Here is a 57,671-nt window from a genome sequence, read left to right as displayed (position 1 = left end):
GTAATAAAGGCTCAAAGGATACGCCCCGTGACGTACGCGGATTTGCAGTCAAGATGTACACAGAAGAAGGTAATTGGGATTTAGTCGGTAATAATATGCCTATCTTCTTTATTCAAGATGCTATTAAGTTTCCTGATCTCATTCATGCAGTCAAGCCGGAGCCTGATCGCGGTTTTCCGCAAGCGGCCTCTGCCCACGATACCTTTTGGGACTTTGTCTCGCTAAGCCCAGAGACGATGCATAACCTGATTTGGCTTATGAGTGATCGTGCATTGCCGCGTAGCTTTAGCATGATGGAAGGTTTTGGTATTCATACCTACCGTTTGATCAACAAAGAAGGTAAGAGTACTTTCTTCCGTTATCATTGGAAACCAGTAGCAGGTGTACAGTCGCTTATTTGGGATGAAGCTGTAAAAATATCTGGTGCTGATCCTGATTATAACCGCCGTGACATGTATGAAGCGATTGAAAATGGTATGTATTTTGAGTGGGAGCTTGGTGTACAGCTCTTTACCGAAGAAGAGGCCAATGAGTTTCCATTTGACCACTTAGATGCCACTAAGCTGATTCCAGAAGAGCTAGTGCCAGTTAAAATCATCGGTAAAATGGTACTAAACCGTAACCCAGATAATTTCTTTGCAGAAACTGAGCAGGTAGCCTTCTGTCCATCGCATATACCACCTGGTATCGACTTTAGTAACGATCCCTTATTACAAGGCCGTCTATTTAGTTACTTAGATACTCAGTTGTCGCGCTTGGGCTCACCAAACTTTGCTCAGATTCCTATCAATGCGCCTAAATGTCCGTTTGCAAATAACCAGCAAGACGGTCATATGCAAATGCAAGTGCCTAAGACTCGTGTCCTTTATGAGCCTCAAAGTCTAGATCTAGACCGTCCACGTGAAAGTCTTCAAAAAGGTTTTAACTCGTTTCATGAAAAACTGGACGATGGCGTAAAAGGTCGTATCCGTGCTGAGAGCTTCGCTGATCACTATAGTCAGCCACGTATGTTCTATCGTAGCCAAACCCCTGCTGAACAAGCACACATTGCATCAGCCTACGCGTTTGAGCTTGGTAAAGTAGATGCGCCGCATGTTCGTACTCGCGTGCTCAGTCACCTTATCAATATTGATGAAGGTTTAGCTAATCGTGTTGCCAATGCCTTAGGTATGGAGCTACCAGAAGCGGCAGAACCAGCAGCACCAGTACAAGATATGGACACCTCTAAGCCTCTGCAAACGATTGGTCGTACGCCTAAATCACTAAAAGGCCGTTTGGTTGGTATCTTGGTCGCTGAAGGATCAAACCATGAGCAAGTTAAGAAGTTTGAAGATGCTATTAACGCTCAAGGCGGTATGGTCAAAATCGTTGCTCCTAGCAAAGAAGTCAAGCTTGACGACGATACGCGTATCCAAGCAGATGAGCGTGTCGCTGGCGCACCCTCTGTATTCTTCGATGCGGTAGTGAGTATCATTATGCCGGATCAAGCTAAGAAACTAGCAGAGGATAGCTCAACGCTAGATTGGTTCACTGATGCTTATGTACACTGTAAAGCCATTGCTTATTGCGGTGCAACGGATGAGTTTATCTTAAGTAAACTTCCTGTAGAAAAAGATGAGTTTGTCACACCGCTCGCTGAGCTTGACAGCTTTGTAGAAAATGCAAAATCTCGTCTATGGGAGCGTGAGCCTAAGGTTCGTGACTTGGCTTAATCCTATGAAGTTATAATTATGATGAAGAAAAACTCAGCCTAAGTGCTGAGTTTTTTTATTTATGAGCTTATAAATATCTAAACATGTCGTTTTATACGCTAATAAAAGTTTGCTCACAAGCGTTCACTGAATATCACTGACTAATAAAGCGCTAAGGTTATAATAGTAAGATTGTATTTATTGATAGGAGTAGTCTGATTGGATCAGGCTTAAGGTTTAATAATGGATTTAATAAATATTGTAGCGATTGAAGGATATATTCAGACCACTTATATGGCCGTCTATCCTGATAAGTTGTTATTGCTAGACTCAGGATGTCGATGTGATGTTGATAGCGTTTTGAACTACATTACAGATACCCTGGAGCGTCCTATCGATCAGCTTAAAACGGTTGTGGTCACTCATATGCACCCTGATCATGCTGGCGGGGCTGAGTTGTTAAAACAAAAAACGGCTTGCCAGATAGTCAGTGCAAAAGCTGATAAAGCTTGGTATCAAGGAGTGTTAGGCAGAGTTTCGCATCTGAACGATTTAGCGCTAACTTACTATGTGGCCAATAGGCAAGGAAAATCGATCGCTAACGTTTGGTATGATCCTATCTTAAAAGTTGATGTTGAGGTTGAAGAGGGTGACCCGATACCAAACTTTGAAGACTGGGTGGTTTTGGAGACGCCTGGGCATACAGATCGCGACTTGACATTATGGCACGCGCAGACCAAGCAAGCTTATACTGCAGATCTCATATTGTGTATCAAAGATAAGTTTGTATCGCCTTATCTGATTACCCTGCCTAATGATTATCGAGCTTCTTTGAATAAGATCAAAGCATTGCAGCCAGCAGTGGTATTACTGGCTCATGATAAAAGGGTTAAAATCAATGATAAGGACTTTGATCTTCTTATAGACAGAGCACCAAAGCAGCCCCGTAAGACCTCGCTTAGGAATATTTTGAGTACCACGATACCTAAGCTTAGGTTTGCTCGTAAGAGAGTCAAAACGCCTTAACTAAAGTACGCATTAAAAAGTACTAACTAAGTAGTCAGCAGCTCATAAACAAACAAAAAAAAGCCCCACTACCAAAAAGTAGTGGGGCTTTTGTAATATGGTGGACCGACCGCGACTCGAACGCGGGACCAATTGATTAAAAGTCAACTGCTCTACCAACTGAGCTATCGGTCCTGAGAAGCGTGAAAAAATTGCATTGCAATTTTAGCTTCGTAAGGGAAATCCTTTAAATAGGATTTCCTAAAACTTGACACCTTAACGATATCTGACTAAAAAAAGCACTGCTTTTTTAGCTCTGCAAGAATAATCTCCTGAAAGAGGAAAATTATTTAAAACCAAACTTATTAAGCTAATACCGAATAGGGCAGAATACTTAATAAGCGTACTACTAAAAATGGTGGACCGACCGCGACTCGAACGCGGGACCAATTGATTAAAAGTCAACTGCTCTACCAACTGAGCTATCGGTCCTGAGAGACGTTAAAAAATTGCACTGCAATTTTAGTCTCGCAAGAGAATTTTCCTTAAAGGGAAAATTCTAAAAGTTATACTAACAACTTAAGTTTAAATATTTAGATTCTCAAGAGAATTTACATTTTCGTAAATTCTAAAAGCTACGTATCCAAACTAAGGTTATACTAAGCTTTGCTAGCAACTTAAGTTTAAACATTAAGTAATTCGCAAAGCTTTCTCTCATTCACATCTAGATAATTTGTATCCCTAAACGTGAGAGCACATTATATATATTCCTGTGATAATTACAACCCCATGAGGAACAAAAATTATGATTTGAGCGTAAATTTTATATATTTTTTAAACTAACCAACTTTATTAGAAGTGTTTATATCTTTTGAGCTTAACAATAAGTACAGATCTAATCTCTAGACAGCGCTTCCACTGGGTCAAGCTTGGCCGCATTGCGCGCTGGTAAAAAACCAAAAATGACGCCAATTAAAGTTGAGCAAACAAAGGCGGCAATGATAGAAGTTGGGGAATAAATCACTTTAAAGCTATCACCCGCGACACTATTGATAAGCTCGCCGATAGCAAAGGCAAGTCCGATACCCAATAAGCCGCCTAAAATACAGACTAAGATGGCTTCGATCAAAAACTGCTGCATAATGTCGCTTTGACGAGCGCCGACTGCCATACGCACGCCGATCTCGTTGGTGCGCTCGGTGACTGAAACTAGCATGATATTCATCACCCCAATACCGCCGACGATCAAGGAGATGATAGCAATGGATGAGATAAGTAAGGTCATAGTGCCTGTCGTTGACTCAATCGTTTGACGAATAGAGTCTGAGTTACGAATACGAAAATCGTCGGTACCGTGACGACCTTCCATAAGGGTGGAGATGGCAGACTCAGCAGCGGAGGAGGAGATACTGTCGTCGATTAAAGCGACGAAACGCTCAATGTTGGGACTACCTACTAAGCGTGACATCATCGTCGTATAAGGCATATATAGGGTAGGCGACTCAACTTGTCCGCCAAAACCACTGTTGTTCGGTTCCAATACGCCAATCACTCGCCCGGGTACACTACCGATTAACACGACTTCGCCGATAGGGTTATCAACATCAGCAAAGAAAGTCTGCTTAGCATTGTCATCAATAATAATATCTTGCGTGCGTTTTAAGATGCTTTGCTCATCGAAGCCTTGGCCTTGGGATAACGTCTCACCACTAACGTCAAGATAGTCTTGACCGACGCCGCTTACGCTAGCTGCTTCTTGTACGTTGCGATAGCGCACGTTCATATTCGTATCGAGCTGCGGGCTAACGCTGGTCACATAAGGCTGATCAGCGACCGCCTGCGCATCCTCAGGCGTGAGATTGTCGTCATTGTACTGACGTCTAGAATCGCCCCATGGATAACCGTCTATTACGGTAATAGTGTTGGTTCCCAATGAGCTAATATTGGCCAGTATCTGCTCTTGTGAGCCTTTACCTAACCCTACGACTGAGACTACCGAAGCGATACCAATAATAATACCGAGCATCGTCAAAAGCGTACGCATTTTATGCGCGCGCATGGCGAGCAGGGACATTTTAAAAGCTTCAAACAAACGATCGATAAAGCTACTTATCTTGCCTTTACGATGCCTGTTGAGTATAGGCTCTGGCTGCACTCTATTATCAACTGCCGTTTGCTGATAATGCTTGGTACGATAGTCCTCGATGACATAGCCGTCTTTGAGCTCAATGACGCGCTCAGCCTGCTCGGCAAGACCGGGGTCATGGGTGACCATGATAATGGTATGACCTTGCGACTTTAAGTCATGCAAGATGGCCATGACATCTTCGCCTGACTTGCTATCGAGCGCCCCTGTGGGCTCATCAGCTAAGATAATATCGCCGCCATTCATTAGCGCGCGAGCGATTGATACCCGCTGCTGTTGACCGCCTGAGAGCTGATTCGGACGATTATTGACCTTATCCGCAAGACCTAAATCTGACAGTAGCTGTTCAGCGCGCTCGCTGCGAGCCTGTCCATCCATTCCCGCATAAACAGCAGGCACAGAGACATTATCACGAGCATTAATATCGCCAAGCAAATGATAGCGCTGGAAGATAAAACCAAAGTGCTCGCGGCGTAATTTCGCCAGCTCATCGGCATCAAGCCGGCTGACAGGCTGTCCATAAATCTTATAGTCACCTGCTGTCGCCTGATCTAAGCAACCCAAGATATTCATTAGAGTAGACTTACCAGAGCCAGATTGCCCGATGATAGCGACCATCTCGCCTTGATGAATAGTGAGGTCGATATCATGCAGCACGCGTATCGTCTGCTCGCCTGCACGAAACTCTTTAATCAAGCCTTTGACTTGCATCAGCGGCGCAGTTGCTGCGCTATTGGCGTTGGTTTTTAGGGGATCCATGAATACGACGACCTATATTATCAAATCAGAAAATCACTAAGGGTCTAAAAGTTATAGTGCTCTAAGCTTAAAGGTTGCAAGACGTTCAACAGCACTGGAGCTAACTGAATCTAAGTACATTAACTGGTACGTTAGCTAACATGACCTGTTAAAAAGGAGGTCCTCCTCTACCACCTTGACTACCCCCTGCTTTTTCTTCACTCAATATCACCTCATCGCCTGCGCTTAATCCACTTAAAATCTGGGCGTTAACGCGGTTGTTAATGCCAACGGTAACGCGTTGTTCAGCGACTTCGCCGTTGTCTTTGAGCACGCGAACCACGCCTGCGCTAGTAGAAACATCAGTATCAGTACTTGAGTCGCCAGTAGATCTTTTACTGTTTTTAGCAGGTTGTAGGGCAGCAGAAGGAACAAGCAGCGCGTTTTTAGCTTCATTAATAACGATATAAACCTGTGCGGTCATGTCGATACGAAAGCGGCGCTCAGTGTTTGGCACTTCGATGTAACCGATATAATAGATAGCAGCATCAGTAGAGCTGGTATCACTGATATTCTCGGGCGCAGGTTCAATAGCTTTTAGGGTAGCGTCATACTTTTGGTCAGGATTACCAATGATATTAAAATACACCGGCATGCCTGCTTGCACGTTAATGACATCGGCTTCAGAGATCTGCGCATTAATGCGTACGGTCGAGAGATCGGCTAAGGTGACGATAGTCGGCGCAGTTTGATTGGCGTTAACGGTAGTGCCTTGCTCAGTGGTGATAGAGACCACTGTACCTGATATCGGCGCGCGAATGGTGGTGTAGCTCAGATCCTCCACAGCGGTACTGACGTTGGTTTGCGCTTTACGTAAGGCGGCGCGTTGGCTGTTGATATTGGCTTGAGTGGTGGTAATAGCGGCTTTGGCAGTATCTATAGCGGCGCGAGCATTATCAACCGCGGCTTTGGCGGTTGCCACACTGGTGGCCTGAGTATCATATTCCTGTTGAGATATCGCATCGATATCGACTAAGCCCTTGAGACGCGCAAAGTCAGATTGGGCTTGCTTGTACTCAGATTGACGGCTGGCCAGATCAGCATAAGCGCTCTTTAGGCTGGCTTGACGACTCAAAAGCTCAGCCTCAGCACTTTGAATGGCGGCTTCGCTTTGCTCGAGGCTGGCTTGCTCATTGCTTAGATTGTTTTTTTGGGTGACTTGATCGATTTGGGCAATGAGCTCGCCTTGCTTAACCTCGTCTCCGACTTCCACGAACAGCCGTTTGACTTCTCCTGACACCTGCGCGCCAACGTCAACGGTGTTGAGCGCCTTTACTTTACCGGACGCCATGACGTTGTTTTCGATATCACCTATCTCAGCGGTGGCGGTAATGTAATTAGGGCTCTCTTCTTTGGGTTGAAAAGTCCTGTAAGCCAGCACAATAAGTGCAAGCACAACTAAGGCGATAATGCCCCATTTTATAGCTGATCTTTTGGTGATTTTGCCCATGCTCAAAGTCCACTTACCATCAAAACAATTTTGACTATAGTAAAGACTTCAGGGGCAAATTGAAATGGTTATTAGTTTGCGAAAGGTTAAGGAAAAGCGGGGTGACTGCAACATAAGAGGGTATAAAAAAGGCTTTATTAAAAGGTGTAAGTCATTATTTGAGTAAGCTATTAAGCAGCAAAGAGCTTTTTCCCTGACAGCTCAAGCGCAGCTTGTAATAACAGCTCCCAAGCAGGCTGACGAATGAGGCCTTTGATGGCCTGATCACAGCGATATAGCAAATCCGGCCACTCGGCGGTTTGCGCACGGGAATGACGACGACAAGCTTGGCTGTACAAGCCTTGCTTACTACGCCAGATTCCTAAGCTTTGCGGATCTTGCCCATCCATTAGCGCCATGACCAACCGCATGTCTTTGGCTATTGCCCAAAGTACCAAAGTCGTTGGTTCATCAGTAGCTTGTAGCTGAAATATGATTTTCGCTACCTGCATGCTATTGCCTGTGAGCATAGCATCGGATAAGTCAAAAACGCTGAATTGCGCATCGCTGACTAAAGCAGCTTGCAAGTCAGTAATACCTAGAGCTAGGTTCTTATGACTGGCCGCGTCGCTATTACGATTGTCAGTAGTAGGACTGAGAGTGTCGTTATTATTTTCAGATAACTTTGGAGCGAACAGATAGGATAAGCGCCAAAGGGTTTGATAAGCGCTGAGTAGGTGATGCTCGGTGTGCGACATCAATAATTGCCAAGCCTCTTGCGAAAGGCGTAGACCGAATTGCTCTGCTTGTACTTGCAATAACTGCTGACGCGCGCGCTCATCGTATAAGTTACCATCGATAACTTGACCATACTTGGCAAAAGGCGCAAACCACTTGCTTGCTTGGCTGCGTTTATCTTGCTTTGGCGTTAGCCATAATAAGCTATGACTATGAGCGCCGGCTTGTACATCGATAGCAAACTGCTCAAGCTCGGCAATAGTGGCTTTATCCGGCTTATGATTGCCCGTCACGATGAGCGCGCTGGCATCATCAAAGAGCGATTGGCTACCTAATTCAGACAACACCTCTTGCCAAGACTTCACCGATATGAGCTCAATGCGTTTGATGGCGTAGTTTTGCTCGCGCCAATGTGGCCGCAGCGCATTAATTAACCACTGCTGCAGTAAGGGCTCATCACCATGCGCCAGCCACAAGCCCGATACAGCTACTGAAGGTTGCAGCAGTTTAGGATAGGCTTGGATAAAGGTCTGCTGCATAAAAGATAAGCCATCAGTTGCTGATTGGAAGTGAGGATTAAAGGTATCAGTTCAAAGTGTCAATTCAACGTATTCATTTAAAGCGTTCATTTAAAACGTTAAGAGGTCGGGGTAGTCACCACAGTGGTCGAGGGCGCTGAGTGCTCTAACATAGGCGCGGTTTGGCCAGCCTTACTAGTATTGTTCGCCACTTTGGGTAAGCTGATAGCGACATACTGATCGGTAATACGGCGCGCAAGACTATCGTAGAGCCAATCGCGGATCTGATCGCCTTGTTGATCGTCAGTGCTGACCGATGCCTCATTATACTGATAGCTACGCTCCACTTGGATGGGATTAGTCAAAGTCACTGGCTGCCCATTTTGATAAGTGTCATAGGTGACATCAGCAGAGAGTACCAAACGTATCTCTGTTAAGACGCCTACTAGCTCATAGCGCCGAAAGCGTAAATTGTCTACTTTTATAAGAGCGATTTTTTCGGCATCGGTGTTATTGGCTTTGCTATTTGCGGCGTTTTCAATCATCGTCATACCATCAACGACGTCTACTCCCAAAGTCTCTAAGCGTCTAGTTAGTGGCAGCTTCAATGGGAACGAGCGACGATTATCTTCAATCACCACTGCTGTTTTTTCGACCTCAAAATTTAAGGGCGCATCCAGTCCGCGCAGATGAAATCCGCAGCCCGTAAGGCCAGTCGCTGCCGTCACCACCGTCATCATAGGTAGCACTGCTAACAAAGAAGTGGCTAGCGTTTTACCAAGGCTTTTACCTTTAGCAGGCGTACCTAAGCTGTTCTTACGTGCTGACTGCATGTTTTGCTGTTGATACGCCATAACCTTCATCCTTCATCGCTATAAGTAGCCAAAAACATCACTTGTAGTTAAAAAAACAAACTAGCCAACAACGACAATGTTCACTAACTTATTAGGTACAACGATCTCTTTTTTGATATCGCCAGTAAGAAACTTAGCGACGCTATCGATGCTGCGTGCTTGAGCTTTAAGCTCTTCAGGGTCACTATTAGGCGCGACGTCCATTTTACCGCGTACCTTACCATTCACTTGCACCACCATAGTGATTGTATCTTGTACTAAGGCGCTCTCATCGACAGCAGGGTAGCTCATCGTCAGCGTATCCACGCCTAATTGCTCAAGTAAATACTCGCCAGCATGCGGCGCATAGACCGAGAGCATAATGAGCAAGTCTATCAAAGCTTCATGCTGCACTTGTAAGTCTTGCTCGCCGTTGACTTTAAAACCAGTCAGCTCATTAGCAAGCTCCATAAGACTCGATACTGGCGTATTCAATGCCAAGCGCTCGCCTAAGTCTTTATCGATTTTACCTACTGTCTCATGAGTCTTACGGCGTAGGTTTTTGGCCTCGCGGCTTAGATTATCGGTAGTTAACGGCTGATCATTTAAAGTGACAAGCGCTAAGTTTGACGCGCTTACAGCATTAATATGATCATGAGCTAGACGCCAGACTTTTTTGACAAAGTTATAAGGCCCTTTGAGCGCATCATCTGACCACTCAAGGGTTTGATCGGCAGGCGCGGTAAACAGGGTATATAAACGCACCGTATCCGCGCCGTATTGATCGATAGTGGTTTGCGGGTCGACGCCGTTATTCTTAGACTTTGACATCTTCTCGATTTTGCCAATATTTACAGGCTGTCCATCTGCTTTAAGTGTCGCTTTAATCGGTTGACCCCGCTCGTTGTAGTCGATATCGACATCATCAGCGAAATAATACGTCGTGCTGCCATCACTATTCACACGATTAAAGGTGCCAGCGAGTACCATGCCTTGGGTCATCAAGTTTTTGAAAGGCTCATCACCTGAGACTAAATTCTCATCTCGCATGAGCTTATGAAAGAAACGCGCATAAAGCAGATGCATCACTGCGTGCTCAACTCCACCGATGTATTGATCAACCGGTAGCCATTTATTCGCGGCTGATTTATTGACCATATGCTTGTCGTCGTTGGGACTCGCAAAGCGCGCGTAGTACCAGCTGGATTCGACAAAGGTATCAAAGGTATCGGTCTCGCGCTCTGCCGGATTACCGCATTTAGGGCAACTGGTATTGACAAACTCAGGCATATTTTTGAGCGGATTACCGCGACCATCAGGCACGACCTCAGTCGGTAGTACGACTGGCAAATCTTGCTCTTCTACCGGCACCGTACCGCAGTGCTCGCAGTTGACCATCGGAATCGGGCAGCCCCAATAGCGCTGGCGAGAAACACCCCAATCGCGCAGACGGAACTGAATCTTTTTATTGGCAAGGCCTTTTGGCTCAAGCTTCTCAAGCATCGCTGCAAAAGACTGCTCAAAATCCATACCATCAAACTCGCCTGAGTTGACTAAAGTATTGCGCTCAGTATAGGCGAGGTTAACTTCACCGCCCTCGGCTTCGGCCTCAGCTTTTGCCGCATCAAAATAACCGGCAGGGACGTCGATGACTTGTTTGATTGGCAAGTCGTATTTAGTCGCAAATTCATAATCGCGTTCATCATGTGCCGGTACTGCCATGACCGCGCCTGAGCCATAACTCATCAGCACGTAGTTAGCGACCCAAACCGGTAACTCTTCTCCAGTGAGGGGATGAGTAACGGTTAAGCCAGTATCCATACCGATCTTCTCTGCTTTGGCAAGATCCGCTTCGGCAACTGAGCCTTTTTTACACAATGCATTGAACTGGGCGATGACCTCATCGTTTTCAGCCGCATATTTCGCTAATGGATGCTCAGCTGCAACAGCGACATAAGTGACCCCCATCAAGGTATCAGGACGGGTGGTAAATACATCTAAGGTACTCTCTTGGCCTTCAAGCTCGTAAGGGAAATGCACTTCCATACCGGCACTACGACCGATCCAATTGCGCTGCATGGTCAGTACTTCTGAGGGCCAATGGCCTTCTAGCTGATCCAAATCATCGAGTAATTCATCAGCGTATTCGGTGATGTTAAAGTAATACATCGGAATATCACGCTTCTCAACGAGTGCGCCACTGCGCCAGCCTTTACCATCGATGACTTGTTCGTTGGCAAGGACAGTATTATCCACCGGATCCCAGTTGACAGTCGCAAGCTTCTTATAGACTAAGCCTTTTTTATAGAGCTGCAAAAACAGCCACTGCTCCCATTGGTAATACTCAGGGCTACAAGTAGCAAACTCGCGCGACCAATCGATCGACAGGCCTAACAGCTTAAGCTGCGCGCGCATATTATCAATATTCTCAAACGTCCATTTGGCAGGCGGCGTCTGATTGGCTATTGCTGCGTTTTCTGCTGGCAAGCCAAACCCATCCCAGCCCATTGGTTGCATAACTTCAAAGCCTTTAAGGCGATAGTAACGGCTCAGCACATCTGAGATGGTATAGTTACGTACATGACCCATGTGCAGCTTACCGCTCGGATAAGGGAACATCGATAGCATATAGCGGCTAGGTTTGTCGCTTGGCTCATTGCTGACTTCAAAGCGCTTATCTGTTGCCCATTTGGCTTGCTGCTGCGTTTCGATCAGCTGCGGCTGATAAAGCGTATTATCGGCGGCTGAAGTAGCGTTATTATTAGGGATAGAGTGGTCAGAGGTCACAGCGTGGTTCATAATTGGCTCGAAGTTAGATATTTTTATTGACGTTTTGGAGTGTAAGTTCTAAAAACAAATAATTAGTAAAATGAGATACGCTAGAATAGCGCAAATTGGGGAAAAATGCGATGGTAAAGAAAGGTAGAAGATGAGTAAAGTTATAGACAACTTAGCAATCTCATATCCTGTAACGTTCTATTATGGTGTTAAACGGTATTTCACAGTTATGATAGGTTGCCTAATAATAGGTATGCTCGGTTATTTTGTGATTCCACTAGCTCACCAAGATGAAGCATGGATTGTCGTTGCGGTAGGGTGGTTATTAATATTGACGAGTATTTTTGGACTGATTATTTGTTTTTATGCATGGTTTCAGAAAAAACCAGTAGTTATTATTGAAGAGAAAGGTTTCTCTTTTTTTAACATTCTAAAGCGTCATCAGCAAAAAAAAATTTTGTGGCAAGATGTTGTAAGTATAGATTTAATACCTTGGACTCATGGCTATATCACGCACTGGATGTTATCGGTTGGCATCACAAGTAATAATTTAGATGGTATTAAAGTTATAAGGCATCCTTTAAAACCCATGTATTTAGAGCACGTCATGCTAAATGAAAAGGAAGTGTTTTATTTGCTTGAACAGGCATTTGCAGGAGACACGGTACTTAGTTATCAAAATATAAAGATGAGACTAAGTGATCGTCTGGTCATGAGCTTTGGTTTTTGGCTTATGATAGTCTTTACAATAACTGGGCTCGTTGCTGCACTTTTTATAGCGATTTATGCATAATTTGTGAGGCATGCAACAGATCTTAGAGGTAACAGATTTTAGCGATAAGGAATAACGATGAGTATCACTATCTACGGCATAAAATCATGCAGCACCATGAAAAAGGCCTTTACCAAACTGGACGACTTAAACATCGATTACACGTTTCACGACTATAAAAAACAAGGCATCGATAAAGACAGTGTGCAACGTTGGGTCGATCAATTAGGGTTAGATAAGGTGTTAAACAAACGCGGAACCACATGGCGTAAGCTAAGCGATGAGCAAAAAGAGGCCGCAGACGCTGATGTTAATAAAGCTATCGATTTATTGCTGGAAAATACCAGTATGATTAAGCGTCCTATCGTTGAAGGTGAGGTTGCTGGCAAGTCAGTATTGCTTTGCGGTTTTGATGAAGACGAGTTTGATAACGTCTTTACTTAAAGCGCTCACAGCTCACTGTAGACCCTATACTGTAGATACTATAGTTGAATAACTTTAAAACCGATGCAGTGCAGCTGGGATTAATTTTGCGCAGCCTCTGTCAGCGTAGACACAGCACGCAAGGAAAATTAATACCAGTTGCACGTTAATATTAAGCGTATCGACTTTATTTCGAAATGACTATATAAAGGTAGACGCTATAAATAATATCTCAGCACAATAAGCTTTAATAAAATCTGACCTTAATAAAAGCTTAGTAAAATCTAAGCTCAGGTTTTATTACCCCTACGATAAACCAAATCACGCTAAACAGCCAAATAATGAGAACATAAAGTCTAATTTGCTCTGCACTCCAGTCGAACGCAAACCATTCAATCAGAAAAAAAGACTTCCAGCCCTCAATCCATTTGGCACCGCCATAACCTATGATCCACCAACAATAGAGACTTTCTAAAATAAAAAGCACACACCACATGATTAGTGACATAGTAGCGTCATCCTTTATTAGCGCTAGCTCATGGCCGAGTCGACTTCGCGGCTAATTAGTGTACCGACGCCTTCATTAGTAAAAATCTCGAGAAGCGTCGCATGCGGTACACGGCCATCAACGATAACCGCGCTTTTGACGCCGCTGCGCACCGCATCTAAAGCGCAGCCGATCTTTGGAATCATGCCGCCTGAGATGGTGCCATCCTCTATCATGGCATCCACTTTTTTGGGCGTCAGGCCAGTGACTACTTTACCATCACGGCCCAATACACCTTTGATATTGGTAAGTAGCATTAGCTTCTCGGCCTGCAAGAATTCAGCTACTTTACCCGCGACCAGGTCAGCATTGATGTTATAAGTATCGCCATTGTCATCGACACCAAGCGGCGCGATAACGGGAATAAAGTTGGAAGAGATAAGCATATTAATGACGTTTTTATTGACGCTGACGACATCACCAACATAACCCAAATCGATAGGCGTCTCAACACCATCATCATCGACCTTTTGCATGAGCATTTTTTTGGCATGAATCAGGTTGGCGTCTTTACCGGTCAGGCCAATCGCGCGGCCCCCGTGTTTATTAATGAGGCTGACGATCGACTTATTAACGCCGCCGCCAAGCACCATCTCGACGATATCCATGGTGCTTTTGTCCGTGACACGCATACCATCGATACGCTCTGATTTGCGTCCGAGCTCTTTGAGTAAGGTATCGACTTGCGGGCCGCCGCCGTGTACGACCACGGGATGTAGCCCAACTGTCTTTAGCAGCACAATGTCACGAGCAAAAGAGCTCTCAAGCTCAGGATCGGTCATGGCATTACCGCCGTATTTGACGACGATGATCTTATCGACAAAACGTTGAATGTAAGGCAGTGCGGTGGTCAAAACCTCTGCGGTGGTTTTGGCGTCATTAAAATTAAGGGACATGAGGGACTCCTAAAAGGTAGCTCAAGATATCAGTTTAAAAAAAACAGTTTAAAACAGGTCGAATCTAAACATCAGCGCAATATAAAAAAAGGCGGCAATCTCCAGAGACTGGCATAAAATCATTGAACAGTAATTATTAAACAATAGCTATTAAACAATAACTATTAAGCAGCAATTATCAGATAGCAATGATACTAAATACTGCGCAGCTTGTAGTATAAATTAAATTGCTTAGCTGCACGGTATCATTCCGGCTCGATAGCTGCAATTTGCTCGGCTAAGAGGGTATCAAATAGCTCGCATAAAGCGACGAATCGCGCTTGTACTGCTTGCAGATCCTTCATGCTATCGCCAGCGAAACGTACGGTAAGGCTATGACTGGTATTAGACTCACGCAGCACACCAAAACCATTCGCAAAGTCTAAGCGTACGCCGTCTATCAGGGATATCTGCGTATCTAATGGCATCAGCTGCTGCGCTTGCTCTATGCTGATATTGCAAATATTATGAACAGCAAGATGGGTTTCAGTACGAGTATTAGCGCTATTATTAAAACAACTGCAAAGTGTTAAGTTTTTAAATAAATCTACAGGACTTAGCTTAGTGTTATCCGTATTAGCACCGTGCCCACTCGCTAAATCTTGTAAGTAGCAGCAACAAACTGTTAGATGCTCTAATAAGGAAGCCTGACAAACTTGCTTGGCAGGTAAGGGTAGATAGTGATCAGCGGTGCTGACTAAAGTAGGTAGGCTCCTTGTGATATCTGTCAAAGCATAAGGCGGTAATACTGAACGCAGCTCGCCCCACAAGTCAGTGGTCAGCATGATTTTTTCTGTTTGCGCGTCAGTAGGGACAGCGGTAAACGCTAGCCAGTATAATAAGCGCAGTCCGGCGTACATCGCGTCATCATAAACGATAAAATAGCCATCGTTAAAGATAAAGTGACCCGATAACTCACCGGCAAAGATAGCTTGCTTGTGATCAGTTTGTAAGTGTTGACGTAATAGGCTACTGCCCGTTTGAGTTATAACGGGCTTAGCACCAAGAGCGGCGAGTAATTTTGCTAAATGATGAGAGCATTTGACATCGAATAATACGGGCGGCGCCGTAGCAGTGTGGTCGCTAGTTTCATCGTTAGCAGTTATATGTAATTTTGAATGTCGCTCAGTAATGGCCACTTGCGCTAATAAGTACAATAAATGATCAGGGGTGACGACTTTGCCGCTATTATCGACAATCATGAGTCTATCGCCATCACCATCGAAAGCTAAGCCCATATCGGCTCGATTAACGATGACCGTTTGCTGTAACTCTGCAAGACGGTTAGGCTCTGTCGGATCAGGATTACCCGTAGGAAAACTGCCATCAGGACAGTCATTGAGCATAATGACGCGCTGACAAAAGCGCTCAAATAAAGGCTTGGCGACATTACTGGTCGCGCCGCTGAGACAGTCAATAACCAGAGTCAAGTCTAGCTTGTTGTCTAGGTTCAAAGCCGGTTGAGAGACGGTATGCCGTAAGAAGCTATCTTTGTTACGATTATGGTCCGAGACGCGTTTATCAGCCGGATGAATAGCGTGTATCACTTGCGCTATCGCTTCGATATAAATGCTTGCGATGGTATCGGCGGGCAAGCAGGGACTGGTTGATACTTTATTTTTATGAGTGTTATCAGCCATAGCACTGAGCTTATTATTAGCACTGAGCTGACTGTTAGCGACTTGCTGATAGAGGGCTTGAATCTGGGCGTGACTAGGCGAGGCGTTATGGACCAGCCACTTAATCCCCAAAGTGTCTTTTGCAGAATGACTGGCGGTGACCATGATGCCATGACCATCATATTGCTGCGCCCAAAACGCCGCCATAGGGGTAGTGACTAAGCCTAGATGAATAACCTTTAGGCCGCTGGCTTGTAGAATATCAGCTATCGTTTGCGCTATACAGTCGCTACCGTGGCGCACGTCATAGCCAACGACCACGGTAGGGCTAGACTGCGTCTGACCTTGAATATAATCTTTGGGATTATGACGCTGAGTAGTATAGAGCTGCATAAAAGCTTGCGCTAACGCCTGCACAAAAGCTTGCGTAAAATAGCGCCGCGCGCCGCGAATATCATAAGCACGAAATAAGGCTTTTTGGGCAGCAAAAGGCGATTTGTTCTGCATCTTTTTGTTCCCGTGGCCTTATTATGTCGCTTGTTATACGTGTATTAATATTACGTCTTAAAAAAACTGACTATCACTGACGACCCGAATGACCAAAGCCGCCGGCACCGCGCGCGCTTTGATTACTAAATTCGGTGACGATATCGAACTCTGGGCGCGCGACTGGAACTACAATATACTGCGCCATCCGCTCCGCTGGATTAAGCACAAAATCATCAGCGCTACGGTTCCACACGCTGACCATCAGCTCGCCTTGGTAATCTGCATCTATCAATCCTACTAAATTACCAAGCACAATACCATGCTTATGACCAAGACCTGAGCGCGGTAAAATCATCCCAGCAAAATTAGAATCAGCAATATAGACTGCCAAGCCGGTACCTACTAGATGCGTCTCGCCCGCCTTGATCGTTAAAGGCTCGTCAATACAAGCGCGCAGATCAATACCTGCTGAGCCGTCAGTGGCGCGCGTAGGTAGCGAAAAGGCTGGGTCGTCGATTACTTTTGAGTTTAATACTTTCACTTGTACAGTTTGCATCATTTGTCCTAATACTTTTATGAATTAAAATGGCTGTTTTAAGATTATGTTTGAGTCCTTTATCAAGGTTAGCAGTTCGCTGATGCCCTTGCTGATGCCATTGATGACTACATCTGAGCGAACACGAAGCGAAAAGGGCGCTAAAGTATCAAGAGACTTGCGAGCCCCAAAAACGACATAAAGCCGACGATATCAGTGACCGTCGTCAAAATAACCGAAGCGGAAAGGGCAGGGTCGATATTCATGCGTTTGAGTAGCAGCGGAATACTGATGCCCGAGACATTAGCCGCAGTCATGTTAATAGCGATAGCGCAGCCAATTACCGCGCTAATCTTACCATCTTGAAACCACAACTGCGCAATACCTGCCATAATAATGGCCCAGATAATACCGTTTATCGCGCCGACCCACAGCTCTTTATTAAGCAACCAAACCCGATTAGAACCCCCGATTTGACCCATCGCCATACCGCGAATCACCACCGTCAAAGTCTGCGAGCCGGCGATACCGCCCATGCTAGCAACCACTGGCATCAAAATAGCTAGAGCGACTACTTGTGCGAGTACTTCCTCAAACTGACCGATGACCGCAGCAGCTAGCAGCGCGGTACCCAAATTAATACCGAGCCAAATACTACGGCTTTTTGCACTATCTAGGATAGGCGCAAACAGCTCATCGTCTTGGCTGACACCTGCTAGGTTACGCATAGTGCTATCGACATCATCTTGAATAATCTCCATGATGTCTTCGCCATTTAATTGTCCGACCAGCTCACCAAAGTCGTTAATCACAGGCGCAAAGCGGATATCTTCTGAGCGAAAAATAGCGGCGGCATCAGTGATATCTAATCTATCATTGATAGTAATGGCGTTATCGATAAAGTCAGCGACTAAAGCCTGCTGATCGTGTTTAATTAAGTCAACTAAGCTAAGTAGGCCCAAGAGCTGCTGGCTTTGATCGACGACCAATAGCTCTTGGCTTTGATCATCAAGCAGATCTATATTGTCTCGTAGCCAGCCTTGTACGTCAGCCAAGCTAATATCGTCATGTACCTGAATGATATCAGGATCCATATAGCTGCCCACTTCCCAGTCGGCATAAGTATCCAGCTTATTGACCTGAACGCGAACGTCTTCATCTAAGGTCGCCATGACTGATGAGCGTACGGTATCAGTCACAGTCTCCAAAATCTCGGAGATATCTTGCGCATCGAGATCTTGAGTGAATAAGGAGATTTCTTTGGAGGAGACGTTTTCAAGTAAAGGCTGGCGCGTCTCATCTTCAAGCTCAGCGAGCACTTCGCCTTTGAGCTCCTCTGGCACATGCGTCCAAATCAGGTGCCGATCTTGGATAGGGAAAGACTCTAGCAAGTTAGCAATCTCGTACTCTGATTGCTTAGCGAGGAATTCAACAATCTCTTTGGAAGCTTCTTTTGCGACTAACTCTTGCAGGTACAGCAGCTTATATTCTGCACTATATTCTAACGGATTATAGTCTGCCGGTAGGGTGGTGGCGCGTTCAGAATTAGGCGTAGGTGCAGACATAACAGTTCCAAAAGTGATGACAGGTTAAAGACAGTAGTAAGGCTAATGCACTGCTAACGATTACCCAGTAGTGCTCGAATATTGGCTAGATACTCATCAGCGACAGCGGCGGGATCTTTGGTGGCTTTTTTCTTTTTCGCCTTAGCGGGCCAATCGATATGATCTTCTGGCAGCTCATCCAAAAACCGCGACTCGGAGGTGACGCGCATCTGCCCACCGGCACGGCGCTGAGCGGCTAGGGTCAAAGTCAGCTCGCGGCGCGCCCGAGTGATACCGACGTACATCAAGCGCCGCTCTTCCTCAATGGTTTCGCTGAGGATTGAGTTGCGGTGCGGCAGCATCTCTTCCTCAAGACCCATGATATAGACGTAGTTAAACTCAAGGCCCTTTGCCGCGTGCAGCGTCATCAGGTTGACTTTATTGGTATTCTCTTCTTCTTGCTGCTGCTCGAGCATATCAAGCAGTACTAATTTACGAATGATAGTATCGATAGTGCGATCTTCATCGTCTTCAGCGCGATTGATCAAGGACTGAATACTGGTATAAAGCATCTCGATATTATCGATGCGGTTTTTTTCTTGCTGCGGGGTTTTTGCGTCACTACGTACAAAATCAATATAGCCGGTCTCATCAATCATTTGCCGAACGATAGGAACCGGGTCAGGATGTTGATCAAGCTCACGAGTATAGTGTTCGATAAAGTCGCCAAACTCTTTTAGCGTACCATAAGCTTTACTCGGTAATACATGACTTAAACCGCCATGAGTACACGAAGCAAGTAGCGAGATACTGTGCTCTTGCGAGAACAGGCCTAGTTTTTCGAGGGTCGCAGGCCCCATACCGCGTTTTGGCGTGTTAATGATGCGCAAAAAAGCACTGTCGTCTTCGGGATTTAGAATCAAGCGCAGATAGCCCATGATATCTTTAATCTCGCTACGCGAAAAAAACGACTGACCGCCTGATAATTTATAAGGGATTTGTAGCTGACGCAGATTCGCCTCTAGCATTCGCGCCTGAAAGTTACTGCGATACAGCACCGCGTAGTCTTCCCACTCATTACCAAAACGCAGTTTATGCGTGGCGATCTCTTTGGCGACGCGCTCGGCTTCATCATCGTCATTGCGGCAGTTAATAATACGAATTTTTTCGCCTTCACCTTTATCTGACCACAGTTTTTTCTCGAATAGATGCTCGTTATGGGTAATGACCGCGTTGGCCGACGTTAGGATACGACTGGTAGAGCGGTAATTTTGCTCAAGCATGACAATCTTGAGTTTTGGAAAGTCTTCTTTGAGCAGCGCCATATTTTCAGGTTTGGCACCGCGCCAAGCGTAGATAGACTGGTCATCATCGCCCACCACGGTGAAGCGTCCCTGCGGCCCAACGAGATATTTAATCATTTCATACTGTGCGGTATTGGTATCTTGATACTCGTCGACTAATAAATAGCGAATACGGTTTTGCCACTTGTCACGCAGCTCGCGATTTTCACGCAGTATCTTGGTTGGCAGCACGATCAAATCATCAAAATCCACGGCGTTATAAGCGCGCAAGTTACGCTCATATAAGGCGTAAAGCGTGGCAAAAATCATATCTTCAGGATCATCAAGCGTTTCCATCGCTTGCTCGGGCTCGACCAGATCGTTTTTCCAATCGGAGATCATCTTAATGGCTTTACCCACCAACTCACGGCTCTCAGCGCCTGATAAATTATCGCGCATCATCAGCTCCATAAGCAGGCGCTTACTATCATCGCTATCCATGATAGAGAAGTTACCCTTGAGCGGAGTATGAATGAGCTCATAACGCAAAAACTGCAAGCCAAATTGGTGAAAGGTTGAGACCGTTAGCCCGCGGGTCTTCTCACTAGGCAGTAATTTGCTGACCCGTGCTTTCATCTCGCGCGCCGCTTTATTGGTAAAGGTTACCGCCGTGATACGCTCGGCTGGCGTATTACACTCTTCGATAAGATAAGCAATCTTACGGGTAATCACTGAAGTTTTACCCGAGCCTGCGCCAGCCAATACCAGTAGCGGCCCTGATACATAGAGCATGGCTTCTTGTTGTCGAGGATTGAGTTGACTCATAGATTACCTTTTGGACAGAGGTTACGAACGCGAGATAGCAAGGATCACAAATTTTAGTAATAAAATTCGGTAGATAACGGGTTGATAGCTGACAGAAGCTATCAAAATTAGGTGAGCTATTATAAAGCAAAAGCGCTGACTTTTGGGAGCAGATAGCTAACGGAGTGTGCATAAAAAAGCGCCAACTGAACGAAACCAATTGGCGCTATTTTGTTTTATTGGACTTAATATCTTGACTCCATATTAAGCATTATTCAACTGCCGAGCTGCCTCTAATGCAAAGTAAGTCAAGATACCATCGGCACCGGCGCGGCGAAAACCAATAAGCGATTCTAGGATCACCGCATCAGTCAGCCAGCCGTTTTGAATAGCTGCCATGTGCATCGCGTATTCACCAGAGACCTGATAAGCAAAAGTCGGTACGCCAAAGGTGTCTTTGACTTCACGGATCAGATCGAGATAGGGCTGACCAGGCTTAATCATCACCATATCTGCGCCCTCATTGATGTCCATCGCCACTTCGTGCAAAGCTTCAGCGCGGTTACCAAAGTCCATCTGATATTGTTTTTTATGACCGCCTTTTAGGTTGCCGGCGCTACCGACTGCATCACGGAACGGCCCATAATAAGCAGAAGCGTATTTGGCAGAATAAGCCATGATAGCGGTATTGACAAGACCTTCGCTTTCAAAGGCATCACGCATGGCTTTGATACGGCCATCCATCATATCACTTGGAGAGATGATATCAGCGCCAGCTCTAGCATGGACGAGTGCTTGCTTGACCAGCACCTCAACGGTGTCATCATTGACCACATAACCACTGTCATCAAGCAAGCCGTCTTGACCGTGTGACGTATAAGGGTCGAGCGCCACATCGGTCATCACCACCATCTCAGGCACTGCGTCTTTTAGTGCTGCTACGGCACGCGCGCTTAGTCCATTCTCATCATAGGCCGCTTTGCCATCAGGAGTTTTTAGCGAGTTGTCAATAACAGGGAAAATATCGATAGTCGTCACGCCCTCGCTTAAGAGCTCTTTGGCATAATTAATCAATAGGTCTATCGATAAGCGCTCAACGCCCGGCATACTGGCGATGGCCTCGCGCTGATTACTACCTTCTAATACAAATACTGGGGCTATGAAATGTTTGGGGTGAAGCTCGACTTCACGAATCATAGCACGGATATTATCGTTATAGCGTAAACGGCGCAGGCGAGTCTCGGGGAATTGACGATTAAACGTATAAGACATTGTTTTTTCCTTATTATTAGTTTTAGTAAGTTTGAGGGGGTAATCATTAAATAAGTAAAGCATCAGATGCAGCTAAAATTTTTAGCTTTTATATATAGCTACTATCTATATATAACTACTAAAGGTAGCACATAACAACAAAAAGCCCCACCAAGAAGGTAGAGCTAATTGTTATAAAAATAATACGCTAGCTAGTTACCAGATGTTATATAACCATCTTTATGGAGTGACAATCTGTGGCACTGGTACTTGCTCAGTAGGTGTCTCTTCAGTCAATACCCCAACCGCTGCATCAGCGTCGTTGTCATTATCGATATCGACAATCGCAGTCGGCTTAAAGTCAACCTTCACAGGCGTCTGTGCTTGTTTGATAGCGGCGGCTTCTGGTGCTGCAGCTACTCGCGCTGAGCTAGCAGCGTCGATAGCATAGGCCGCTTGCGACTCGGCATCTTTGGTTAATAAAGTACCAACTTGGGCCAAGTTAGTATATTGCGGAACCGGAATCGCGACAGGTGTATCGAGATTGGCACCGCCGCCAAGCGCTTGATATAGCTCGATTTGACTGATGATTTTTTGTAGCTCTAAGTCTAGAATGCCTTGTTGAGTGTCAAACAATGAGCGCTGAGCATCAAGGACATCGAGATAGTTTGAGATACCAGCTTTAAAGCGCGCATCAGCAATCTCATAAGTCTGATCAAAGTTATCTTGCAGGCGGTACTGAGCTGCGAGCTGCTCGCCTAGAGTTGCGCGAGTAGCGAGCACATCGGAGACCTCACGGAACGCCGTTTGAATTGAGCGCTCATAGCTGGCAAGCGTTTGTTCGCGCTCGATTTGTGCGACATCGTAGTTTGCATCCAAACGCCCAGCATCAAAGATGGGTACGCTGATATTAGGGCCAAATGACCAGCCGACTGCATCATTATCGAACAAGTCGCTCAAGCCATCGCTACGGACACCAACGCTACTGGCTAAGCTTATCGTTGGGAAATAAGCGGCACGGGCGACAGCGATATTTGCGCCCGCGGCTTTTAGATCGTATTCCGCTTGTAATACATCAGGGCGATAGCGTAGCAGCTCACTTGGCAAGCCGGCACTAAACACCTCGTGATTGGTGATATTGCTAACCGCAGGGGCTGGGATAAGCTCAGTAGGTACCGGCGCTCCTAATAAGAACTGCAGAGCATTTCTGGAGGTCAAAATACTGCTTTGCGCACGTAGTACCGCAAGTCTTGCACTCTCTAAAGCTGCTGCAGATTGCAAGGAAGGCAGCTTAGGATCAATACCGGCTTTAAAGCGCTCTTGCGCAATAAACAACGAGCGCTCACGGCTCTCAACAGTTGCCTCGGCGAGTTTGAGCTGCGCTAAGCTATAGCTAAGATTCGCGTAGCTCTGCGCGATATTACTAATCAGGCTAATTTGAATAGAGTCTTTGGCTGCCGTCGTTGACAAAAATCTCTGCAACGCTTGATCTTTTAGGCTATCGATTCGGCCCCAAAAGTCCAGCTCATAGCTTGCCAAACCGAGATTGACACTGTAGCTATCTGTCGTCTGTCTACCGCCAGTACTGCCAAAAGGCGTCTCAACGCGCGGAGAGGATTGGCTTTGGCGTGAATAACCTGCCTGACCATTGATAGTTGGCAAGTCGTTGATATCGGTAATACGATACTGCGCTCGCGCTTTTTCGATAGCCAAACGGGCACTCTCAAAGTCTTTATTATTGCTAAGACCTAAAGCGATTAACCTTTTAAGACGCTCATCGCTATAAAAATCCTGCCAACGCTGTCCGGCGATACTAGGCTGCTCAGAGGTGCTGACAGTCTCATCACCAAAAGCGCCATAAGCTTGCTCGATCGACAGGTTAGGCTCAGCGAGAACGGGGCTTGTATCTGCTTTAGGGATAGTATTACAAGCGGCCATACTCAGAGCCAAAAAGCTCAGGCCAAGTAGGCGCGATGATTTACCAGTAGCTAGTAAAGCTTTAGAGCTTACCGCTCTTACGGCTGAGTTAGAGGTTAAGAATAAAGAACTCATTGTGTATTATCTCCAAAGCTTACAGGCTGATAACTCGCAGGAGGAGTTAATGATTGCTTATCTTCTGTAGGGGCAGATGGGACCGGATTATCACCGCCGCCGTTACCACTTGGATGGTTATCATCATCATCCCCTTTACCATTGTGAGCTTCATTGCCCTTATAAGGGAACATGCTGCGTACCCAAATATAGAACATCGGAATAAAGAAGATACCTAGTAAAGTGGCACTAACCACACCACCTACGACACTGGTACCAATAGCAGTTTGGCTGCCTGACCCTGCGCCAGTAGCTATGGCTAATGGCACAACACCGATACCAAAGGCAAGCGAGGTCATAATAATTGGACGTAGACGTTGTCGCGCTGCGGTCATGACGGCCTCTCTGAGACTATAGCCTTCTTCTTGGTGCTCTTTGGCAAATTCAATAATCAAGATGGCGTTTTTGGCGGACAAACCAACGACGGTGAGTAGACCCACTTGCAAGTAGATGTCGTTAGCAAAACCGCGTAACCACGTAAATATCACCGCACCCAATACCCCAAGTGGAATAACCAATAGGACAGAGAAGGGGATAGACCAGCTCTCATAAAGCGCAGCTAGACATAAGAAGACAACTAGAATCGATAGCGCATAAAGCATAGGAGCTTGCGAGCCTGATTTTTGTTCTTCAAGTGATAACCCAGTCCATTCGTAACCGATACCTTCAGGGAGCTGACTGATCATGTTCTCCATAGCTGACATGGCTTCACCAGTACTAAGACCAGGTGCCGCATTACCTTGAATATTCATCGAAGGTAAGCTGTTATAACGAGTCAAACGCGGTGAGCCTGACTGCCATTCGCTACTTGAGAAAGCATCGAAAGAGACCATGTTACCGGTTTCGCCGCGCACATACCACTTGCCGATGTCATCAGGATTGGTACGGCTACTGGCTTCACCTTGAACATAGACACGCTTGATACGGCCACGATCGATAAAGTCATTGATGTAGCTTGAGCCCCAGGCGGTCGAGATAACGCTATTGATACTGCCTAAAGATAGACCATAAGCGGCGGCTTGTTCTTGATTGATATTGACTTTGAGCTGCGGTGCATCTTCTTGACCATTAGGACGTACGCCTGCCACATTTTCGTTTTGTGCAGCCATACCTAGCAGCATATTACGGGCTTCGAGTAGGCCATCATGACCGAGATTGCCCACATCTTGTATCATCAAATCAAAACCACTAGCATTACCAAGCTCAGTAATCGCAGGCGGTACGATAGCAAAAACTTGCGCTTCATTTAACTGGGTAAAGAAATAACCCATGGCGCGATCTGCTACCGCTTGTGCGGTATTCTCTTCCCCAGAGCGCTCCTCCCAATCTGACAGTCGAACGAATGCCAGACCCATGTTTTGGCCTTGACCTGCAAAACTAAAACCAGCAACGGTAAAGACAGAGGCAATATTGTCGCCTTCTTGCGTGTCGTAATAATTACTGACTTTATCGAGCACGTCTTGTGTTTCATCTAGCGTGGAGCCAGCAGGAAGCTGGACTAAGGTGAACATAATACCTTGGTCTTCTTCTGGCAAAAACGAACCTGGAATACGCAAGAACACCACTGCCATAATACCGATGATGGCGGCATAGCCGATCAGGTACAACCACTTAAAACGAATACTTTTGCCGACGAAGTTTTCATAAGAGCGGCTTAGCTTAAAGAAGCCGCGGTTGAACCAGCCAAAGAAGCCTTTTTGTTGTTCAGTACTGCCTTTTTCATGGCTCTTACCACGTTTTAGCAAGGTCACACATAGGGCAGGGGTGAACACCAATGCCACCATGGCTGACAGCGCCATGCTCGTGATCAAGGTGATAGAGAACTGACGATAAATAACACCTGTCGAGCCGCCAAAGAAGGCCATCGGTACAAATACGGCAGACAAAATCAGCGCAATACCAATAACGATCTTACTGATCTCGCCCATCGACTGAACGGTGGCATCTTTGACCGAAATATCAGGGTTTTCTTCTAATATTCGCTCGACGTTTTCGACAACAACGATCGCATCATCAACCAGTAGACCGATGGAGAGTACCATCGCAAACATCGTCAAGACGTTAATACTAAAGCCTGCGATATACAGTACAGCAAAAGTACCTAGCAAAACGACAGGAACGGCAAGAGTAGGAATGATGGTGGCGCGCCAGTTCTGCAAGAAGACAAACATCACGATAAAGACGAGTACAATCGCCTCGATAAGCGTATGGACCACTTGCTCAATAGACAAACGCACAAACGGCGTGGTGTCATAAGGCACAACAGAGATAAGGCCTGCTGGGAAGTTGGTTTCTAGCTCGGCCATACGTGCGCCGACCGCCTCACGGGTCTCTAGCGCGTTTGCGCCTGCAGCCAATGAGATACCTAGACCTGCCGCTTCTTGACCGTTATACAAGGAGATGACGCTATAGTTTTCACTACCAATCTCTACGTCTGCGACGTCACCGAGACGTACCTGCGCGCCTGAGCTGTCTGTCTTTAGTAGAATGTTTCTAAACTCTTCTGGAGTCTGTAGATAGCTTTGTACACTGACGGTGGCATTGATAACCTGCTGATCAGTGTCGGCTGGTGCCTGTCCTAATTGACCAGCTGAGACTTGTGCGTTCTGCGCGCGTACAGCGCTGACCACGTCAGATGGCATCATGTTGTAGCTACGCAAGCGCGCAGGATCTAACCAAATACGCATGGCATAAGAGGAGCCAAACACTTGCACTTCACCCACACCTTCAACACGACTGATCGAATCGAGAACATTGGAGTTGATATAATCGGCAATATCGGCCCGATCCATACTACCGTCTTCAGAGACAAAAGCCTGCACCATTAAAAAGCTGCTGGAGGACTTATTGACGTTGACACCTTGACGCTGAACAGCCTCAGGCAGCGCGCTCATCGCCGCTTGCAGTTTATTTTGTACTTGTACTTGCGCGGTATCAGGGTCGGTACCGTTCTCAAAGGTAAGCGTCACTGAAGCGCTACCGTTTGAGGAGCTCGACGATGACATATACATCAGACCATCAAGGCCCTTCATACGTTGCTCAATGATCTGCACCACAGAGTTTTCGACCGTTTGCGCGTTTGCACCAGGATAAGTGGCACTAACAGAAACGGTGGGCGGTGCGATACGCGGATACTGCTCAATCGGCAAATTAACAACCGAGATTACCCCGATAAGCATGACCAAAATGGCCAACACCCATGCAAAAATAGGGCGATCAATAAAAAAACGTGACATAGTATATCCCTAGGTCTTCCTATCTTTGAATGGAATTAATTAGCGGTGGTAGCAGTGTCCTGCTCAGAAGTGTCATCAGCTACCGTTTTCGCAGCTTGCTGTGGTGTTTTGGCGGTAGGCGGTGCAGATGCACCATTAGCGTTTTCTAACGGCTTGACCACGACCTCCTGCTCAGGCTTAACTTTAGAGCCGCCTATAACCACTAGCTTATCGCCACTACTTAAGCCATCGGTGACCACCCATTGACCATCATAAGTACCATTAATGGTAACGGGACGGACTTGGATTTGATTGTTTTCATCAACGATGTAGACTTGTGAATCGCCTCTAGGCGTGCGCATTACAGCGCTTTGCGGCACTAAGGCTGCATTAGGAATGACGCTTTGAGTCAGACGCGCTGAGACATACATACCTGGCAGTAGCACGTTATTAGGATTAGGGAAAATAGCTCGTAGAGTCACCGCGCCAGTAGATTGATCGACTTTAGCTTCAGACAGCGCAAGCTTGCCACGCACTGGATACACTGAGCCATCTTCTAGGACCAGCTCGACAGAGTTCATACCCGCCTGCGCTTTACCTTCAGCTATCTGCTGACGAAGCTGCAATAGCTCAGATGACGACTGACTGATATCGACATAGATAGGGTCTAAGCGCGAAATCGTCACCAAAGGCTCAGATTGACTGGCGTTAACTAAGGTTCCTGCAGTAACGCTTGAGCGGTCACTACGACCAGTTAAAGGGGCGCGTACGATAGTACGATTGAGATCCAAAGCGCTAGCATCTAAGTTTGATTGCGCGGTTTTAATCCCAGCCTCAGCGCTTCTAATGCTCGCTTCAGTTTGTCCGACTGCAGCGCGAGCACTCTCTAGAGCCGCTTGCGCTGTACGCACTTGAGTTTGCGCTTGGTCATATTGCTGCTTGGAGATAGCGTCAATCTCAACCAAGCCTTTTAGACGCTGAAAGTCATTTATCGCTTGTGCTAATGAGGCTTGGCGACTGGCTAGCTCTGCTTTAGCATTGGCATTATTGGCGATAGCGGTTTGGCGATTAGCCTGTGCTTGCGCGACCGCCGCTTGACCACTAGCGACCGAGGTCGTGTAGTTGTCAGTATTGATACGATAAAGCGGCTGGCCTTTTTTGACGTTACTGCCTTCACGGAACAGTACTTCGTCAATTACGCCGCTGACTTGAGGGCGTACATCAGCCGTCTGATAAGCGGCAGTACGACCAGAGAAAGTCTGAACTTGAGGCACAGTATCGAAGCTGACAGTTTGGACGTTGACGACAGCGGGCGGCATCTGCTGCTGAGCGTTTTCACCCGCAGCGGCGTCTTCTTTATTGTCACAGCCGACCAGTACTGTAGCCGATAGTACAGATGCTATTACAAGCGCAAGATAAGAATGCTTCATCAAGGTCCTCGGTAGAGTAGTAAAATATAGAATAAATGGTATAGAGGTAGAGCGTATCATAATCAAAAAATAGCTTATTTTTCGAAGAGCAATAATAAACTTTATAGAAGTTTATAGCCAAAAAATAAGAAGCTATTGATAAAATTGATAAATAGGGCAGTACCGCTAGCTAGTTATAGGACGTCAAGTAAATTTAAGGCGTTATTATAAACTATAGGGTTTACCCCGCAGTCAAGTGATTCACGATAGGAAAGCTGACAAAAACTGACCGCACTGTGCTCGCTGAGTAAATAAAATCCCGCCATAGTAACCGCTACACCAACCAGCAGCTAATAAGAAGATATACAACCCGCTATGCAAATTTATTGTAATTTTTTGTTATAATTGTAAAGCCATAGTGTTATTGAGGTTTTAAAACCGCCAAAAATCTGCTTTGTCAACAAATTGACTAATTTATCAACCCCTAATTATGACCTTTAAAGTATAGCGACTTAAACCAGTCAGTAGCCTCTAATGAGCGTGGTCAATCAGTATTTAACCATTAAAAAATCCTGACACAATTATAGTGCCGTCAGGATTTATGAAACTTAAAGAAAGGTAACTATTTGCTGACACACCCGTTTTAAGAGGGTGTCTTTTTAGAGACTGTTGCTTTTGATCAATGAATATTTATGGCTCGGTTGCTCAAAAACGCTGCTAAAAAATGAGCCGTCTCAATTAGCTAATAACACAGACGATTCATATGTCATTATACCAATCGTGCGCTAGCGAGCTCAGTCAGCTGGTACAGACCTTGACGATAACGGTTGTCAGGCAGTGTGCCTAGTGCTTGCTGGGCCAATCTCGTCTCCTCTAGTGCACGCTGTTTACAGTAATCTAATGCGCCGGAGCTGCGGACGAGCTCGATAAGCTGCTCAGCATTCGGCGTTTTCCCCGTTTGTACGGCGATACGCAGCTGCTCATAATCTTGCTTGTCGCTGTCTTTGAGTAGCTCAAGCGCCTTAATAGTCGGTAGCGTTGGCTTACCTTCACTCAAATCATCGCCTAAGTTTTTGCCCATCAGCTCACTATCGCCGCTGTAATCAAGCACATCATCGATAATCTGGAAGGCATTACCAAAATGCTGACCAAAATCAGCTAGGGCTTGTAGATGCTGCTCTTGTCCTTGCAAAATAGCCGCGCCTTGGGTCGCCATCATAAATAGGCGTGAGGTCTTACCGTCGATAATATTGAGATAGTCGGTCTCTGTCGCCGCTGGATTATGCTGATGCTGTAATTGTAATACCTCACCTTCAGCGATATCACAAGTGCCATCAGAGAACAGCTTTAGCAGCTCTAAGCTTTGAAAGCCAACCAATAAGTTAAAGGCGCGAGCGATCAAATAGTCGCCCACTAATACTGCAGTGGCATTATCCCAAGTGGCATTAGCAGTGGGCTTGCCGCGGCGCTGACCAGATTCATCGATGACATCGTCATGTACTAACGTGGCCGTATGCAGCATCTCCGTAATAGCGGCTAGATGCATCGCTTGTTCGCTTGGCGCATCGTTGAACATACGCGCGCACAATAGGGTAATAAGCGGGCGCATGCGTTTGCCACCGGCATCAATCACATGCTTTGAGACGCTCATCACCAATTGTACTTTTGAATTGAGACTACCAAAGACTTGCTCATCCATAATGTCAAAATCATGAGCGACGATGCTTTGAATGTCCGTATAATTAGGCGCTTGAGATGCAAGGTCTGAAGAAGCTAAAGAAGTGCTGGTCATAATATAGAGTCGTATTTATTAGATGGGTTTTAAGATTTGCCTATAATAGCACAGCCTATTTAGTTAATTGGTGACTAATATGTGTTATTGGTTTTAGTCACTAGACCGCAGCCGGCTCATTGCTATCGACAATATTGCGTCATAGCGTCAGACTAAGTGAAATTTATAGAGTAGTTGCTAAGTAATAGCTATTAAGCCGTCTCAATAAAAACAGAAATAGCTATTGAATAAGTATGGAATAAAATAAGCTATATGTTATTGATTTAATGAGCTATAATACTACGCTTAAGGCTAGCTAGGCTATCGCTATGATTATTAAAATGATAAGACCTAATACGCGCTGCTAAAACCAGACAATTGGCTTGCTTTTATCATTCAGAAAACGTAAAATAACGCCTTTAATTTTTCCCTGTCGTGTTCGTTATTGAAGCGTAGGTATAATATCTACCACGGCACACGGGTTAAACGGAGTCAGACAATGTACGCAGTAATCAAAAGTGGTGGTAAGCAGCACCGTGTCGTAGCCGACGAATTGCTAAGAGTTGAATTGCTTAAAGCAGAGAAAGGCGAAACAATCAAATTTGAAGATGTTTTAATGGTTGTTGACGGCGATGACGTAAAAGTCGGTCAACCAATCGTTGACGGCGCAAGCGTAGAAGCCGAAGTGGTTGAGCATGGTCGCGGTGAAAAAATCCGTATCATCAAGCACAACCGCCGTAAGCATTATCACAAAGAGCAAGGTCACCGTCAGTGGTACACCTTGTTAAAAATCAAAGCGATTAATGCTTAATTAGCTATTATCATTTATTGATAATAAATAGCGCACTAAAAGCTTAAGAGTTATCACCTCAGTGATAAGTCATATTAACAAGGAGAATTATCCATGGCACATAAAAAAGCTGCCGGCTCAACCCGTAACGGTCGTGACTCAAACCCAAAAATGCTTGGTGTAAAAATCTTTGGTGGTCAAACCATCACTGCTGGTAACATCATCGTTCGTCAACGTGGTACAGAATTCCACGCAGGCGAAGGCGTTGGCATGGGTCGTGACCATACTTTATTTGCACTAAATGATGGTGTGGTAAAGTTTGAGACCAAAGGTAAATTTAACCGTCGCTATGTGACTGTTGAAAGCGCCTAATCATTGATATTGCCTGCGTTTTTAATAATTCGCTGATGGCTAAATGATTAAAAATTCCCTATTGCCTATTTGGTAGTAGGGTTTTTTTATGGCTGGACTTAATCCGTCTTAGTAGCAGTTACAAGCGTGTATGGCAGGCGTAGTAATTATTGCAAATCATGTCTAGGCGCGTAATAAAAAAACTGGCAGACTGTCTTCATTGCTTAATAGCGTAGCTTAAAAGACTACTTATTCAAAGCGAGTGTTCAAAACCTAAGTTTGCAAAATGTATGCAAGATTAATGACATAAAAGAGCGCAGTTGCTATTAAGACTTATCATTACCTTTAAATGATGACTCATTTTTATTTTATAACTTTAGAGAGGATAATTACGATGACAGTGAGTAAGCAAGAGACAATGAAGCCAACTACAAAACAAAAAATAATGAGTGGCGCATTAGCAGGCGTGCTTATGACCAGCTTAGGAGTAGCTGCGCCTATGGTCGCTATGACTCAAACGGCGAATGCTGCGCCAGCAGATAGCCTACAAGCGGCCAAGCGTTTAAATCGCTTATTGACAAACACTAAGAGCATGAGCGCCGATTTTTCACAAACCACAAAAGGCGCTAATAGTGGCACTTTTAAAGGGTCAATGAGCGTGCAGCGCCCGAATAACTTTCGCTGGGAGACAAAATCACCGTCTCAACAGCTTATCGTCGCTAATGGTAGTACCATGTGGGTGTACGACAAGGACTTAGAGCAAGCGACTAAGCAGACGGTAGATAGCCAAGTGGGTAATACGCCAGCGCTATTATTATCAGGCGATCCCAATAAAATCGCCCAGAACTTCAAAATCACCCAACCTTACGCCAATAAAAACTACTATGTGCTCTATCCAAAAGCGAGTGATGCGAGTTTCAAAAACTTATCTATGAGCTTTAGTGGCGGCAAGCCTGTGATGATGGTACTCAATGATAATTTAGGACAAACCACGTCTATCAAGTTTAGTAACATCAAGCTCAACCCTAATTTGGGTAATGGCCAATTTAAATTCACCCCGCCTAAAGGTGTTGATGTCATCAATCAATAAGTACTGCTGATTGTTTATGAATCAATAAAAGATAGGTGTTGTATAGAGGGAGCAGACCGATGTAAGGTCTGCTCCTTTTTTATCATCTAGCGCCGTAAAACCACGTCCTTCTAGGGCGTGGATATCAGGCGTCAGTCATTGTCGCCCAGTATGGCGAACCCCTTGATAACCAAATACATTGAGATCATAATTATTCCATGAAAACGCTCAAGCTACGCATCAAAGACAAACACGCCACTCAGCTCAATATCTTAGCTGGTGCAGTTAATTTTGTCTGGAATTACGTCAATGAGCTAAGTTTTAAACATTTACAGCGCACGGGCAAATTCTTTTCAGCTTATGATTTGGCCGCTTATACCAAAGGTAGTGGCGAGTATTTAAACTTGCATAGCCAAACCTTGCAAGCGATTAGTGAGGTTCACGCTAAATCCCGTAAACAGTTTAAAAAAGCCAAACTCAACTGGCGTACCAACAACCCAAAGGCCAAGAGAAGAAGTTTGGGCTGGATTCCGTTTAAAAAGACCGCCATTAAGCATATCAGTACGCGCCAAAGCGGTAAAAAGTCTCTAAAAAGCACCCTGCAATTTAGCTTAGCTAACCGTCAAAAGCTCACAATAGACCTATGGGATAGCTATAACCTCTCGCTCTACAACATCAATACTTGCGAATTGGTACAAGACAATCGCGGCTACTGGTATGCCTGTATCACCGTTAAAGAATTTCCAAAGACTAAGTGTGGCACTGGCCAAGTTGGTATTGATCTAGGCTTAAAAGAGTCTGCTACCACATCAAACAGCGACAAGCTAACTATTAGGCAGACCCAAAAATGGGCTAAAAAGCTTGCTATCGCTCAACGTGCTAAGAATAAAAAACGTGTTAAAGCAATCCACGCAAAAATTAAAAACACAAGATTAGACTTAATTCATAAATTTACCACCAAGCTTGTTAAAGATAACAGCTTAATTGTGGTCGGTGATGTTAAATCCCGCTCATTTACAACTAAAAAAACCAACCTAGCTAAGTCTACATACGATGCAGGATGGTTTGAGATCAAACGACAACTGGAATATAAATGCAAGCATGCAGGTTGTCGTTTTGAGATGGTAAATGAGAGTTACACTACCCAGACCTGCTCGTACTGCCTTAAAATAAGTGGCAGTAGTCCGAAAGGTAGAGCAGATCTTGGAATAAGAGGATGGACTTGTGCTGAGTGTGGCACAGTGCATGATAGAGATATTAATGCCGCTAAGAACATCCTTGCGGTCGGGCTTGACCGTCTAGCTGTAGGAATCCCCTCGGTTTAGCGAGGGGAGGAAGTCAATGTGTTGACTCGTCACATTTGGCAGGTTGCAATTGAGGGGATTTGGTTTACAATAACCGCGTAATTTGACGCTTACTCTAAGCTTTGAGCGGCCGTTTTTGAATAAAGATATTAGCGGTTCATCCGTACTATAAGTTGCTAAGTTTTGACGGTGATAGATAAGGAAGTTAGCTAGCATAAACTAGCGTACTAAAGGAAGATAGTAAAAATGCTGTAACATGGGTAGTGGATGGATTGATATATTTTGTAGCATATAAAATGACCGTGCAATACAGTGAAAAACTGGCTTTTGAGCGTTGATATGCGTATAGTGTGTAAACCGTTTACGCCAGTTATCGCGCCATTATTGACTGTAGGTAATGAGTTATTAAATCAATTAAATGTCACAATATGATATTGATTTAATAAATTCACTTTTACTTTATACCAAGGGGTTGATGACCAGCTTTTATCTGAGCCTAGGGCTAGATAAACCTAAATTCTGTGTCCTCTCTTTTTTGGTGTCAATGATCTTGATAATTGGTCATTACCAGCACAGTGAACCTGTGTTTTCGTCTGCGTTACGGTGCTTGATAGAATTGTTGTTTTAGGATATTGGCTGCATAGCCTTCATGCTCCTCTTAATGATAAGAGGTTCTGTATCCTAACCATGGTTTATCAAGTCCTGACACTCGATTGGGTGAGGAGCAAGTATTATCATGTCTGCCTTTAGTTGGTCAGCAGTTGCCTTTATTTTAGCCGCCATCGGTCTGGTTGTCTTTATGTTGACCGTACCGCGCTTGCTTGGCGGGCGCTCAAAAGGCTTACAAAAAGAAGAGATATTTGAGGCGGGTGTTGTCGGAGCTGGCAATGCCCGCATTCGTTTGTCTGCCAAATTCTACCTAGTAGCGATATTCTTCGTTATTTTCGATCTAGAAGCCTTATACCTATACGCTTATTCGGTCTCAGTCCGCGAGACAGGCTGGCTAGGCTTTGCTGCGGCTGCGATATTCATCGGGGTGCTCATCGTCGGTCTTATCTATGAGCTTAGCTTAGGGGCTATGAACTGGTCACCTGCCGATAAACTGCGCAAAAAAGCACGTCTGCATGCAGCGCCTGCAGGGTTCAATCTAGCAGACATTACTAAGTTCAACGGTGTTGAAGAGTTGATGGTCGATCCGACGGGTAAAGTACCGGCGCAGTCATCGGGTCAGATTAATGTCTCAAATAGCATTGAGGCTAATCGTCGTCACTTGCAAAACATCGATCATATTAATACCACTGGTAATATCACTTCTGTCGATTTTGCCGCAGATGATGAACCTTCATAACGGTTTATGGGCGTTATTAATATGCAAATGAGTTATCACGCTTAAGATAACTTGGGCATCACCCGCTATTTTTTAGCAGTCGTAGCATTATATGCTTAAGAGTTAAAAGGCCTTAGTTTATAGCTGCTTAACTGCTCTTCATAAAAGGTTGTATGGTATGAAATATACACTAACCAAAGCCAATCCTGATGCAGATACCTATCCTGCGCAAACTCGTGAAACGGTTAATGATCCGTTAGAGGATGAGGTTCATAAAAATGTTTTTATGGGCCGCCTTGAGGATTTAGTACATTCGACTGCCAACTGGGGCCGTAAAAACTCACTTTGGCCTTTTAACTTTGGTACGTCTTGCTGTTATGTCGAGTATGCCACTACTTTGACCGCGGTACATGATTTGTCGCGCTTCGGTGCTGAGGTCATTCGGGCATCACCGCGTCAGGCGGATGTGATGATCGTCGCTGGTACTTGCTTTATCAAGATGGCACCGGTGATTCAGCGTCTGTATGAACAGATGCTTGAGCCAAAATGGGTGATCTCGATGGGCGCTTGTGCTAATTCAGGCGGCATGTACGATATCTATTCTGTAGTGCAGGGCGTTGATAAAATCATTCCCGTCGATGTATATGTACCAGGGTGTCCGCCGCGTCCAGAGGCACTGATCCAAGGTCTTATGTTATTGCAAGAGTCTATCGCCAAAGAACGCCGCCCGCTAGGCGTACATGTCAACGATCAAGGAATTTATCAGCCGCAGTTAACGGCTGAGCGTGATCGCAAGCAGGCGGATCGAATTGCGGTGAAAAATTTGCGTAGTCCAGATAGTATTTAGTCCGTGGACTATATTTAGCATAGTAATGCTTAGCGCAGTGATAATTGGCACAGTCTGGTTTTGATCAATCAGTTCCGCTCAAACGTTATGATTAATGAAGGAAGACAGCATTCATGGTCACGGTAGTCGAAAACAAAAACCCCAAGATAAAACCGGTACCAGCCGTCATCAGAGAGCTGGAGCATAAGTATGCAGGTAAGTTTGTGGTGCAGCATACTGTCGATGAGATTCCAACGGTTTGGGTCGCTCGCAGCGATCTGCTAGACATTTTACTGTTCTTGCGTAAGCTGCCAAAGCCCTACGTGATGCTCTTTGATCTATCGGCAATGGATGAGCGTCTGCGTCAGCATCGTGGTGATTTGCCAGAGAGCGACTTTACCGTGTTTTATCACTTGATGTCGCTTGAGCGCAACAGCGATGTACGTATCAAAGTCGCGCTCAATGAAGACGACTTAACTCTTCCAAGCGCCACCAAAATATGGCCCAATGCCAACTGGTATGAGCGTGAAGTTTGGGACATGTTCGGTATTGTCTTTAGTGGCCATCCGCACCTGACTCGTATTTTGTTGCCAAAATACTGGGAAGGTCATCCGCTGCGTAAAGAGTATCATGCGCGTGCGACTGAGTTTACGCCGTACTTTTTGAATACCGCTAAGCAGCAATACGAGCAAGAAAACTTACGGTTTGTGCCAGAAGAGTGGGGCATGAAGCGCTCGGGCCGCGATGAGGACTTTATGTTCTTGAACATCGGTCCTAACCACCCATCCGCTCATGGTGCGTTTCGCTTAGTACTACAGCTCGATGGCGAAGAGGTGATCGATTGTATTCCGGACATCGGCTACCATCACCGCGGCGCTGAAAAGATGGCTGAGCGTCAGACTTGGCATTCGTACATTCCCTATACCGACCGTATTGATTATCTTGGCGGGGTCATGAACGAGCTGCCGTATATCATGTCGGTTGAAAAGCTTGCCGGTATTACTATCCCTGATCGCGCGCAGACTATCCGAGTGATGATGAGCGAGTTTTTCCGCATTACTAATAACTTGCTCTATGTCGGTACCTTTATCCAAGACGCCGGCGGTATGACGCCAGTGTTCTATATGTTTACCGATCGCCAAAAAGCTTATGACGTCATTGAAGCGGTGACCGGCTACCGGATGCATCCGGCTTGGTTCCGTATTGGCGGGACAGCGGCAGATCTACCGCGTGGTTGGCAGCGCTTGGTTCGTGAGTTTTTGGAGTGGATGCCTAAGCGCTTGGACGAGTATGTCAAAGCGGCGCTACAAAACAGCGTGCTCAAAGGTCGGACCCAAAACGTAGCACAGTACAACGCCAAGCAAGCATTGGCTTGGGGCGTGACGGGTGCTGGCCTGCGGGCGACAGGGGTCGATTTTGATCTACGTAAAGCACGGCCTTATATGGGTTATGAGAACTTCGACTTTGAGGTGCCTATTGGCTATAACGGCGATGCGTATGATCGCTGTATGATTAAGATTGAGGAGATGCGCCAATCGATGCGTATCATCCGTCAGTGTATGGATCATATGCCGCAAGGGCCGTACAAAGCAGACCATCCACTAGCGGTGCCACCACCAAAAGATCGCACCCTAAATGATATCGAGACTTTGATTAATCACTTCTTGTCTGTCTCTTGGGGTCCTGTGATGCCAGCTGGTGAGTGCGCGACTATCGTTGAAGCGACTAAAGGCTTAAATAGCTATTATATTACCTCAGATCGCTCGACAATGAGCTACCGTACCCGTATTCGCACGCCGACGTTTGCGCACTTACAGCAGATGCCATCGGTGATTAACGGCTCGCTAGTATCAGACGCTATCATGTACTTAGCTTCTATCGATATCGTCATGGCGGACTGTGATCGCTAATTGTTTTTAGGTTATAAACCCGTAAAGTAAAAGACCAGTAAAGAAAAAATAGGCAAATAAGCAACATTGATATTACCGCCAATAGGCACACCAAACCGCTGCAGCAGTATTACTAAAGCCTTAGGGCGCAGCGTGATGAGTGAGGATAGAATAGAAGATTATGAAGATTGTTTCTGATAAAACGCCAAAGGTAGATGTCGCTAGTATTTTGACGACAAGTGAGATTGCCGCTATTAATGAGTTTATGCATCATTATCCACAAGCGCGCGCTGCGTCTTTGGACGCGCTAAAAATAGTACAAAAGCGCAATGGCTGGGTAGATGATGCACAGGTCAACGCTATCGCTAATATCTTAGAAGTTCCGGTGACCGATATTGAGGGCGTCGCCACTTTTTATAATCGTATTTATCGGCAGCCCGTCGGCCGTCACGTGATTCTTATTTGTGACTCGGTATCCTGTTATCTAACAGGCTATGAGGCGTTATCAGTGGCTTTTAGAGCTGAGCTGGGTATTGAGTATGGTCAAACTACCGCTGATGGCCGTTTTACTATTTTGCCGATTTGTTGTTTAGGTAACTGTGACAAAGGCCCGGCAGTATTGATCGATGAAGATACTTACGGCCCAGTACAACCTGATGAGGTCGCGCAACTATTGGAGCTATACGCATGAGACTAACCGTTGCAGAGCAAATTGCCCAGCGTCGCCAAGGCAAAGCCCCAAGCCAGTTAAACGAGCAGCGCATTGCCGTTTATGGCGATAAAGATACAGCGACTAGTGAAACGAAGCCTTTGACGTGGCGACTTGCGCACCATGATGCTGTACTCGATTTGGCCACTTATGAGTCCCTACGCGGCTTTGAAGCGCTGAAAATGGCTTTAAATCAGTCTGCTGGCGATACGCTGAGCACTATCAAAGAAGCAGTAGTAAAAGGCCGTGGCGGTGCTGGTTTCCCCGCTGGTATTAAGTGGTCACTAATGGCGCCTAATGATGGCGGGCCGCGCTACTTAGTCTGTAATGCTGATGAGATGGAGCCTGGCACCTTTAAAGATAGACTACTTATGGAGCGTCTACCGTTCCAGCTCATCGAAGGTATGCTCATCTCAGCCTATGCCATTGAAGCGACAGCAGGTTATATCTTTATTCGCGGCGAGTATATATTGGCAGCCGAGCGTCTAAATGCGGCGCTTGATGAGATGCGCGCTAACAATTTGCTCGGTGATAATATCTTGGGCTCAGACTTTAGCTTTGATTTGCATGTGCATACGGGCGCTGGCCGCTACATCTGCGGTGAAGAGACGGCGCTGCTGAACTCTTTAGAAGGTCGCCGTGCCAATCCCCGTACTAAGCCGCCATTTCCGCAAGTCGCTGGTGCGTGGGGCAGACCAACTATCGTCAATAACGTTGAGACCCTACATAATGTCTCGGCTATTATTTTGCATGGTAGCAAGTGGTATCAAGATCTATCAAAGATCAAAGGAACGGTTGAAACCCCTGGTACTAAGCTATTTGGTTGCTCAGGTCTGGTCAATGATCCAGGTCTTTGGGAGCTGCCATTTGGCTACACCGCGCGCGAGATTATTGAGGATTTTGCCGGTGGTATGCAGGAGGGTCGTACCCTTAAGGCTTGGTTACCTGGCGGCGCATCCACTGACTTTTTGACCGCTGAGCATTTAGATACTATTGTCGATTTCGATACCATTCAAAAAGCCGGTAGCCGGATGGGTACAGGACTGCTTATGGTGGTCGATGAAGCGCAAGATATGGTACCGCTACTGCGCAACCTAGAAATTTTCTTTCAGCGCGAATCTTGCGGGTTTTGTACGCCGTGCCGTGACGGTCTGCCTTGGGGCGTCAAGCTGCTTACTGCTATCAATGATGGCGAAGGGCAAGTCGGCGATGTCGAGAAACTTGAAGGTCTGACCCGCGATCTTTGGATCGGTAAGACGTTCTGTGCTCACGCTCCTGGTGCTATGGAGCCGCTGATGAGTGCAATCAAATATTTCCGTCCTGAGTTCGATAGTAAGATTGCTCAGGCGGTAGGCGAAGATGTGATTGAGGCTGCAGGTAATCCACAGCCAGTAGCAAAATAAGGAGAACGGCATGGCAGTCATACATATTGATGGAACCACTGTCGAAGTTGATGGCGCGGATAACTTATTGCAAGCGTGCCTATCACTTGGCATTGATGTGCCGTATTTTTGTTATCATCCGGCATTAGGCTCAGTCGGCTCTTGTCGTCAGTGCGCCGTCAAGCAGTACCAAAACAAAGAAGACCTAGAGGCGGGTAAAGGTAAGCTTGTGATGTCTTGCATGGTTGCGCCAGGCGATGACATGTATATCTCGGTGACAGATGATGAGGCCAAGGCCTTTCGGGCTTCGATGGTTGAGCTATTAATGACCAACCATCCGCATGATTGTCCGACTTGTGAAGAGGGCGGGCATTGCCACTTGCAAGATATGACCTATATGTCAGGCCATAATACGCGCCGCTATCGCTTCACTAAGCGTACCCACCATAACCAAGAGCTTGGTCCGTTTATCGCCCATGAGATGAATCGCTGCATCGCGTGCTATCGCTGCGTACGTTTTTATAAAGATTATGCCGGCGGCGAGGATTTGGGCGTATTCTCTTCGAACAACCGCGTCTATTTCGGCCGTGAAAAAGACGGACAGTTTGAAAGTGAGTTCTCTGGTAACTTAACCGAAGTCTGTCCAACGGGCGTGTTCACCGATAAGACACACTCCGAGCGTTACAACCGTAAGTGGGATATGCAGTATGCACCTAGCATCTGTCATGGCTGCTCAGCGGGTTGTAATATCTCGCCCGGCGAGCGTTATGGCGAGCTACGCCGCATTGAGAACCGTTATAACGGCGAGGTTAACCGCTACTTCTTATGTGATAGAGGTCGTTTTGGCTATGGTTATGTCAACCGCGCCGATCGCCCAACGCAGGCGCTTGAACGTATCAATGATAAACACGTCAAAATCAATATTGATTATGCATTAGATGAGACGATCAAACGTCTGCAAGATAAAAAAATCGTCGGTATTGGCTCGCCGCGCGCAAGCTTAGAGACTAACTTTGCACTAAAAAACCTAGTTGGTTTTGATAACTTCTCAACCGGTCTGAATCATCAGCAGCAGTCGCTCGTCAATAAGTGTATCGAAGTGCTGAGCACCGAAGGTATTTATAATCCGAGCATGACGGATATCGAAAGTCATGATGCGGTGTTAGTTTTGGGTGAAGATATCACTCAAACTTCCTCACGGGTAGCGCTATCGGTACGACAAGCGGCCAAAAATAAAGGTTTGAAAATGGCGGCGGCTAAGACGCAAGCTTGGCTTGCTGAGCCAGTGAAGCGTATTGCTCAAGACGCGCTCAGTCCAGTCTATGTCATCGACGTCACCCAAACCAAGCTTGATGACATCAGTAAAGCAAGTGTAGTGGCAACTCCGGAAGATATCACCCGCTTAGGGTTTAAGGTGGCAGGTGAGATTGCGAGTTTAGCGGACGACTTGACGCAAATAGACGATCCAGCTGAACAACAAAGCCAAGCTTCAGCCGATACTGATGTGACTGGCAACAATAATAGCGAAGATGGCGATAATAGCGATGGCATGCAAGCATTAGCCAAACAGATCGCTTATGACTTGATACAAGCGGATAAGCCTTTGGTTATCGCAGGCACCAGCTTAGCCTCTAACGCTATGATTGAAGCGGCGGCGCAGATTACGCAAGTGTTAACGAATAAACGTGCTGCTATAAAAAACACAGAACAACAGCACATCGATGCCCACAATGCTAAAGTCAAGGCGGCAGAGCAACAAGCGCAAACCGCTCAGCCTGAAGAGGACAAGGAGCTCGCCGCTAAGCCTGCCAAACCAGAAACCGGTACGGATAAACAAGAGCAAGAAGATGTCAATCGCGAGCCTGCGGATACCCTTGAGCTAAAAGAGGCAAATACTAACTACAGCGCGCAGGCGGGTATTTATTTGACCGTGCCAGATGCCAATAGTATTGGTGTGTGCCTGCTCGGTGGCCAATCGGTAGAAGAGCTGTTAGCGACTGACTTTGATGTTGTCGTCGTGGCTGAAAACCAGTTGAGCGATGCTATCGCTGCTAGTAAGTTAACTCAGTTATTGACTGATAAAACGGTTATCGCCCTTGATCATCAGCTGCTAGATTGGCATAAAGATGTCGATATCGTGCTACCGGCGGCGAGCTTTGCAGAAGCAGACGGCACGCTAGTATCAGCGGAAGGCCGCGCGCAGCGCTTCTTCCAAGTCTATGATAATGACTATTATCATCCTATGAGCAGTATCAAAGAAGGCTGGCGCTGGTTGCATGCAGTGCATAATAGTCTACTTGGTAAGCCGGTCGATTGGACGCAGCTCGATGACGTGATTAATGCCTTAATCGCCACCCATCCTAATCTTGCTGCTATCAAAGACGCCGCGCCCGATGCTGATTACCGTATCAGCGGTCTAAAAATAGCCCGTCAGCCGCGCCGCTATTCTGGCCGTACTGCTATGCGCGCGCCTATCTCGGTTCATGAGCCGATGCAGCCAAAAGACTTAGATACCGGTTTGACCTTTTCGATGGAAGGCTATAGTGGTAAACAATCTGCCAGCTCTATGATTCCATTTGCCAATGCAGCAGGTTGGAACTCACCACAAGCTTGGAATAAGTACCAAGATAAAGTCGGTGGTCATCTCAAAGGCGGCGATCCGGGCGTGCGGTTATTCGATCAAGCAGAGCGCTTAGTCGCGCGTCAGTATGTGGCGCCAGAAGCGGCCACTTCTAGTCGTACAAATATTGAGCAAGGTCAAGCCAAGCTAGTGCCTATCTACAATATCTTTGCCAGCTCAATAATGGCCGCGCGTAGTCCGGTTGTCGCCGCGCAGCTACCTATCGCCACTTGGCATATCGGTGCTGAGGATGCGGGCGCCTGGGGCATTGGTACTGGTGATTATCTAGCGATCGATATCGAGCAGCAGCAGATGACGCTGCCGGTGCAAGTGGTTGATTATTTAGCAGAAGGCTGTATTGGTTATCCGGTAGGGCAAGTGAATATTATTCATCCCTCGATGCCAGCTTCAGTACGCAAGGTCGAAGCACCAGTCGCTGACGTTAAAATAAACGGTGACATGGCTGATGACGTTGCTAATGACATTACCGCCACTGCTGACAATGTCAGTATTAGCAGCACGCAGGAGGTGTAATATGCAAATCACTCGTATCATTCCTGATGTGCCAAGCTTTTTGGCAAATAGCTTAACCGTTGAGACTTGGTCTATTCTATTCTTAGTCCTACAAGCTCTGGTGATCTTCTTAGTCGTAGTCATTGTCGCGGCGGTGATGATTGTTTATGAGCGCCGGATGCTGGCATTATGGCAGGATCGCTACGGTCCCAATCGCGTCGGGCCTTTTGGCTCGTTACAGCTAGTCGCCGATATGCTAAAGATTTTCTTTAAAGAAGATTGGACGCCAAAATTCACCGATAAGTTTATTTTTACTTTAGCGCCAGCGGTAGCGATGTTCACCGCTTTAGCTTCTTTTGCTATTATTCCAGTCTCACCAACCCTTGGCGTGGCAGATTGGGATATCGGTATTCTGTTCTTCTTTGCGATGGCAGGGTTGGCCGTTTATGCGGTGATGTTCGGCGGTTGGGCCTCAGCCAATAAGTTCTCCTTGCTAGGTGGTCTGCGCTCAGCGGCACAAACCATCAGTTATGAGGTGTTTTTGGGATTATCGCTCATGGGCGTTGTCGCTTTGACTGGCTCCTTTAACCTGCGCGAGATTGTCGAATCGCAAATTGATGGCTGGTACATTATCCCGCAGTTTTTTGGGTTTTTAACCTTTGTGGTCGCAGGGGTAGCTGTCACGCATAGACACCCCTTTGATCAGCCAGAAGCGGAGCAGGAGCTTGCTGAAGGCTATCACGTTGAATACTCAGGCATGAAGTTTGGGATGTTCTTTATTGGTGAATACGTCAACGTCGTGCTCATCTCAGCCTTGATGACTTGTCTGTTCTTTGGCGGCTGGTTACCACCGTTCAATATCGATATTCCGTTTATACCGCCCGCTTTTTGGTTCATGATTAAGACGCTCTTCTTTATGACTATGTTTGTCTTGGCACGGGGCTCACTGATGCGTCCTCGCTACGATCAGGTGATGAACTTTGGCTGGAAAGTCTGTCTACCAGTCACATTAATCAATCTATTGATTACGGCTTTGGTTATTTTGATTTTTTCGCCAACGCTGTAGCTGTATGCTGTCTTATAGGTGACGCAAAGAAATGCTGATAAGGATAATAATCCCATGTTAAACGCCATAAAAAAGACGGTCATTGGTCTGTTTACCATTGTCCGCAGTATGTGGATGGTCAACAGCCATGCCATAAGGCCGCGCGATACTATACTTTATCCAGAAGTGCCGGTACCAGTACCGCCGAGGTTTCGCGGACGTATCATATTGACGCGTGATCCTGATGGCGATGAGCGCTGCGTGGCTTGTAATTTATGTGCGGTGGCCTGCCCTGTAGGCTGTATCTCGCTACAAAAAGCGGAGCGCGAAGATGGGCGCTGGTATCCAGAGTTTTTCCGTATTAACTTCTCGCGCTGCATATTTTGCGGGATGTGCGAAGAGGCCTGTCCGACGACTGCGATTCAGATGACGCCAGATTTTGAGCTTGGTGAGTATGTGCGTCAGGATTTAGTCTACGAAAAAGAGCATCTATTGATCTCAGGGCCAGGAAAATATCCTGATTATAATTATTACCGAGTGACAGGTATGGCAGTAGACGAAAAACCAAAAGGCGCGGCGCAAAACGAGTCGGCACCTATCGATGTAAGGAGTTTGCTACCATGATGGAGTTTATGAATCATCCGGATTTGGTAGGGTTTTATGCTCTAGGCGCAGTGGCTATTTTTGCCAGTCTACGAGTGGTGACTCACGCCAATCCCGTCCACGCTATCTTAGCGATGATCGTCACTTTACTGGCGTTGTCGGGTATTTTCTTTGTTTTAGGGGCGCCTTTTGCTGGCGCGCTTGAGATTGTCGTTTATGCCGGTGCCATTATGGTGCTATTTGTTTTTGTTATTATGATGCTCAATTTGGGCATGGCAGATGAGGCGCGTGAAGAGCGCTGGCTCGATGCAAAGACTTGGGCGATACCGACTGGGCTTACCCTGATTATCGCCGTAGTGCTATATGGCATGATCGGTCTTAATCATGACGAGACCGCGGTTATCGGCGGGGTTAATGTCCCAGCAAAAGCAGTCGGCACCGTACTATTTACCAAATATATTATGCTCGTTGAAGTGGCAGCCTTTTTGTTGCTCGCCGCTTTAGTTGCTGCTTATCATTTAGGTAAAGAGTCTAATGATGATGAGATTGTCGATAACGATAGCTTAGCGTATCGTCCTTCGGTGGGTAGCATCAAAGAATATGAAGAAGATAAGCTTGAGAGTAATACTGATGCGACCAAAATGGCTAAGCCTTATGTTTACGATACGGTTGATCCTAATGACTATGTGGCAGCACCGCGTAGCAAGCGTAAGGAGCTAGACTGATGGTACAAGCAGTAAGTGTGGCTGGGGAGGTATCAAGCGTCCCGTTTGCGCATGAGGTAGTGGGTCTTGCCGAGCCTGCTATGGCAATGCAAAATACGCTAGGTCTGATACCGATGAGCCATGGACTCATATTGGCAGGTATCTTATTCACTATCGGTCTGTGCGGTGTCATGGTACGGCGGAATTTCTTATTTATGCTGATGGGACTTGAGATTATGATGAATGCCGCCGCGTTGGCATTTGTGGTCGCAGGCAGCCGCTGGGTCGATCCAGATGGACAAGTGATGTTTATCTTTATTTTGACTCTAGCTGCCGCTGAGGTTTCCATTGGGCTTGCGATACTATTACAGTTTTATCATAAGCGTGGACATCTCGATGTCGATAGCGCCAATGAGATGAAAGGATGATGCCATGAGTTTATTACCATTAACCTTTATATTTCCGCTCATTGGCTTTTTGATTTTAGCCTTTATGCGTGACAAATTATCTGAGCAGGCCGCTGGCTTCGTCGGTGTCGGCAGCATGGCGCTATCGGCGCTTTGTACCTTAGTGGCAAGCTTTAGCTTTTTAACGAGCTATCCTGCTGGCAGTGTTATGCAAATACCGCTATGGACTTGGTTTCAAGTCGGCGATTTTGCCCCTGGGTTTAGCTTAAGCTTTGATGGTTTAGCGCTGACGATGACAGGCATTATCACGGGCGTCGGCTTTTTGATTCATCTATTTGCCGCTTGGTATATGAAAGGCGATGCAGGTTTTGCGCGCTTTTTTAGCTATATGAATCTGTTTGTCGCTAGCATGCTCTTGCTAGTGCTTGCTGATAACTTATTGCTGTTATATCTCGGCTGGGAAGGGGTCGGCATTTGCTCATACCTTTTAATTGGTTATTACTTCCATGACCGTGCTAACGGTCAGGCAGCGATCAAAGCCTTTACCGTGACTCGTATCGGTGATGTATTCTTGGCTTTTGGTCTATTCTTGCTATTTCGCGAGTTTGGCACGCTTAATATTCAAGAGATTATCACGCGCGCGCCAGAAGTGTTTGATATTAATAATCCAACCATGATACTGACGACCATGATGCTCGTTGGCGGCGCTATGGGTAAATCAGCGCAGCTGCCATTACATACTTGGCTCGCTGACGCGATGGCAGGTCCGACGCCGGTGTCGGCTCTGATTCACGCCGCCACTATGGTGACGGCTGGCGTTTATTTAATCGCTCGTATGCATCCGCTGTTTGAGCTGACCCCAGGGATTTTACTGTACTGGGTCGGCGGCGTTGGCGCGTTAACGCTTGTGGTCGCAGGTTTCTGTGCTTTAGCGCAAACCGATATCAAGCGTATTTTAGCTTATTCGACTATGAGTCAAATCGGCTACATGTTTTTAGCGCTCGGCGTAGGCGCATGGCAAGGCGCTATCTTCCATTTGATGACGCATGCTTTCTTTAAAGCTTTATTATTCCTATCCTCAGGTGCAGTGATCCTCGCGGTACATCATGAGCAAAACATCTTTAAGATGGGCGGTCTGCGCAAAAAGATACCTTTAGTATTTTGGTGTTACTTGGTAGGCGGCGGCGCTCTAGCAGCTATTCCTTGGGTGACGGTTGGCTTTTATTCTAAAGAAGCGATTCTTTGGGAGACTTATGCCACCGGTCATCAAGTGCTATTTTATATGGGCGTATTCGGCGCCTTCTTAACGGCAATTTATACTTTCCGGATGATTTGGATTGTATTCTTTGGTGAAGAGAAAACCCACGCGCACAAGCTAAAAGGGGTTTCTTACTGGCTGCCATTAACCATATTGTTAGTACTATCGACTGCCGTTGGTGCTTGGATCACGCCGCCACTACAAGGGGTGCTGCCAGAGAGCTTTGGCCATCTATTAGAGCTGAGCGGTGAGACACATGGTAAGCATACTGCTGAATATATCGCTATGGGTGCGATGCTGTTAGGTTTAATTATAGCGGCGCTGTTGTATGTCGTTGATAAAGGCCGGATGCTCACTAAGTTCAAGCGCTCGACTATCGGTGGCGGCCTTTATTACTGGTGCTATCACGGTTTAGGCTTCGATGCGTTATTCGATATTATATTTGTAAAACCCTTTTTATTCATCGGCCGCTTGTTCAAAGCCGATCCTGTCGATAAAAGCTGGATGGTACTGCCTACGCTGGCCTCAGTCGGTAATAAGGTATTTTCCCGGACGCAGACAGGGTCTCTTCGAGGCTACGCGGCAAGCTTTGGCTTGGGCGTAGCGGTATTGCTAGTGCTGGTAATGATGACGGTGGTGTAAGATGATAGAGTTACAACAAACGTGGATGCTACCAGCATTGATTGCAATTCCGTTCATAGCGGGGTTGTTATGTTGGTTGGTTGAGCGCTTCAATAAGCGCCTGCCGCGCTGGATTGCTTTGTTCGGCATGATACTGACTTTCGTTTTGTCGTTAGTACTATGGCATTACGGTGATTTTAGCGGCATGAGTAAGCAGGTCATTGCGCCGCAGTCGGCTGTACCTTGGGTCGCTGAATTCAGTGTGCCTTGGATACCCGCTATGGGCATCAGCTTCCATCTAGCGATGGATGGTATGTCACTATTGATGGTGGCTTTGACTGGGTTTTTGGGCGTGGCAGCGGTTGCTTGTTCATGGAATGAGATTCAGCGCCGAGTTGGGTTTTTTCATCTCAACTTGCTATGGAGCCTAGGCGGCGTCATCGGGGTGTTTTTAGCCATTGATCTGTTCTTATTCTTCTTCTTTTGGGAGATGATGCTGGTTCCTATCTACTTCTTGATCGCACTTTGGGGTCATGATGTGGTCGGTGGTAAGACCAAAGAATACGCCGCAACAAAATTCTTTATTTATACCCAAGCCTCAGGGCTTATCATGCTGATCGGTATTTTGCTGCTAGTTATCTTTAACCGCGCGCAAACAGGCGTTGTTAGCTTTAACTATAACGACCTGCTCGGCACCTCGCTTGGTGGCTGGGAATATCCGATTATGCTGTGCTTCTTTATCGGTTTTGCCGTGAAATTGCCGATTTTGCCGTTTCATGGCTGGTTACCTGACGCGCATGCGCAGGCACCAACGGCAGGTTCTGTCGATTTGGCTGGGGTACTGATTAAGACGGCCGCTTATGGTTTGATACGCTTTGTGTTGCCGTTATTTCCAGCTGCCTCGCAAGAATTTGCGCCTATTGCGTTGACGCTTGGCGCTATTGGTATCTTTTACGGCGCTTGGCTTGCCTTTATGCAAACCGATATGAAGCGCCTACTGGCCTATACTAGTATCTCGCATATGGGCTTTGTTGTCCTAGCGATTTATGCTGGTACTTTGCTCAGCTTACAAGGCTTGATGATACAGATGCTCGCACACGGGCTTAGCTCAGCGGCGTTATTTATTATGGCAGGTCAGCTCTATGAGCGTCTGCATACCCGCGACATCACATTGATGGGCGGTATGTGGGGGCAGTTCCGCTATTATGCACCGATGCTGATGTTTTTTTGTGCCGCGCTGCTTGGTATCCCCGGTACTGGTAACTTCATTGGCGAGTTCATGATTTTATTTGGCACTTTCGCTCAGTATCCTGTATTCGTCGTACTGGCGACCTTTAGCTTAGTGTTAGCGGGCTTGTATTCACTGATTCTGGTTTACCGTACTTTATTTGGTGTGAATAATGCTAAAGAAGTCGCGTTAGAACATACTAAGGCACATGGCCTGCCTGAGCGTCCACTAAAGGATCTAGGCAAGCGTGAGATTACCTTGCTGCTGACCTTAGCGGCCGGTCTAGTTTGGCTCGGACTGTACCCACAACCAGTGTTAGATACTTCTAGCCATGCGATGCAGTGGATCAATAATGCCTATATTTATAGCGAAGTCACTCAAGTGGACGCATCGAGTTTGCTTGATGCAATGGAGGCACGTTAAGTCATGACTGATATTACGATGAATGATTTGATGGGGCTGATGCCTTACGCACCGATTCTTATCATAGTGATTACCGTTATCTTGACGATGATTGCGATCACTATTAAACGCTCACATTTTATTACCGGTACGATTACCGTCATAGGTCTGAACCTAGCTTTGTTTACTTTGCTCGGTCAGATGACTGGTATGGTAAGCTCTGGCACGCTGATGCCTTTGGCTGAGCAGCTGTTTGTCATTGATAACTTTGCCCAGTTCAATATGGTGGTCATTCTTATCTGTGCGCTTGCTTGCTGCACTTTGTCCTATGCTTATTTGGCCAACCTACAAGATAATAAAGAAGAGCTGTACCTGCTGATTCTCATCTCTACAGTCGGGGCGCTACTGATGGTCTGTGCTCAGCACATGGCCGCGTTCTTTATCAGCTTAGAGCTATTGTCAGTGCCTTTATATGGTTTGCTTGCTTATACTTTTTCGCGCAACCAATCCTTGGAGTCAGGGCTTAAGTATCTAGTACTGTCAGCGACGGCCTCTGCCACCTTATTGATGGGTATGGCCTTTATTTATGCGCAAGTCGGCGCTTTAGGGTTTAAGCAGATTAGCGTTGTGCTCGTTAACGCCTACGACTCACCTTTGGTGATTTTGGGCGCGGCGATGATGATGTTCGGTATCGCGTTCAAATTATCTGCAGCACCGTTTCATATGTGGACACCTGATGTCTATGAAGGGGGACCTGCGCCAATTGCCACTTATCTAGCCTCAGTATCAAAAGTGGCGATGATGGCATTGGCCGTGCGTTTCTTACTCGATACCGCGCTGCTAGCGCTGCCTTCAGTACAGATGCTACTCATGGTGATGGCGACTTTATCTATTCTGATCGGCAACATGCTTGCTCTGCGTCAAAGTAATCTCAAGCGCTTATTGGGCTACTCTTCTATTGCGCATATGGGCTATGTACTGATTGTCGTCGTCAGTATTGGCGCCGCTGCTGATAGTGTTTCGAGCATGTATATGGCAGTATATGCCTTTACCTCGATCGGTGCTTTTGGGGTAGTGACGCTAATGTCTAGCCCATATCGGCTTTCAGGTGAAGCGGACAAGCTGGTGTATTATCAAGGTCTATTCTGGCGTCGTCCGGTACTGACTGCGGTTATGACCATTATGATGCTATCGCTTGCGGGTATTCCGCTGACGGCAGGCTTCATTACTAAGCTGTTCGCCATCTTAGCGGCGGTACAAGGCGCGCAGTGGTTCTTAGCGGCGTTGATTATCTTAGGTAGCGCTATTGGCCTGTTCTACTATCTACGCGTGATGCTGACTTTGTTCAAACGTCCAAAAGCTTACGTTGAGTTTGATGTTGTCGGTCATTGGGGCGTGCGTATGGGCGGTCTGATGGTAATCGCCGTGACGGTTCTTATTATCGGCTTTGGTATCTTACCGAACAATATGATTGAGTGGGCAGCGCTTGCACGTATTTGGTAACATGAAACGAAAATTTATTTAATTAATAAATAAAGGTTAGCGCAGGCTAGCCTTTTTTGTGACTATTTAAAACCTAAAACTCGAAGATATAAATTGTGAACTTGAATATGAGTCTTAGCGCCATAATGTATAACAGTGACAACAGCTTTAGCAAAACCTCATGGATAGCTATTTATATCGTCAATCCAAAATTAAAAGAGTACAGCTTTAGTAGCGTGCTACTGGTATAAATTTTCCTTGCGTGCTGTATTCACATTACAAGTTCTGAGAAATTGACAACAATAAATTAATAACAATATTAATCTATAACCATAAGTGATTTTATTATGAGCGCTAATATTCAAAAAGTAACGGTACTAAGTAAAACCACTTGGACGCCTAATCTGTTTAGTTTTACCGTGACGCGTCCGGATAGCTTTAAGTTTACTGCCGGTCAGTTCGTGCGTTTAGGGGTCAATCCTAGCAAGCTTAACTATCATCAGCAGCAGTCGAGTGAGGGCGCTGATGAGGTGCCCAATGAAGATATCTTTCGCGCTTATTCTATCGTCTCATCTCCCTTCGATGAGGTATTAGAGTTTTTCTCTATTGTCATCGAAGACGGCGCTTTCACCTCCGAGCTGCAGCATTTGCAAGTCGGCGATGAGCTGCTACTCAATACCATGCCTTTTGGGTTTTTAACGCTAGCGCGCTATCAAAAACCGCTACCAAAAGACTTATGGTTACTAGCGACTGGCACGGGCCTTGCGCCATTTTTATCGATGCTGCAAGACCTACAAACGTGGCAAGACTATGAGCATATCGTACTCGCCTATAGCGCGCGCAGTGAAGAGGAGCTGGCGTACGTTGAGCTGATTAACAGTTTGCAGTCCGATTTTGGTGAGCTGGTGGATAATCCTGCTAAGCTGATATTTGTGCCGATTGTCACCCGTGAGCCGGTGGCAGGCGCATTGAGCGAGCGTTTGCCTAAGCTGCTAGTAGACGGTAGCTTGCAAAAGCAAGCCGGTATCGAACTTGATATCGACAACGCCCATGTCATGCTTTGCGGTAACCCTGATATGGTCGAAGACACCAAAGAGACTTTAAAGTCCTTAGGTATGGTGATGAATCGCCGCGGTGAAGGTAATATTGCCGTAGAGAACTACTGGTAAGCCAAATAGCTCAGTCCATAATGAAAAGCCCCATTCTAAATATTTAGAGTGGGGCTTTTCATTGTGAGACGAGATGTTCTTGTCATTATAAGACAAGGGATGTTCTTGCTCTTACTCTTGACTGGGTTCGGTCGCATCATCTACCGGATTGATAGGCCCTTGCATCAATTCAGGCTCATCATCGACTTTGTCTTTTTCGCTAATAATATCGTCGCCATTACTACCTAATAAGTCGCGGTAGTTGACTTGAGCTTTGAGAACCAATTGCTCTTCTTCAACTTCACCATAGTTGACTTGCACCTTATGCAAGGCGCTCATTATTTTCTTATTCTTCTTTAACCAGCGATGAATATCTAAATAGATAATCTCATCTTTAGGCCGGGCAATATTGATATAAGATAAAATAAAGCCTAAAGGGTCTTTTTTTAGTACGCTATGATAAAACCAAATAAACAGCTTGATACCTTGGCGCTTAATAAAAGAGTCGCAGCGCAGGTTGAGCACATCGGTATAAGTCTGCTGACCAAAAACAAAGCGCTGGACATTGCGATCAAGCTGCACATGCACTAGGCTGAAGTTACTGGCGACCTCTGCATAGATACCGGCGACATCGACGGTACAGAACAGTCGAAACCAGTTATCATGCAGCTCGACTCGCAGCTCCAAAATAGCTTTTACATTATCGGTGACAAATTTTTGTAGAGCGTCGTTGACGTACTTTTGGGCGACTGGTAGTGGGATCTCATCTTCTAACTTATCAGAAGTTTTGCCATATAGCTTTTTTATCGCAGCGGCCAGGCTATCCCAGCCCTCATGAAAGGACTGGTTAAAACGCTCTCCTATAGCATCAGCGAAATCATAAAAGTCATCAAAGTTGCTAGAATCAGTCAAACTCATTATCCTTGTAATCATCATTATAAAACAGGCGACAAAACGAGCTATAAAATAGCCAATAAAAGCCAGTATATAGCAAAAGCATTAGGCAAAAAACGCATGGGTGTTCATTTTAGCAAATAACGCTGACAAGCGTTTTTAAAACTATACATTATCAGTCATTGTCGTCCGGCTCGACATAAACGAAAGCTAAGCTTGCGTTGAATCAGCAATAAACATTTGCTTGACACTCGTGTTATCATAGCGCAGTTATTTTTATACTTTTATTCGGTCATCAGATTTATTGATTTCAGCTGAGAGCTGCCGTGGCGCATATCAAAGATTCACAAAGTTATCATTTTTCAAGCCAAGCGCCTACTCGCAGCTTTAGTATGCCAGTAGCGATTATTATCGCGCTTGGCGTGCATGTGCTGCTTATCTTCGGTATTAGCTTCTCGATGGGCAGTCATCCTGCCGCTATGATACAAGATGTGGCAAAAGCGCTCACTGATAACATGCAGCCAAACGAAGATGCCTATTATATCGCTAATGCTTCGCAGATAGGCGGCGGCACTGTAGATGAGCAGATTCGGCAAGAAAGCGCGCAAACCAGTCCGCTCGCAGCTGAGCAAATCAGCGAAACCCAAGATGTCATCAATTTGCAGCAGCAAGTGCGACAACAGCAGTATCAAGAAAGCTATTTGCGCACTACTTTAAGCTGGCGGCAAGCGAGTGACAATACTGATAATGACGAGCAGCAAGCAAAAGACGATATTAGGGCGCAGGAGGCGCGTCTGCGTAAACAGATCGCCACGCTTGAGGCGCAGCTATCTCAGCGTCAGCAAGTTTATGCCACTAAATCAAAAGTCGTCACCCTCGATAGCAACTCTACTACGCGCGGCGCGGCGGCGGATTATATAGAGACTTTTCGCGATCATGTCGAGCGCGTGGGTAATCTGCATTATCCAAGACAGGCGCGAGTACAAGGCATCACCGGTGAAGTGCGCTTGATGGTCATCATCAGTAATGATGGTAATATCAAAGCCATCCGTCTGCTTGAAAGCTCAAACTCCAATATTTTGGATGAAGCGGCGAAGCAGTCGGTGCGTAAGGCCGCGCCTTTTGGCAAGTTCACCGAAGATATGAGTGATATCGTTGAGCTCAGACTCATTCGTACTTATCGTTATAGTGATAAAATTGAGGTCACTTACTAAGCGTCCTTATTATCAATATTCATCGGCAAAATTATAAAGAGTAGGATCATTATGGAGTTTTTAGGATTTACGGTTGACGTTGCGACATTGACCAGTAGTGCCATCGCTTTGATATTCAAAGTGGCTTTTGCGATACTCATTTTTGTCATTGGCCGCTGGCTTGCCAAAAAACTAGTCACCTTTGCCAATCGTCTGATGGTGCGTGGCCGCTTAGAAACAACAGCGGCTAATTTTTTGAGTCGACTGTTATATGGCATATTATTGGTCGTTATCGTTTTAGCCGCGCTAAACCAAGTCGGCGTCCATACCACCTCGGTCGTTGCTATTTTAGGCGGCGCAGCCGTTGCCATTGGTCTGGCCTTAAAAGATCAGCTCTCAAACTTCGCGGCGGGTATTATTATCGTCACTTTTAAGCCCTTTATTAAAGGCGATTATGTGCAGATCAGTGGCTATACTGGTACGGTAGCGGAGATTACGTTAGTCAATACTCATATGACTACGATTAACAACCATGACATCATTATTCCTAATAGCGATATCACCACCTCCGCGGTGACGAACTACACCGCGCTGCCCAATCGCCGTGTCGATATCACTATTGGGGTAGGCTATGATGCCAATATCAAGACCGCTAAGGAGCTAATCTTGAGATTAGCCAAAGAAAACCCAGTCGCCTTCAGTGATCCTGAGCCTATCGTACGAGTGACGAACTTAGGAGACAACTCAGTCGATCTAACGCTAAACGTCTGGACCACTAATGATGACTGGTGGGCGATGCAGTGCGACTTACTTGAGCGATTCAAGGAAGTGTTTGATAGCGAGAAGATTGAGATACCGTTCCCGCAGCGCAGTGTACATATTAAAGGTCTTGATCAGATGATGAATAATATGGATCAATCGCAAAAGCTGCCAATGGATAAACAATCATAAAGAGTCCATCGGTTTTAAATATTAAGCCAAATAGGGGTTAGGCAAATCAAGTCGGGCTAAGATAGCAATCTCAAATTGCTCCATCTCGTCTTGCTCCGCCTGCCCAAGCTCGTGATCGAAGCCTAGCAGATGCAGTACGCCATGAATAAGCAAATGGCTGATATGCTGCGCTAGGCTTTTATTTTGCTCGCTTGCTTCTCGCACGAGCACCTCATGACATATAATCAGCTCGCCTAACGGTAGCGTTGGCATTAGATCCATAACGCTGGCAGGCAGCTCACTTGGATAAGAGAGAATATTGGTCGCATAGTCTTTACCGCGCGCCTCTAAATTCAATGCTTTTCCTTCAACCATATCAGTAATATAGATATCTAAAGCTTTGGGTTTGCTCTGCCACAATGCAGCATCGATATCTGCAAAGTAGGGCAGAGTTAAACCGTCTTTAACACGCTCATCGATATAAGTTAAAGCTTTTGACAGTATATTCTGTAGTACTTCTGCGCGGTAAAACTCATCGATTAAATGATCGTCAATAGTATCAATAGAACTGATGTCTATGTCATTGAGATAAGTCATCTGTTTTGCCTTATTTTAAAATTCTCTTTGCTAAGCGTTTGTGGGCATAAAGACCAGATTAAATATAAAAAACCAGACTATTAATAATAATCTGGTTGCAGTAAGGTTGCGTCTGTTCTTATAACTAAGGATTTAACCGGACAACTAAAGCTTAGAGGCTGCGTTAGCAACTGCTTGTTTGCGTTCTTGCTCCGCTATGCGCTGCTGCTTACGCTTCTCATCAATGACTAATTGTTCCCCATCAAAGATATCATAGGCCTCAACGATCTTTTGTACCAGATGATGACGTACCACATCTTTTGAGCCAAACTTAGTAATATGAATCTCATCTATACCGCTCAATATATCCAAAGCTTGCGCTAGTCCTGATTTGGTACCACGCGGCAAGTCAACTTGCGAGATGTCACCAGTGATAACAGCGCGTGAGCCAAAGCCCAAACGAGTCAAAAACATCTTCATTTGCTCAGGGGTGGTGTTTTGTGCTTCATCTAAGATCACAAAAGAGTTGTTGAGCGTACGACCACGCATATAGGCCAGCGGCGCTACTTCAATGATTTGACGCTCAATCATTTTACCGACTTTCTCAAAGCCTAGCATCTCATATAGCGCGTCATATAGTGGACGTAAGTAAGGGTCGATTTTTTGAGTGAGGTCTCCTGGTAAAAAGCCTAGCTTTTCACCGGCTTCGACTGCCGGACGTACCAGCAAAATACGCTCAATCTCATTGCGCTCTATCATATCGACCGCGCACGCGACCGCCAGATAAGTCTTACCGGTACCAGCAGGGCCGATACCGAAAGAGACATCAGAGGTCAAAACGTTTTTGACGTAGCGCTGCTGATTGCCACCGCGCGGGATAATTTTGCCTTTACGAGTGCGCAGACTAATCGGCGTAAACTCATTGCTTGCGTCCAAGTCGTCATCATCTTCACTATCGTCAACGCGAGCGTCGTCCGTGCTATCTTGGTCGTAAGCCATGTCTTCATCGCGAGATAGGCTGGCTTGAATAATAAGATGCAGCTCTTCGGCGCTGATATCTTTTGAGTTTTGCGCTTCGTCAACTAGCTTATATATGATGCGCTCACCGCGCTCAACTCCGGTGATATCACCGCTCAAGCAAAAGTCGGTTTTGCGCTGGCTAATCTTGATATCGAGGCGATCTTGAATATATTTGAGGTGCTTATTGTATTCACCTAGTACGGTTTTTAGCTGAGCTTGGGTCAAAAATTCAAACTTTATATTGCGGCTAATGGATTCAGTCAAGCGATTATCCTTATAATAAATGCCTTGTATTTGTTAGGCAAAAAATAATGTAATGAGTTAATAGATATCCTTCATTCATTATGGTTGATAATATTTTAAATTCAAGCCTTTAGCCCTATTGGTAATGACTGTTTTGTATGTAGATTGCAAACACCTAAGCTAAGAGCTGGCAGTAGTTATTTGCGACTAAAACTATTGAATTGGCATGGTCTATAAGTCGCCTAATTGCGTCAACGATAGACGCGGTAAGTAGCGTTAAGCCCACAGAGTTTAAGATAATCTGTGGTAACCTATGGCTACTAAAACTCCATTATTAATGTTCATGAATAGATGTTTTAAGCCTGTTTTTAAACATAAAAGCTCAGTTAAAAATAATGAGAAAAACTGAGCCTTTATTTTAGGGCGTGTTGAACATTCGCAAATAGGCACTGCTGATTGCTAAAATTGTTCCAGACAAGGCACAAAGCGACGATAATGCAGATGCCTTAGCGA

Annotated in this window: 43 protein-coding genes and 2 tRNA genes (1 of these 45 running past the window's edge); 24 read left to right on the top strand and 21 right to left on the bottom strand. The window is 45.9% G+C overall.

All coding sequences use genetic code 11. The features are described from left to right. Both I3248_RS06645 and I3248_RS06640 read left to right on the top strand, forming a co-directional pair. Window positions 1–1,712 carry the 3' portion of a catalase gene (locus I3248_RS06645; RefSeq protein ID WP_238063043.1) on the top strand. 376 nt of this gene lie to the left of the window's left edge, so 1,712 of the gene's 2,088 nt are visible here — the last part of the coding sequence; its start codon lies off the left edge, out of view; the stop codon is at window positions 1,710–1,712. 222 nt (window positions 1,713–1,934) lie between these two features. Further along, the gene (locus tag I3248_RS06640) at window positions 1,935–2,717 is read left to right on the top strand and encodes an MBL fold metallo-hydrolase (protein WP_238063042.1); all 783 of its coding nucleotides are present in this window, start codon (window positions 1,935–1,937) and stop codon (window positions 2,715–2,717) included. Window positions 2,718–2,815: 98 nt separating this feature from the next. Here I3248_RS06640 and I3248_RS06635 read toward each other — a convergent pair. The 7 genes from I3248_RS06635 to leuS form a co-directional block, all read right to left on the bottom strand. Then, window positions 2,816–2,891: transfer RNA gene (locus tag I3248_RS06635), tRNA-Lys, on the bottom strand. A 221-nt stretch (window positions 2,892–3,112) separates the two neighbouring features. Then, a tRNA-Lys gene (locus I3248_RS06630) sits at window positions 3,113–3,188 on the bottom strand. 403 nt (window positions 3,189–3,591) lie between these two features. Then, complete coding sequence (locus tag I3248_RS06625) at window positions 3,592–5,601, bottom strand: MacB family efflux pump subunit (RefSeq protein WP_238063041.1); 2,010 nt, start codon at window positions 5,599–5,601, stop codon at window positions 3,592–3,594. Between the two features lie 148 nt (window positions 5,602–5,749). Next, window positions 5,750–7,090: an efflux RND transporter periplasmic adaptor subunit gene (locus I3248_RS06620; protein ID WP_238063040.1), complete on the bottom strand. Its 1,341-nt coding sequence runs from the start codon at window positions 7,088–7,090 to the stop codon at window positions 5,750–5,752. A 170-nt stretch (window positions 7,091–7,260) separates the two neighbouring features. Beyond that, complete coding sequence (locus I3248_RS06615) at window positions 7,261–8,346, bottom strand: DNA polymerase III subunit delta (protein WP_238063039.1); 1,086 nt, start codon at window positions 8,344–8,346, stop codon at window positions 7,261–7,263. A gap of 98 nt (window positions 8,347–8,444) precedes the next feature. After that, the gene (locus tag I3248_RS06610) at window positions 8,445–9,179 is read right to left on the bottom strand and encodes a hypothetical protein (RefSeq protein WP_238063038.1); all 735 of its coding nucleotides are present in this window, start codon (window positions 9,177–9,179) and stop codon (window positions 8,445–8,447) included. Window positions 9,180–9,239: 60 nt separating this feature from the next. Beyond that, window positions 9,240–11,957: a leucine--tRNA ligase gene (gene leuS / locus I3248_RS06605; RefSeq protein ID WP_238063037.1), complete on the bottom strand. Its 2,718-nt coding sequence runs from the start codon at window positions 11,955–11,957 to the stop codon at window positions 9,240–9,242. A gap of 130 nt (window positions 11,958–12,087) precedes the next feature. Here leuS and I3248_RS06600 point away from each other — a divergent pair, with 130 nt between their 5' ends. Both I3248_RS06600 and I3248_RS06595 read left to right on the top strand, forming a co-directional pair. Further along, window positions 12,088–12,729 (top strand): STM3941 family protein, encoded by a 642-nt coding sequence (locus tag I3248_RS06600; protein ID WP_238063036.1) that lies wholly within the window; start codon window positions 12,088–12,090, stop codon window positions 12,727–12,729. A 57-nt stretch (window positions 12,730–12,786) separates the two neighbouring features. Continuing rightward, window positions 12,787–13,152 (top strand): arsenate reductase, encoded by a 366-nt coding sequence (locus tag I3248_RS06595; RefSeq protein WP_238063035.1) that lies wholly within the window; start codon window positions 12,787–12,789, stop codon window positions 13,150–13,152. Window positions 13,153–13,405: 253 nt separating this feature from the next. Here the strand turns inward: I3248_RS06595 and I3248_RS06590 are convergent, their stop codons facing one another. The 11 genes from I3248_RS06590 to I3248_RS06540 form a co-directional block, all read right to left on the bottom strand. Beyond that, complete coding sequence (locus I3248_RS06590) at window positions 13,406–13,639, bottom strand: hypothetical protein (protein ID WP_238063034.1); 234 nt, start codon at window positions 13,637–13,639, stop codon at window positions 13,406–13,408. A 23-nt stretch (window positions 13,640–13,662) separates the two neighbouring features. Continuing rightward, the gene (argB, locus tag I3248_RS06585; protein WP_025647224.1) at window positions 13,663–14,574 is read right to left on the bottom strand and encodes an acetylglutamate kinase; all 912 of its coding nucleotides are present in this window, start codon (window positions 14,572–14,574) and stop codon (window positions 13,663–13,665) included. A gap of 245 nt (window positions 14,575–14,819) precedes the next feature. Continuing rightward, window positions 14,820–16,739: a phosphomannomutase gene (locus tag I3248_RS06580; RefSeq protein ID WP_238063033.1), complete on the bottom strand. Its 1,920-nt coding sequence runs from the start codon at window positions 16,737–16,739 to the stop codon at window positions 14,820–14,822. A gap of 73 nt (window positions 16,740–16,812) precedes the next feature. Further along, complete coding sequence (gene dut / locus I3248_RS06575) at window positions 16,813–17,277, bottom strand: dUTP diphosphatase (RefSeq protein ID WP_238063032.1); 465 nt, start codon at window positions 17,275–17,277, stop codon at window positions 16,813–16,815. Between the two features lie 140 nt (window positions 17,278–17,417). Then, window positions 17,418–18,821 (bottom strand): magnesium transporter, encoded by a 1,404-nt coding sequence (locus tag I3248_RS06570; RefSeq protein ID WP_201603330.1) that lies wholly within the window; start codon window positions 18,819–18,821, stop codon window positions 17,418–17,420. A gap of 53 nt (window positions 18,822–18,874) precedes the next feature. Beyond that, window positions 18,875–20,908 carry a UvrD-helicase domain-containing protein gene (locus I3248_RS06565; RefSeq protein WP_201557622.1) on the bottom strand — a complete coding sequence of 678 codons (2,034 nt, stop codon included), beginning with the start codon at window positions 20,906–20,908 and terminating at the stop codon, window positions 18,875–18,877. Window positions 20,909–21,151: 243 nt separating this feature from the next. Continuing rightward, window positions 21,152–22,159 carry a porphobilinogen synthase gene (gene hemB, locus I3248_RS06560; protein WP_025647219.1) on the bottom strand — a complete coding sequence of 336 codons (1,008 nt, stop codon included), beginning with the start codon at window positions 22,157–22,159 and terminating at the stop codon, window positions 21,152–21,154. A 219-nt stretch (window positions 22,160–22,378) separates the two neighbouring features. Continuing rightward, entirely contained in the window at window positions 22,379–24,190 is a 1,812-nt protein-coding gene (locus tag I3248_RS06555) for an efflux transporter outer membrane subunit (RefSeq protein WP_238063031.1), read from the bottom strand. Beyond that, window positions 24,187–27,465, bottom strand: coding sequence for an efflux RND transporter permease subunit (locus I3248_RS06550; RefSeq protein WP_238063030.1), 3,279 nt, complete (start codon window positions 27,463–27,465; stop codon window positions 24,187–24,189). Before I3248_RS06550 ends, I3248_RS06555 begins: the two co-directional genes overlap by 4 nt. 35 nt (window positions 27,466–27,500) lie before the next feature. Then, window positions 27,501–28,874 (bottom strand): efflux RND transporter periplasmic adaptor subunit, encoded by a 1,374-nt coding sequence (locus I3248_RS06545; protein WP_238063029.1) that lies wholly within the window; start codon window positions 28,872–28,874, stop codon window positions 27,501–27,503. A 748-nt stretch (window positions 28,875–29,622) separates the two neighbouring features. After that, window positions 29,623–30,645 carry a polyprenyl synthetase family protein gene (locus tag I3248_RS06540; protein ID WP_238063028.1) on the bottom strand — a complete coding sequence of 341 codons (1,023 nt, stop codon included), beginning with the start codon at window positions 30,643–30,645 and terminating at the stop codon, window positions 29,623–29,625. 478 nt (window positions 30,646–31,123) lie between these two features. On the opposite strand from I3248_RS06540, the gene rplU reads away from it, so the two are divergent. From rplU to I3248_RS06450, 18 genes are all read left to right on the top strand, one after another. Then, window positions 31,124–31,435 (top strand): 50S ribosomal protein L21, encoded by a 312-nt coding sequence (gene rplU, locus I3248_RS06535; protein WP_025647214.1) that lies wholly within the window; start codon window positions 31,124–31,126, stop codon window positions 31,433–31,435. Between the two features lie 93 nt (window positions 31,436–31,528). Continuing rightward, the gene (gene rpmA / locus I3248_RS06530; protein WP_025647213.1) at window positions 31,529–31,786 is read left to right on the top strand and encodes a 50S ribosomal protein L27; all 258 of its coding nucleotides are present in this window, start codon (window positions 31,529–31,531) and stop codon (window positions 31,784–31,786) included. Between the two features lie 373 nt (window positions 31,787–32,159). Continuing rightward, window positions 32,160–32,855 (top strand): outer membrane lipoprotein chaperone LolA, encoded by a 696-nt coding sequence (gene lolA / locus I3248_RS06525; protein ID WP_238063027.1) that lies wholly within the window; start codon window positions 32,160–32,162, stop codon window positions 32,853–32,855. 197 nt (window positions 32,856–33,052) lie between these two features. Further along, a complete protein-coding gene (locus tag I3248_RS06520; protein WP_238063026.1) occupies window positions 33,053–34,159 on the top strand; it encodes a transposase in 1,107 nt (368 codons plus the stop codon). 715 nt (window positions 34,160–34,874) lie between these two features. Further along, on the top strand, window positions 34,875–35,486 hold the full coding sequence (ndhC, locus tag I3248_RS06515) for an NADH-quinone oxidoreductase subunit A (protein ID WP_201557615.1): 612 nt from the start codon (window positions 34,875–34,877) through the stop codon (window positions 35,484–35,486). Between the two features lie 157 nt (window positions 35,487–35,643). Next, window positions 35,644–36,312: an NADH-quinone oxidoreductase subunit B gene (locus I3248_RS06510; protein WP_025647210.1), complete on the top strand. Its 669-nt coding sequence runs from the start codon at window positions 35,644–35,646 to the stop codon at window positions 36,310–36,312. A gap of 113 nt (window positions 36,313–36,425) precedes the next feature. Further along, a complete protein-coding gene (gene nuoC, locus I3248_RS06505) occupies window positions 36,426–38,201 on the top strand; it encodes an NADH-quinone oxidoreductase subunit C/D (RefSeq protein WP_238063025.1) in 1,776 nt (591 codons plus the stop codon). A gap of 160 nt (window positions 38,202–38,361) precedes the next feature. After that, complete coding sequence (gene nuoE / locus I3248_RS06500; protein ID WP_025647208.1) at window positions 38,362–38,871, top strand: NADH-quinone oxidoreductase subunit NuoE; 510 nt, start codon at window positions 38,362–38,364, stop codon at window positions 38,869–38,871. After that, complete coding sequence (nuoF, locus tag I3248_RS06495) at window positions 38,868–40,292, top strand: NADH-quinone oxidoreductase subunit NuoF (RefSeq protein ID WP_238063024.1); 1,425 nt, start codon at window positions 38,868–38,870, stop codon at window positions 40,290–40,292. Before nuoE ends, nuoF begins: the two co-directional genes overlap by 4 nt. 10 nt (window positions 40,293–40,302) lie before the next feature. Further along, a complete protein-coding gene (gene nuoG / locus I3248_RS06490; RefSeq protein ID WP_238063023.1) occupies window positions 40,303–43,425 on the top strand; it encodes an NADH-quinone oxidoreductase subunit NuoG in 3,123 nt (1,040 codons plus the stop codon). Between the two features lies 1 nt (window position 43,426). Further along, complete coding sequence (nuoH, locus tag I3248_RS06485) at window positions 43,427–44,470, top strand: NADH-quinone oxidoreductase subunit NuoH (RefSeq protein ID WP_025647205.1); 1,044 nt, start codon at window positions 43,427–43,429, stop codon at window positions 44,468–44,470. Between the two features lie 54 nt (window positions 44,471–44,524). Next, the gene (nuoI, locus tag I3248_RS06480) at window positions 44,525–45,073 is read left to right on the top strand and encodes an NADH-quinone oxidoreductase subunit NuoI (protein WP_084212670.1); all 549 of its coding nucleotides are present in this window, start codon (window positions 44,525–44,527) and stop codon (window positions 45,071–45,073) included. Continuing rightward, a complete protein-coding gene (nuoJ, locus tag I3248_RS06475; protein ID WP_025647203.1) occupies window positions 45,070–45,777 on the top strand; it encodes an NADH-quinone oxidoreductase subunit J in 708 nt (235 codons plus the stop codon). The genes nuoI and nuoJ overlap by 4 nt, the downstream gene beginning before the upstream one ends. 86 nt (window positions 45,778–45,863) lie before the next feature. After that, window positions 45,864–46,184, top strand: coding sequence for an NADH-quinone oxidoreductase subunit NuoK (nuoK, locus tag I3248_RS06470; RefSeq protein WP_037059904.1), 321 nt, complete (start codon window positions 45,864–45,866; stop codon window positions 46,182–46,184). Between the two features lie 4 nt (window positions 46,185–46,188). Next, window positions 46,189–48,063 (top strand): NADH-quinone oxidoreductase subunit L, encoded by a 1,875-nt coding sequence (nuoL, locus tag I3248_RS06465; RefSeq protein WP_238063022.1) that lies wholly within the window; start codon window positions 46,189–46,191, stop codon window positions 48,061–48,063. 1 nt (window position 48,064) lies between these two features. Beyond that, on the top strand, window positions 48,065–49,693 hold the full coding sequence (gene nuoM / locus I3248_RS06460) for an NADH-quinone oxidoreductase subunit M (protein ID WP_238063021.1): 1,629 nt from the start codon (window positions 48,065–48,067) through the stop codon (window positions 49,691–49,693). Window positions 49,694–49,696: 3 nt separating this feature from the next. Beyond that, window positions 49,697–51,175, top strand: coding sequence for an NADH-quinone oxidoreductase subunit N (locus I3248_RS06455; protein ID WP_238063020.1), 1,479 nt, complete (start codon window positions 49,697–49,699; stop codon window positions 51,173–51,175). A gap of 326 nt (window positions 51,176–51,501) precedes the next feature. After that, the gene (locus tag I3248_RS06450) at window positions 51,502–52,323 is read left to right on the top strand and encodes a ferredoxin--NADP reductase (protein ID WP_238063019.1); all 822 of its coding nucleotides are present in this window, start codon (window positions 51,502–51,504) and stop codon (window positions 52,321–52,323) included. Window positions 52,324–52,434: 111 nt separating this feature from the next. Here I3248_RS06450 and I3248_RS06445 read toward each other — a convergent pair whose 3' ends face one another. Then, window positions 52,435–53,220, bottom strand: coding sequence for a type II toxin-antitoxin system RelE/ParE family toxin (locus I3248_RS06445; protein WP_238063018.1), 786 nt, complete (start codon window positions 53,218–53,220; stop codon window positions 52,435–52,437). 302 nt (window positions 53,221–53,522) lie between these two features. Between I3248_RS06445 and I3248_RS06440 the strand changes: the two genes are divergently transcribed. Both I3248_RS06440 and I3248_RS06435 read left to right on the top strand, forming a co-directional pair. After that, on the top strand, window positions 53,523–54,410 hold the full coding sequence (locus I3248_RS06440; RefSeq protein ID WP_201610360.1) for an energy transducer TonB: 888 nt from the start codon (window positions 53,523–53,525) through the stop codon (window positions 54,408–54,410). Between the two features lie 51 nt (window positions 54,411–54,461). Further along, window positions 54,462–55,340 carry a mechanosensitive ion channel domain-containing protein gene (locus I3248_RS06435; protein WP_238063017.1) on the top strand — a complete coding sequence of 293 codons (879 nt, stop codon included), beginning with the start codon at window positions 54,462–54,464 and terminating at the stop codon, window positions 55,338–55,340. A 21-nt stretch (window positions 55,341–55,361) separates the two neighbouring features. On the opposite strand, the gene ybeY is transcribed toward I3248_RS06435, so the two are convergent. Continuing rightward, window positions 55,362–55,916 (bottom strand): rRNA maturation RNase YbeY, encoded by a 555-nt coding sequence (ybeY, locus tag I3248_RS06430; RefSeq protein ID WP_238063016.1) that lies wholly within the window; start codon window positions 55,914–55,916, stop codon window positions 55,362–55,364. 144 nt (window positions 55,917–56,060) lie between these two features. Further along, window positions 56,061–57,179 (bottom strand): PhoH family protein, encoded by a 1,119-nt coding sequence (locus I3248_RS06425; RefSeq protein WP_238063015.1) that lies wholly within the window; start codon window positions 57,177–57,179, stop codon window positions 56,061–56,063. Window positions 57,180–57,671 lie beyond the last annotated feature (492 nt).

This window comes from Psychrobacter sp. Ps3, from assembly GCF_022129275.1.
Lineage (GTDB): Bacteria > Pseudomonadota > Gammaproteobacteria > Pseudomonadales > Moraxellaceae > Psychrobacter > Psychrobacter submarinus.
The sequence above is the reverse complement of the archived record's forward strand: the minus strand, read 5'-3'. Positions and strand labels throughout refer to the sequence as shown.

Coding starts and splice junctions, on each gene's coding strand:
- I3248_RS06640 (WP_238063042.1), top strand. CDS start 1,935: ATGGATTTAATAAATATTGTAGCGATTGAAGGATATATTCAGACCACT.
- I3248_RS06625 (WP_238063041.1), bottom strand. CDS start 5,601: ATGGATCCCCTAAAAACCAACGCCAATAGCGCAGCAACTGCGCCGCTG.
- I3248_RS06620 (WP_238063040.1), bottom strand. CDS start 7,090: ATGGGCAAAATCACCAAAAGATCAGCTATAAAATGGGGCATTATCGCC.
- I3248_RS06615 (WP_238063039.1), bottom strand. CDS start 8,346: ATGCAGCAGACCTTTATCCAAGCCTATCCTAAACTGCTGCAACCTTCA.
- I3248_RS06610 (WP_238063038.1), bottom strand. CDS start 9,179: ATGGCGTATCAACAGCAAAACATGCAGTCAGCACGTAAGAACAGCTTA.
- leuS (WP_238063037.1), bottom strand. CDS start 11,957: ATGAACCACGCTGTGACCTCTGACCACTCTATCCCTAATAATAACGCT.
- I3248_RS06600 (WP_238063036.1), top strand. CDS start 12,088: ATGAGTAAAGTTATAGACAACTTAGCAATCTCATATCCTGTAACGTTC.
- I3248_RS06595 (WP_238063035.1), top strand. CDS start 12,787: ATGAGTATCACTATCTACGGCATAAAATCATGCAGCACCATGAAAAAG.
- I3248_RS06590 (WP_238063034.1), bottom strand. CDS start 13,639: ATGTCACTAATCATGTGGTGTGTGCTTTTTATTTTAGAAAGTCTCTAT.
- argB (WP_025647224.1), bottom strand. CDS start 14,574: ATGTCCCTTAATTTTAATGACGCCAAAACCACCGCAGAGGTTTTGACC.
- I3248_RS06580 (WP_238063033.1), bottom strand. CDS start 16,739: ATGCAGAACAAATCGCCTTTTGCTGCCCAAAAAGCCTTATTTCGTGCT.
- dut (WP_238063032.1), bottom strand. CDS start 17,277: ATGCAAACTGTACAAGTGAAAGTATTAAACTCAAAAGTAATCGACGAC.
- I3248_RS06570 (WP_201603330.1), bottom strand. CDS start 18,821: ATGTCTGCACCTACGCCTAATTCTGAACGCGCCACCACCCTACCGGCA.
- I3248_RS06565 (WP_201557622.1), bottom strand. CDS start 20,908: ATGAGTCAACTCAATCCTCGACAACAAGAAGCCATGCTCTATGTATCA.
- hemB (WP_025647219.1), bottom strand. CDS start 22,159: ATGTCTTATACGTTTAATCGTCAATTCCCCGAGACTCGCCTGCGCCGT.
- I3248_RS06555 (WP_238063031.1), bottom strand. CDS start 24,190: ATGAGTTCTTTATTCTTAACCTCTAACTCAGCCGTAAGAGCGGTAAGC.
- I3248_RS06550 (WP_238063030.1), bottom strand. CDS start 27,465: ATGTCACGTTTTTTTATTGATCGCCCTATTTTTGCATGGGTGTTGGCC.
- I3248_RS06545 (WP_238063029.1), bottom strand. CDS start 28,874: ATGAAGCATTCTTATCTTGCGCTTGTAATAGCATCTGTACTATCGGCT.
- I3248_RS06540 (WP_238063028.1), bottom strand. CDS start 30,645: ATGACCAGCACTTCTTTAGCTTCTTCAGACCTTGCATCTCAAGCGCCT.
- rplU (WP_025647214.1), top strand. CDS start 31,124: ATGTACGCAGTAATCAAAAGTGGTGGTAAGCAGCACCGTGTCGTAGCC.
- rpmA (WP_025647213.1), top strand. CDS start 31,529: ATGGCACATAAAAAAGCTGCCGGCTCAACCCGTAACGGTCGTGACTCA.
- lolA (WP_238063027.1), top strand. CDS start 32,160: ATGACAGTGAGTAAGCAAGAGACAATGAAGCCAACTACAAAACAAAAA.
- I3248_RS06520 (WP_238063026.1), top strand. CDS start 33,053: ATGAAAACGCTCAAGCTACGCATCAAAGACAAACACGCCACTCAGCTC.
- ndhC (WP_201557615.1), top strand. CDS start 34,875: ATGTCTGCCTTTAGTTGGTCAGCAGTTGCCTTTATTTTAGCCGCCATC.
- I3248_RS06510 (WP_025647210.1), top strand. CDS start 35,644: ATGAAATATACACTAACCAAAGCCAATCCTGATGCAGATACCTATCCT.
- nuoC (WP_238063025.1), top strand. CDS start 36,426: ATGGTCACGGTAGTCGAAAACAAAAACCCCAAGATAAAACCGGTACCA.
- nuoE (WP_025647208.1), top strand. CDS start 38,362: ATGAAGATTGTTTCTGATAAAACGCCAAAGGTAGATGTCGCTAGTATT.
- nuoF (WP_238063024.1), top strand. CDS start 38,868: ATGAGACTAACCGTTGCAGAGCAAATTGCCCAGCGTCGCCAAGGCAAA.
- nuoG (WP_238063023.1), top strand. CDS start 40,303: ATGGCAGTCATACATATTGATGGAACCACTGTCGAAGTTGATGGCGCG.
- nuoH (WP_025647205.1), top strand. CDS start 43,427: ATGCAAATCACTCGTATCATTCCTGATGTGCCAAGCTTTTTGGCAAAT.
- nuoI (WP_084212670.1), top strand. CDS start 44,525: ATGTTAAACGCCATAAAAAAGACGGTCATTGGTCTGTTTACCATTGTC.
- nuoJ (WP_025647203.1), top strand. CDS start 45,070: ATGATGGAGTTTATGAATCATCCGGATTTGGTAGGGTTTTATGCTCTA.
- nuoK (WP_037059904.1), top strand. CDS start 45,864: ATGCAAAATACGCTAGGTCTGATACCGATGAGCCATGGACTCATATTG.
- nuoL (WP_238063022.1), top strand. CDS start 46,189: ATGAGTTTATTACCATTAACCTTTATATTTCCGCTCATTGGCTTTTTG.
- nuoM (WP_238063021.1), top strand. CDS start 48,065: ATGATAGAGTTACAACAAACGTGGATGCTACCAGCATTGATTGCAATT.
- I3248_RS06455 (WP_238063020.1), top strand. CDS start 49,697: ATGACTGATATTACGATGAATGATTTGATGGGGCTGATGCCTTACGCA.
- I3248_RS06450 (WP_238063019.1), top strand. CDS start 51,502: ATGAGCGCTAATATTCAAAAAGTAACGGTACTAAGTAAAACCACTTGG.
- I3248_RS06445 (WP_238063018.1), bottom strand. CDS start 53,220: ATGAGTTTGACTGATTCTAGCAACTTTGATGACTTTTATGATTTCGCT.
- I3248_RS06435 (WP_238063017.1), top strand. CDS start 54,462: ATGGAGTTTTTAGGATTTACGGTTGACGTTGCGACATTGACCAGTAGT.
- ybeY (WP_238063016.1), bottom strand. CDS start 55,916: ATGACTTATCTCAATGACATAGACATCAGTTCTATTGATACTATTGAC.